Origin of the sequence: Yoonia ponticola, from assembly GCF_014199395.1 — a bacterium.
Taxonomy (GTDB): Bacteria; Pseudomonadota; Alphaproteobacteria; order Rhodobacterales; family Rhodobacteraceae; genus Yoonia; species Yoonia ponticola.
Genome location: NZ_JACIJM010000001.1, coordinates 169,862 through 227,051 on the forward strand (window position 1 = coordinate 169,862; position 57,190 = coordinate 227,051).

General features: G+C 56.0%; 57 protein-coding genes and 1 riboswitch (2 of these 58 cut by a window edge). Of the genes, 38 read left to right on the forward strand and 19 right to left on the reverse strand.

Going from position 1 to position 57,190, the window contains the following annotated elements; all coding sequences use genetic code 11:
- Positions 1–110: the beginning of a putative bifunctional diguanylate cyclase/phosphodiesterase gene (locus FHS72_RS00830; RefSeq protein ID WP_343042618.1), read on the reverse strand. 1,981 nt of this gene lie to the left of the window's left edge; 110 of the gene's 2,091 nt are visible here — the first part of the coding sequence; the start codon lies at positions 108–110; its stop codon lies beyond the left edge, outside the window.
- Between the two features lie 225 nt (positions 111–335).
- Positions 336–549, forward strand: a riboswitch (cobalamin riboswitch).
- An 87-nt stretch (positions 550–636) separates the two neighbouring features.
- Between FHS72_RS00830 and FHS72_RS00835 the strand changes: the two genes are divergently transcribed.
- The 18 genes from FHS72_RS00835 to FHS72_RS00920 all read left to right on the forward strand — a co-directional run bounded on the left by FHS72_RS00835 (position 637) and on the right by FHS72_RS00920 (position 18,916).
- Positions 637–1,356: a (2Fe-2S) ferredoxin domain-containing protein gene (locus tag FHS72_RS00835; RefSeq protein WP_343042619.1), complete on the forward strand. Its 720-nt coding sequence runs from the start codon at positions 637–639 to the stop codon at positions 1,354–1,356.
- Complete coding sequence (locus FHS72_RS00840; protein WP_183524109.1) at positions 1,343–2,284, forward strand: ABC transporter substrate-binding protein; 942 nt, start codon at positions 1,343–1,345, stop codon at positions 2,282–2,284. Before FHS72_RS00835 ends, FHS72_RS00840 begins: the two co-directional genes overlap by 14 nt.
- A 4-nt stretch (positions 2,285–2,288) precedes the next feature.
- Positions 2,289–3,293 (forward strand): FecCD family ABC transporter permease, encoded by a 1,005-nt coding sequence (locus FHS72_RS00845; protein WP_183524112.1) that lies wholly within the window; start codon positions 2,289–2,291, stop codon positions 3,291–3,293.
- Positions 3,283–4,035: an ABC transporter ATP-binding protein gene (locus FHS72_RS00850; RefSeq protein ID WP_183524115.1), complete on the forward strand. Its 753-nt coding sequence runs from the start codon at positions 3,283–3,285 to the stop codon at positions 4,033–4,035. Before FHS72_RS00845 ends, FHS72_RS00850 begins: the two co-directional genes overlap by 11 nt.
- A gap of 69 nt (positions 4,036–4,104) precedes the next feature.
- Positions 4,105–4,539, forward strand: a complete 435-nt coding sequence (locus tag FHS72_RS00855) for a hypothetical protein (protein ID WP_183524118.1) — start codon at positions 4,105–4,107, stop codon at positions 4,537–4,539.
- Between the two features lie 244 nt (positions 4,540–4,783).
- Positions 4,784–5,311, forward strand: a complete 528-nt coding sequence (locus FHS72_RS00860) for a YcnI family copper-binding membrane protein (RefSeq protein WP_183524121.1) — start codon at positions 4,784–4,786, stop codon at positions 5,309–5,311.
- 241 nt (positions 5,312–5,552) lie between these two features.
- Positions 5,553–6,839, forward strand: coding sequence for an ABC transporter substrate-binding protein (locus FHS72_RS00865; protein ID WP_183524123.1), 1,287 nt, complete (start codon positions 5,553–5,555; stop codon positions 6,837–6,839).
- Positions 6,840–6,999: 160 nt separating this feature from the next.
- Positions 7,000–7,938 (forward strand): carbohydrate ABC transporter permease, encoded by a 939-nt coding sequence (locus tag FHS72_RS00870; protein WP_183524126.1) that lies wholly within the window; start codon positions 7,000–7,002, stop codon positions 7,936–7,938.
- 11 nt (positions 7,939–7,949) lie between these two features.
- A complete protein-coding gene (locus FHS72_RS00875; RefSeq protein ID WP_183524129.1) occupies positions 7,950–8,786 on the forward strand; it encodes a carbohydrate ABC transporter permease in 837 nt (278 codons plus the stop codon).
- A 64-nt stretch (positions 8,787–8,850) separates the two neighbouring features.
- A complete protein-coding gene (locus FHS72_RS00880) occupies positions 8,851–9,744 on the forward strand; it encodes a helix-turn-helix domain-containing protein (RefSeq protein ID WP_183524132.1) in 894 nt (297 codons plus the stop codon).
- A complete protein-coding gene (locus FHS72_RS00885) occupies positions 9,741–11,159 on the forward strand; it encodes a mannitol dehydrogenase family protein (RefSeq protein ID WP_183524135.1) in 1,419 nt (472 codons plus the stop codon). The genes FHS72_RS00880 and FHS72_RS00885 overlap by 4 nt, the downstream gene beginning before the upstream one ends.
- Positions 11,147–12,184, forward strand: coding sequence for an ABC transporter ATP-binding protein (locus FHS72_RS00890; RefSeq protein WP_183524138.1), 1,038 nt, complete (start codon positions 11,147–11,149; stop codon positions 12,182–12,184). Before FHS72_RS00885 ends, FHS72_RS00890 begins: the two co-directional genes overlap by 13 nt.
- Positions 12,185–12,330: 146 nt before the next feature.
- The gene (locus FHS72_RS00895; protein ID WP_183524141.1) at positions 12,331–13,665 is read left to right on the forward strand and encodes a M16 family metallopeptidase; all 1,335 of its coding nucleotides are present in this window, start codon (positions 12,331–12,333) and stop codon (positions 13,663–13,665) included.
- Positions 13,665–14,975 carry a M16 family metallopeptidase gene (locus tag FHS72_RS00900; protein WP_183524144.1) on the forward strand — a complete coding sequence of 437 codons (1,311 nt, stop codon included), beginning with the start codon at positions 13,665–13,667 and terminating at the stop codon, positions 14,973–14,975. The genes FHS72_RS00895 and FHS72_RS00900 overlap by 1 nt, the downstream gene beginning before the upstream one ends.
- 98 nt (positions 14,976–15,073) lie before the next feature.
- On the forward strand, positions 15,074–16,918 hold the full coding sequence (mutL, locus tag FHS72_RS00905; RefSeq protein WP_183524147.1) for a DNA mismatch repair endonuclease MutL: 1,845 nt from the start codon (positions 15,074–15,076) through the stop codon (positions 16,916–16,918).
- A complete protein-coding gene (locus FHS72_RS00910) occupies positions 16,915–18,153 on the forward strand; it encodes a DNA recombination protein RmuC (protein ID WP_183524150.1) in 1,239 nt (412 codons plus the stop codon). Before mutL ends, FHS72_RS00910 begins: the two co-directional genes overlap by 4 nt.
- A gap of 39 nt (positions 18,154–18,192) precedes the next feature.
- Complete coding sequence (locus FHS72_RS00915; RefSeq protein WP_183524153.1) at positions 18,193–18,570, forward strand: hypothetical protein; 378 nt, start codon at positions 18,193–18,195, stop codon at positions 18,568–18,570.
- A gap of 73 nt (positions 18,571–18,643) precedes the next feature.
- Positions 18,644–18,916: a hypothetical protein gene (locus FHS72_RS00920; protein WP_183524155.1), complete on the forward strand. Its 273-nt coding sequence runs from the start codon at positions 18,644–18,646 to the stop codon at positions 18,914–18,916.
- A gap of 10 nt (positions 18,917–18,926) precedes the next feature.
- On the opposite strand, the gene FHS72_RS00925 is transcribed toward FHS72_RS00920, so the two are convergent.
- The 4 genes from FHS72_RS00925 to yaaA form a co-directional block, all read right to left on the reverse strand.
- Positions 18,927–19,964 carry a saccharopine dehydrogenase gene (locus FHS72_RS00925; RefSeq protein WP_183524159.1) on the reverse strand — a complete coding sequence of 346 codons (1,038 nt, stop codon included), beginning with the start codon at positions 19,962–19,964 and terminating at the stop codon, positions 18,927–18,929.
- Positions 19,961–20,569 (reverse strand): glutathione S-transferase family protein, encoded by a 609-nt coding sequence (locus tag FHS72_RS00930; protein WP_183524162.1) that lies wholly within the window; start codon positions 20,567–20,569, stop codon positions 19,961–19,963. Before FHS72_RS00930 ends, FHS72_RS00925 begins: the two co-directional genes overlap by 4 nt.
- Positions 20,570–20,580: 11 nt before the next feature.
- Positions 20,581–21,228, reverse strand: coding sequence for a histidine phosphatase family protein (locus FHS72_RS00935; protein ID WP_183524165.1), 648 nt, complete (start codon positions 21,226–21,228; stop codon positions 20,581–20,583).
- Positions 21,229–21,298: 70 nt separating this feature from the next.
- A complete protein-coding gene (yaaA, locus tag FHS72_RS00940; protein WP_183524168.1) occupies positions 21,299–22,078 on the reverse strand; it encodes a peroxide stress protein YaaA in 780 nt (259 codons plus the stop codon).
- 175 nt (positions 22,079–22,253) lie between these two features.
- Here yaaA and FHS72_RS00945 point away from each other — a divergent pair, with 175 nt between their 5' ends.
- Together FHS72_RS00945 and FHS72_RS00950 are read left to right on the forward strand one after the other, a co-directional pair.
- Positions 22,254–22,793 carry a sigma-70 family RNA polymerase sigma factor gene (locus tag FHS72_RS00945; RefSeq protein WP_183524171.1) on the forward strand — a complete coding sequence of 180 codons (540 nt, stop codon included), beginning with the start codon at positions 22,254–22,256 and terminating at the stop codon, positions 22,791–22,793.
- Complete coding sequence (locus FHS72_RS00950) at positions 22,790–23,485, forward strand: anti-sigma factor (protein ID WP_183524174.1); 696 nt, start codon at positions 22,790–22,792, stop codon at positions 23,483–23,485. Before FHS72_RS00945 ends, FHS72_RS00950 begins: the two co-directional genes overlap by 4 nt.
- Before the next feature lie 2 nt (positions 23,486–23,487).
- Here FHS72_RS00950 and recQ read toward each other — a convergent pair whose 3' ends face one another.
- Positions 23,488–25,524 carry a DNA helicase RecQ gene (gene recQ, locus FHS72_RS00955; RefSeq protein WP_183524177.1) on the reverse strand — a complete coding sequence of 679 codons (2,037 nt, stop codon included), beginning with the start codon at positions 25,522–25,524 and terminating at the stop codon, positions 23,488–23,490.
- Between the two features lie 128 nt (positions 25,525–25,652).
- A complete protein-coding gene (bktB, locus tag FHS72_RS00960; protein WP_183524181.1) occupies positions 25,653–26,828 on the reverse strand; it encodes a beta-ketothiolase BktB in 1,176 nt (391 codons plus the stop codon).
- Between the two features lie 144 nt (positions 26,829–26,972).
- Between bktB and FHS72_RS00965 the strand changes: the two genes are divergently transcribed.
- The 5 genes from FHS72_RS00965 to selD are packed head-to-tail and all read left to right on the forward strand — an operon-like array spanning position 26,973 to position 33,765.
- Positions 26,973–27,632, forward strand: a complete 660-nt coding sequence (locus FHS72_RS00965; RefSeq protein WP_183524185.1) for an ABC transporter ATP-binding protein — start codon at positions 26,973–26,975, stop codon at positions 27,630–27,632.
- A 47-nt stretch (positions 27,633–27,679) separates the two neighbouring features.
- Positions 27,680–30,010, forward strand: coding sequence for an ABC transporter permease (locus tag FHS72_RS00970; protein ID WP_221235301.1), 2,331 nt, complete (start codon positions 27,680–27,682; stop codon positions 30,008–30,010).
- Positions 30,000–31,034, forward strand: a complete 1,035-nt coding sequence (locus FHS72_RS00975) for a lipocalin-like domain-containing protein (protein ID WP_183524191.1) — start codon at positions 30,000–30,002, stop codon at positions 31,032–31,034. The genes FHS72_RS00970 and FHS72_RS00975 overlap by 11 nt, the downstream gene beginning before the upstream one ends.
- Complete coding sequence (locus FHS72_RS00980; protein WP_183524194.1) at positions 31,027–31,572, forward strand: pyridoxamine 5'-phosphate oxidase family protein; 546 nt, start codon at positions 31,027–31,029, stop codon at positions 31,570–31,572. Before FHS72_RS00975 ends, FHS72_RS00980 begins: the two co-directional genes overlap by 8 nt.
- Before the next feature lie 24 nt (positions 31,573–31,596).
- Positions 31,597–33,765 carry a selenide, water dikinase SelD gene (gene selD, locus FHS72_RS00985; RefSeq protein WP_183524197.1) on the forward strand — a complete coding sequence of 723 codons (2,169 nt, stop codon included), beginning with the start codon at positions 31,597–31,599 and terminating at the stop codon, positions 33,763–33,765.
- Here selD and mnmH read toward each other — a convergent pair.
- The 5 genes from mnmH to FHS72_RS01010 all read right to left on the reverse strand — a co-directional run bounded on the left by mnmH (position 33,749) and on the right by FHS72_RS01010 (position 39,599).
- Positions 33,749–34,861: a tRNA 2-selenouridine(34) synthase MnmH gene (gene mnmH, locus FHS72_RS00990; protein WP_343042621.1), complete on the reverse strand. Its 1,113-nt coding sequence runs from the start codon at positions 34,859–34,861 to the stop codon at positions 33,749–33,751. The genes selD and mnmH overlap by 17 nt on opposite strands.
- On the reverse strand, positions 34,813–35,598 hold the full coding sequence (locus FHS72_RS00995) for a metallophosphoesterase (RefSeq protein WP_183524203.1): 786 nt from the start codon (positions 35,596–35,598) through the stop codon (positions 34,813–34,815). Before FHS72_RS00995 ends, mnmH begins: the two co-directional genes overlap by 49 nt.
- 107 nt (positions 35,599–35,705) lie before the next feature.
- Positions 35,706–37,301: a phosphoglycerate dehydrogenase gene (serA, locus tag FHS72_RS01000; protein ID WP_183524206.1), complete on the reverse strand. Its 1,596-nt coding sequence runs from the start codon at positions 37,299–37,301 to the stop codon at positions 35,706–35,708.
- Positions 37,302–37,377: 76 nt separating this feature from the next.
- Positions 37,378–38,517: a phosphoserine transaminase gene (locus tag FHS72_RS01005; protein ID WP_183524209.1), complete on the reverse strand. Its 1,140-nt coding sequence runs from the start codon at positions 38,515–38,517 to the stop codon at positions 37,378–37,380.
- Positions 38,518–38,675: 158 nt separating this feature from the next.
- A complete protein-coding gene (locus FHS72_RS01010) occupies positions 38,676–39,599 on the reverse strand; it encodes a DMT family transporter (protein WP_183524212.1) in 924 nt (307 codons plus the stop codon).
- Between the two features lie 263 nt (positions 39,600–39,862).
- Here FHS72_RS01010 and FHS72_RS01015 point away from each other — a divergent pair, with 263 nt between their 5' ends.
- The 4 genes from FHS72_RS01015 to FHS72_RS01030 all read left to right on the forward strand — a co-directional run bounded on the left by FHS72_RS01015 (position 39,863) and on the right by FHS72_RS01030 (position 43,722).
- On the forward strand, positions 39,863–40,807 hold the full coding sequence (locus FHS72_RS01015; protein WP_183524215.1) for a LysR substrate-binding domain-containing protein: 945 nt from the start codon (positions 39,863–39,865) through the stop codon (positions 40,805–40,807).
- A gap of 150 nt (positions 40,808–40,957) precedes the next feature.
- Positions 40,958–41,833 (forward strand): phosphoserine phosphatase SerB, encoded by an 876-nt coding sequence (gene serB, locus FHS72_RS01020; protein WP_183524218.1) that lies wholly within the window; start codon positions 40,958–40,960, stop codon positions 41,831–41,833.
- Entirely contained in the window at positions 41,830–42,966 is a 1,137-nt protein-coding gene (locus tag FHS72_RS01025) for a trans-sulfuration enzyme family protein (RefSeq protein ID WP_183524221.1), read from the forward strand. The genes serB and FHS72_RS01025 overlap by 4 nt, the downstream gene beginning before the upstream one ends.
- Positions 42,967–43,722 (forward strand): TSUP family transporter, encoded by a 756-nt coding sequence (locus FHS72_RS01030; protein WP_183524224.1) that lies wholly within the window; start codon positions 42,967–42,969, stop codon positions 43,720–43,722. It abuts the gene before it with no gap.
- Between the two features lie 78 nt (positions 43,723–43,800).
- On the opposite strand, the gene FHS72_RS01035 is transcribed toward FHS72_RS01030, so the two are convergent.
- A complete protein-coding gene (locus FHS72_RS01035) occupies positions 43,801–44,487 on the reverse strand; it encodes a response regulator transcription factor (RefSeq protein ID WP_183524227.1) in 687 nt (228 codons plus the stop codon).
- 159 nt (positions 44,488–44,646) lie between these two features.
- Here FHS72_RS01035 and ribA point away from each other — a divergent pair, with 159 nt between their 5' ends.
- From ribA to FHS72_RS01055, 4 genes are read left to right on the forward strand one after another with little or no spacing between them, the layout of a single operon-like run.
- Positions 44,647–45,732: a GTP cyclohydrolase II gene (gene ribA / locus FHS72_RS01040; RefSeq protein WP_183524231.1), complete on the forward strand. Its 1,086-nt coding sequence runs from the start codon at positions 44,647–44,649 to the stop codon at positions 45,730–45,732.
- A 55-nt stretch (positions 45,733–45,787) separates the two neighbouring features.
- The gene (locus tag FHS72_RS01045) at positions 45,788–46,282 is read left to right on the forward strand and encodes a L,D-transpeptidase family protein (RefSeq protein WP_183524234.1); all 495 of its coding nucleotides are present in this window, start codon (positions 45,788–45,790) and stop codon (positions 46,280–46,282) included.
- 51 nt (positions 46,283–46,333) lie between these two features.
- Complete coding sequence (locus tag FHS72_RS01050; protein WP_246414414.1) at positions 46,334–46,837, forward strand: RNA pyrophosphohydrolase; 504 nt, start codon at positions 46,334–46,336, stop codon at positions 46,835–46,837.
- 53 nt (positions 46,838–46,890) lie between these two features.
- The gene (locus FHS72_RS01055) at positions 46,891–47,751 is read left to right on the forward strand and encodes a class I SAM-dependent methyltransferase (RefSeq protein WP_183524237.1); all 861 of its coding nucleotides are present in this window, start codon (positions 46,891–46,893) and stop codon (positions 47,749–47,751) included.
- On the opposite strand, the gene FHS72_RS01060 is transcribed toward FHS72_RS01055, so the two are convergent.
- Positions 47,748–48,467, reverse strand: coding sequence for a helix-turn-helix transcriptional regulator (locus FHS72_RS01060; RefSeq protein ID WP_183524239.1), 720 nt, complete (start codon positions 48,465–48,467; stop codon positions 47,748–47,750). The genes FHS72_RS01055 and FHS72_RS01060 overlap by 4 nt on opposite strands.
- A 79-nt stretch (positions 48,468–48,546) precedes the next feature.
- Between FHS72_RS01060 and FHS72_RS01065 the strand changes: the two genes are divergently transcribed.
- Together FHS72_RS01065 and FHS72_RS01070 are read left to right on the forward strand one after the other, a co-directional pair.
- Positions 48,547–49,239 carry a glutathione S-transferase family protein gene (locus FHS72_RS01065; protein ID WP_183524242.1) on the forward strand — a complete coding sequence of 231 codons (693 nt, stop codon included), beginning with the start codon at positions 48,547–48,549 and terminating at the stop codon, positions 49,237–49,239.
- Positions 49,236–49,634 (forward strand): DUF1801 domain-containing protein, encoded by a 399-nt coding sequence (locus tag FHS72_RS01070; RefSeq protein ID WP_183524246.1) that lies wholly within the window; start codon positions 49,236–49,238, stop codon positions 49,632–49,634. The genes FHS72_RS01065 and FHS72_RS01070 overlap by 4 nt, the downstream gene beginning before the upstream one ends.
- Here the strand turns inward: FHS72_RS01070 and rnr are convergent, their stop codons facing one another.
- The 4 genes from rnr to FHS72_RS01090 form a co-directional block, all read right to left on the reverse strand.
- The gene (gene rnr, locus FHS72_RS01075) at positions 49,635–51,881 is read right to left on the reverse strand and encodes a ribonuclease R (RefSeq protein ID WP_183524249.1); all 2,247 of its coding nucleotides are present in this window, start codon (positions 51,879–51,881) and stop codon (positions 49,635–49,637) included.
- Positions 51,882–51,964: 83 nt separating this feature from the next.
- Entirely contained in the window at positions 51,965–52,378 is a 414-nt protein-coding gene (locus FHS72_RS01080) for a GNAT family N-acetyltransferase (protein WP_183524252.1), read from the reverse strand.
- Positions 52,375–53,517, reverse strand: coding sequence for a succinyl-diaminopimelate desuccinylase (gene dapE / locus FHS72_RS01085; protein ID WP_183524255.1), 1,143 nt, complete (start codon positions 53,515–53,517; stop codon positions 52,375–52,377). The genes FHS72_RS01080 and dapE overlap by 4 nt, the downstream gene beginning before the upstream one ends.
- Positions 53,507–53,863 carry a hypothetical protein gene (locus tag FHS72_RS01090; RefSeq protein ID WP_183524258.1) on the reverse strand — a complete coding sequence of 119 codons (357 nt, stop codon included), beginning with the start codon at positions 53,861–53,863 and terminating at the stop codon, positions 53,507–53,509. The genes dapE and FHS72_RS01090 overlap by 11 nt, the downstream gene beginning before the upstream one ends.
- 127 nt (positions 53,864–53,990) lie before the next feature.
- Here FHS72_RS01090 and FHS72_RS01095 point away from each other — a divergent pair, with 127 nt between their 5' ends.
- On the forward strand, positions 53,991–55,067 hold the full coding sequence (locus FHS72_RS01095; RefSeq protein ID WP_183524263.1) for a transporter substrate-binding domain-containing protein: 1,077 nt from the start codon (positions 53,991–53,993) through the stop codon (positions 55,065–55,067).
- Positions 55,068–55,108: 41 nt separating this feature from the next.
- On the opposite strand, the gene dapD is transcribed toward FHS72_RS01095, so the two are convergent.
- Complete coding sequence (gene dapD, locus FHS72_RS01100) at positions 55,109–55,936, reverse strand: 2,3,4,5-tetrahydropyridine-2,6-dicarboxylate N-succinyltransferase (protein WP_183524266.1); 828 nt, start codon at positions 55,934–55,936, stop codon at positions 55,109–55,111.
- Between the two features lie 223 nt (positions 55,937–56,159).
- On the opposite strand from dapD, the gene FHS72_RS01105 reads away from it, so the two are divergent.
- Entirely contained in the window at positions 56,160–57,002 is an 843-nt protein-coding gene (locus FHS72_RS01105) for an LOG family protein (RefSeq protein ID WP_183524269.1), read from the forward strand.
- A gap of 88 nt (positions 57,003–57,090) precedes the next feature.
- Positions 57,091–57,190 carry the 5' end (the start) of a lysozyme family protein gene (locus FHS72_RS01110; RefSeq protein ID WP_183524272.1) on the forward strand. Its footprint extends 623 nt past the window's final position, so 100 of the gene's 723 nt are visible here — the first part of the coding sequence; the start codon lies at positions 57,091–57,093; its stop codon lies off the right edge, out of view.

Here is a 57,190-nt window from a genome sequence, read left to right on the forward strand (position 1 = left end):
GCCTTGAGACGCCGGATGAGGGAAAATCGATCTTGGATTGCCGTATCTAGGCCAGTCGCGGGACCAGCGCATAGCGTTGTTGATGAAGGTTCGATGCGTATGTTTTTCACGGAGAATGTCGCTATCCAGCCAAATGAAATGGTAAAGCATCACTCTGGCCAAGCTCAAGCAGTTGCTTGATCGCAGCATGAAATCGCGCTCGTTCGTTCTTTTTAGTGTCTGCCAGAAGTGTAAATTCAAAAGGTTAAGAAATGGTTATCCGTCACCAGAATAACCGTCACGTTGCGAAATGAAATTTTTTGGCGTTTGATCGCGTTGCCAAACCGACTGCTTTGTGGTTCGGTGTCGGGGATGGTTTCTGGCACCCAAAGCGGTGTCTGGAATGAAAAGGGAATACGGTGAGGAATAGCCAACAGGCGCCAAAACCGTGACTGCCCCCGCAACTGTAAGCGGTTAGCGACGCCTAATATGCCACTGAGACAGCTCTCGGGAAGGTTGGCCAAGCTTTGACCCGCGAGTCAGGAGACCTGCCATCAGATGTAACACATTCGGACGGGGCGTCCGAAGGAGACAGCTGATGATGGATTTGATCCAGACCCACTTCTGTTTGCTCGACCCGCCCCGCGGGAGCATTTGGTGCAAGCAACGCTATATCTGATTTCGCAGTCCTACGTGAGCGGGCGCAATTTGCGTGGCGTCATGGATGGTCTGTGTGCCGCGACCTCTGGTCGTGCCGAAGCTGTGCGTCTGGAACGTGACGGCGAAAACATGTGGCAGGCATTGTCGCGGCTCACGTCCGAGGGTGCGTGCGAGATCACATTGCGGCCCGTTGGTCTTCCGTTTTCGCAAAGCCTGATGAAATGGCTGCCCGGTGCTGTCGGAGAATGGCTCGCGCGGGATGAGAACGCAGGTTGCACGCTGTGGTTGGCCGACGATAGTGCCACGGATACCGACATTTTAACGGCGATTGCGCATGCGCCCGTTTCCCGCACGCAGGTTCAGCCGAAAATCCAAGGCAGTATGGGCAATGGCTGGGATGCGCCGCCTGCACACGCACACCATATCCTTGTTTGTAATGGCCCGCGCTGCCACCTGCGCGACGCGCCTGATTTATTGGGGCTGTTGAAAGCCGAGATCAACCGCTTAAGCATTGGTGACAATTGTCTACTCACATCAACGGGCTGTTTGTTTCCGTGCAACACGGGGCCTGTCGTGGTGGTTTATCCGCGTGGCGATTGGTTCCGACTGCCTGATGCCGCCGCTGTGCGCCGCTTTGCTGATGTGGTGTTGCGCCAGAATAAAGCCCTTCCCGAATTTCAAACTTTCAAGACCGGTGCACCCTATGAGACTGCGTAACTTTATCATGGCCGCCGCGATCTTGCCGATATCCGCCGCACCTGCCGCCGCACAAGAGGCGACAATCCAAAGCTGCGGTCAGAGCTACACTTACGATAAAGCACCTGCGCGTGCCGTGACGCTGAACCAGCAAGCGACCGAAGTCATGCTGGCGCTTGGCCTTCAGGATCGCATGGTTGGAACCGCATATATGGACGACGAAATTCTGCCGCAATGGCGTGATGCTTATCATGAAGTCCCGATCTTGGCCGAGAAATATCCTGCGCGTGAAGTTGTGATTACCAGCGATCCGGATTTTTTGTTTGCGGGATTTGGCTCTGCGTTTTCGGAGGACAATCTGGGTGAACGAGAGAATTGGCACGATCTGGGGATCGGGACATATCTGGTAGATGCGTCCTGTGATTTGGCGCACCCCAAGGATGTGCCTCTGACGACAGCACCGATCGTGACGGACATCCGCACCATTGGCGATATTTTCGGTGTTGAAGACCGTGCTGAGGCGCTGATCACCGAGATCGAAGCGCGGCTTGACGCAGCAATGGTTGAAAACGCGGGACTTGGGCGAAGCGCGTTTATCTTCGATAGCGGCAGTGAAACGCCATATTCCATCGGGTGCTGTGGCGGTCCGGGCCTGTTGGTCGAGACTGTTGGCCTGACGAATATCTCTGACGACGTTGAAGGCCGCTGGGTCTACCTAAGCTGGGAACGTGTTGTGATCAATAACCCCGACTTGATCGTCTTGATCGAAGCAGACTGGTCCACCGCCGCTGAAAAACGCGCCTACATGGAAGCCGATCCGGTGCTGTCGCAACTGGATGCCGTGGTGAATGGTCGCTTTGTGACCCTACCGTTTTCGCAAACGGTTCTGGGGATGCAGTTCGCTGATGGGCTGGACAACCTGACCGCACAACTGGCCGCACTGGAGTGATCTGATGCGCTGCCAGTTCAAATTGACGATATTGGCCGTGATCATATTGATCGTAGCCATGTTGGCTGGCGTGTTTTTCGGCACGGCGGACGTGACGTGGGCGGATCGCTGGGCCGCGTTGACGGGCGCACCCGATGCACCGCGCACGCTGTCGTTGATCCTTTGGCAATGGCGGATGCCGCGCGTTTTGGTCGTGGCCATTGTTGGCGCGAGCCTCGCGCTGGCGGGTGTAATGATGCAAACCGTACTCCACAATCCACTGGCGGACCCGTATTTGATGGGTCTCTCGTCGGGGGCATCGGCGGCTGCAGTGGGTGCGATTTTATGGTTGCCGTCGTGGGTCGCATCGACGTTGGGCGTGCCGTTGATTGCGTTTCTGGGGGCCGTCGGCGCGTTTGTCCTGACGCTGGGTCTGTCATATCGGCGCGGCACGATGATGTCGCCGTTGGTGGTCATTCTAGCGGGCGTTGCGGTGTCGTTGATGTTCCAATCCATGACGGCGTTCTTCTTATATGTCGGCGATCCACATGCAACGCGCACGGCACTTGGCTGGCTTATGGGCACCGCGGCAGGGGCAACGTGGAGCGAGCTTTGGTTGCCGCTGGCCGCGTTATGCGGCGTCACCGTATTTGCATTGTCTCGGGCACAGAACCTCGATGCGTTATTGCTGGGTGATGAGCGGGCAACAGCGCTGGGCGTACCTGTGCGCGGATTGCGCGTCGTCGTGTTCTGCGCTGTGGCGTTGCTGGCTGGGTTGTCGGTCGCGATTGTGGGCATTGTCGGGTTTGTCGGCTTGATTGTGCCGCATATGGCGCGGCTATTGGTCGGCGGCCGGCACCTTGCGTTGATCCCGTTCAGCCTAATTCTGGGTGCGTTGGTCCTTGTCGTGGTTGATTTGATGTGCCGCGTGATGCTCGCACCCGAAGAAATGCCACTGGGCGTGTTGCTCGCGATTTTCGCAGCGCCGCCGTTCATTCTGATTTTAAGACGAGTACGCCATGCGTTCTGATCCGATGATTGAAATCGAAAACCTGAGCATCAAGCTGGGTGGTTTACCCCGTGTCGATGATTTCTCTCTAAGCGTGCCCAAGGGTGCGTTTCACGGGCTGTTGGGACCAAACGGGGCGGGCAAGACGACGGTGCTGCGCGCATTGTATCGGGCGCAGAAACCGGACAACGGTATTGTGCGGATCAACGGCAAGCCGCTATCGACATGGTCGCAGGCGGCATGGATGCGGACGGTTGGCGCGCTTGTGCAAGACGGGGGTAGCCTGCAAGGGCTGACGATCCGCGATGTTGTGGAAATCGGCATGATGAACCTGCCGTTAAGCGCAGGGGAACGGGATGCGCGTATCGCTGAGGCGTTGCAGATCGCCGGACTGGCTGAAATGGCGCAGGCGGAAGCGGCACTAGTGTCTGGCGGCGAGCGGCAAAAGACCCACATCGCGCAAATACTGGCTCGTGCGCCAGAGGTCTATATTCTCGACGAGCCGAGCAACCACCTTGATCTTTGTTACCAAATTCTGCTGCTGGACGAGATCAAACGCCGTGGCAAAACAGTGATCGCGACGTTCCACGACCTGACTCTCGCGGCGCGGTACTGCGACACAATGACCCTGATGCGGGGTGGGCGACACATCGTAACTGGCACGCCTGAAGACGTGCTAACGCAAGATAATATGGCCGAAGTGTTCCGCGTGAAGGGGCAGCTGGAAAACGGCATGATGCGGATTGTCTCTGCCATCACCTAGGCGTTGGATTTACCGTTTGTGCGTTCGGCGGCCCATTGGTAACGATCCTGTGAGGGGATGTCTTACGTGATGCATTGGCTGACAGGTTTACAACGCATTTGGGCGCAGAGACGTGGTGCAACACCGCGACCTGCGGCGCGGATGTCTGTGTTCCTGACGTTGTTGCTCGCGTTGATGGTGTCCGGCACGGTGCCGCAAGGCTTTATGAGGGACAGCCGCGCGGGTGGCATGGCGCTGGTTCTATGTACACCGGAAGGCCCCACCGAAGTCTGGTTAACCGCTGAAGGCGAAATCGAAGACGTCGCCCCGACGGATCATTCCTCAAACGACGCACCAGCTTGTCTGGCCGTTACGCTATCATTGGTTCTGGTGCAGGCTCAGCTTGATACGCTAGGCCGGACGGCAGAGTTCGCGCCTTACCGCACGACATTTATCGACCGTCGCAGCGCACTTGTCACAACGCATACACCGCTGCAGCCGCGCGCCCCGCCTGCAATCACCTAGATTTCGCGGGACGCTTGGGTGTCTCTGGTTGTTGTAAGGCGCGTGTCGCACGCGCTGTCTTGATGACGGACGCTCGCATTTAACGCCATTCGTTTGCAGATTTTCCAGCGCATTTGCGCGGACTGCTTCCGTTTGGCTGTCCTGCCCCAGCTTTTGGTTTTCACCCCAGCCATGTCGGCTGCGGTGTCAGGCCGAGCGGGCATCTCGGTCAATTTCACAACACTTTGCCCATTGGAGACATATTATGAAAACTATCACAACAACACTCGCGGCAGTCGCATTGTCGTCGTCAGCCGCCTTTGGGCATGTCGCATTCGAGACGCCGCAAGCACCACAGGGGTCGACTTACCTTGGTGTACTGGGGATCGGACACGGTTGCGAAGGCGAGCCGACTGTGCGTGTTCGCGTTCAAATTCCTGAAGGCGTGATCGCGGTAAAACCTGTGCCAAAGGCCGGTTGGGACCTTGAGATCATCAGCGGTGAATATGAAAACAGCTATGATTACTACGGCACCGCGCTATCCGAAGGCGTCAAGGAACTGGTCTGGTCAGGGTCGCTGGACGACGCGCATTTCGATCAATTCGCGTTTCGTGGTAAGCTGACGGATAGCTTGGTTGCGGGTGAGACGGTGTATTTTCCCGTCATTCAAGAATGCGACAACGGATCTTATAGCTGGGTGAGCACCGCAGAACACAGTGACAACGACCACGATGGTGCAGACCCTGCGCCCGGTGTCTTGATCATCGAAGCGGACCCGCACGCGCACCACTAAAGCAGCACCCCGACCGGGCATCCGCAAGCCGGTCGGGGACATCGAATGTTGATACAAAACCGCCCCAGTGATTCTGTTTCTGACACTAATTTTGAGCGTATCCCCATCATTTCGCGGAAATTCCGTAAAAATTGTAGATTTAGTATGAGTAAATGCTGGTATTGTATTCGTGGATTCGGCTTTGAGTGTGCCAGAATTTGGTACGAAATTATTCTACATTGAAGTTTCTGGGAGGAACGTAATGAAAAATCTGATGAACACGGCTTTGGGTCTGTCTTTGGTTGCGACGTCTGCTTTGGCTGACGGACACGCAAGTGAATTGACAATTGCGATTGTGAACAACGGTCACATGATCAACATGCAGAAGGTTGCAGAAGCCTACACCGAAGAAACTGGTGTTGCTCTGAACTGGGTATCTTTGGAAGAAGGCGTTCTGCGCGAGCAGGTCACTTCTGACACCGCAACAGGCGGCGGCCAATACGATATTATCAACATCGGTATGCAAGAAGCACCGATCTGGGGCGCTGCTGGTTGGATCGAACCGCTTGAGTTTAGCGACGAATACGACGTTGACGATTTGCTGCCAGCGATGCGCAATGGTCTGTCTGTAGATGGCACATTGTACGCGGCGCCATTCTACGGTGAATCGTCCATGGTGATGTACCGCAAAGATCTAGCCGATGCAGCTGGTGTTACGATTGCGGACAACGACAGCTGGGACAATGTCAAAGCGGCAGCCGCTGCGATGCACGATCCTGACAACGGCGTTTACGGTGCATGTCTGCGCGGCAAACCAGGTTGGGGCGACAACATGGCGTTTGTCACAACCGTTGTGAACTCTTTCGGCGGCGCATGGTTTGATGCGGAATACCACCCAACACTGGATTCCGACGAGTGGAAATCTGCGATTGAATTCTACGTTGATCTGCTGGGCACATACGGCCCTCCAGGTTCCGAAGGGAACTCTTTCAACGAGATCCTCGCGCTTTATAACGAAGGCAAATGCGGCATGTGGATTGACGCCACAATCGCGGCATCTTTCCTGACAGTTGACGGTGTTGAGTACGCACAATCACCAAACGCAGGTAACCCTGTCGGTGCGAACTGGTTGTGGGCGTGGGCAATGGCTGTGCCAACAGGCACAGAAAAGTCCGAAGAAGCACATGCTTTCATCGAATGGGCCACATCCAAAGCGTATATCGAAGCCGTCGGCAACCACGCTGATTTCGGCTGGAGCAAAGTGCCAACAGGTACACGTGCATCCACATACGCGATCCCTGAATTCCAAGAGGCTGCACCTTTCGCAGCAGCGGAAATGGCAGCGATTGAATCTGCGGCACCAGAAGCCACAGACCTCAAGCCATATGTTGGTGTTCAGTTTGCGTCGATCCCTGAGTTCCCAGAAGTGGGCACAGCAGTTGCGCAAGAAATCGCAGCGGCGCTGTCAGGTGCAAAATCTGTAGATGAAGCACTGGAAGCAGCACAATCTGCAGCGGACTCTATCATGTCCGAAGCTGGTTACTACTAAACCCTCCCAAACGAACGATGGTGGGCCCTGCATTGGGCCCATCATCCCCCCGTTAGATTTGATCGTTTCGCTTGACGCAGCCCATCGCTGGCTGTTCGCGAAACGCCCGCCCGATTTCTACGAGATTTACCGAACCCTGCGTTGAAAGGTGACCTGCGCTATGTCGAAACGAACGCTACCACGCATTCTTCAAACTCCGTCTGTTTTGCTGTTGCTGGTGTGGATGTTGGTCCCGCTGAGCATGACGCTTTACTTCTCGTTCATCCGCTATGTGCTGAACAGTTCGATCCGTCCCGAATGGACGACACCAGCGCTGAGCAACTGGCGTGGATTGGGCAATTATAAATATGTGCTTGATGCGAAGGACTTTTGGTTTGCGATCCAGAACTCTGTGCTGATTGTGAGCAGCATTCTAGTGATTACGGTTGTTTTGGGTCTTGGGATCGCGGTTTTAATCAACCGGAACTTCCCCGGACGTGGCATTGTCCGTGTCTTGCTGATCTCGCCGTTCTTTGTGATGCCTGCGGTGAACGCGGTTCTGTGGATCAACATGATTTTGGACCCAGTGTTGGGCCTGCAGGGTCTGGCTGTTGGCGGTATCAATAACATCATCGACGGATTGCGTGATTTCCCTGTGCTGGGCTGGTTCTTTAATCTGTGGCCCGTGCTCGAGCCGATTTCGTTCCGTGCCACACAGACTTCTGCCTATGCGGTCATTATGATGGTGGCTTGGCAGTGGACGCCATTTGCTGTGCTGATCTTTATGACATCACTGCAGTCCGAAGACGAAAGCCAGAAAGAAGCGGCGACGTTGGACGGTGCATCCCCGTGGTCGCAGTTTATCAACCTGACCGTTCCGCACCTGGCCCGCCCGATTGCGATTGTCGTGATGATCCAGTCGATTTTCCATCTGTCACTGTACGCGGAAATCGAGATTGTTAGCCGCGGTAATGGCAACAAAAACCTGCCCTACCTGATTGGTGAGTTCACCAGCAACAACATCGGTGCGGCAAGTGCGACAGGAATCTTCGCGGTCATTCTGGCCAATATTATCGCCATCTTCTTGCTGCGTATGGTCGGCAAGACGTTGATGGACTAGGAGAAAAGACAATGGCAACCGTTTCTCAAACATCCAAATTCAGCAAAATTGCATGGCCCGTTGCGGCATGGGTGGTCGCGCTGATCTTCTTCTTCCCGATTTTCTGGTTGGTCTTCACCAGCTTTAAAACAGACGCTGACGCAGTAAAGCCGGAATTCCTGTTCAAGTTCACGCCGACGTTGGAAAACTATACCAACATGACGCAGAACTATGACTATTGGAAATTCGCGACCAACTCTGTGATCACCTCGACGTTTGCGACGCTGTTCGCGTTGATCGTCGGCGTGCCTGCGGCCTATGCGATGGCATTTGACCCATCGCGGCACACCAAAGACATTCTGATGTGGATGTTGTCCACCAAGATGTTGCCAGCGGCGGCGGTTCTGTATCCGATGACGTTCTTGACTAAAAACATGCTGGGCATCTTCGACACGCACTTCCTTGTGATTTTGGTACTGTGCCTGATCAATTTGCCGATCGTGATCTGGATGCTGTTCACCTACTTCAAGGAAATCCCGAAAGAGATCATTGAAGCAGGCAAAATGGACGGCGTCAGCACGTGGGGCGAGATCAAGGATATTCTGATCCCACTCGCATGGGGCGGCATTGCATCGACTGCGCTGCTGACTTTCATCTTCTGCTGGAACGAAGCCTACTGGACAGTGCGTTTGACCACGATTGATGCGGCGACCTTGTCGAAGCTGATTGAAGGGAACCGTGCGCCGGAAGGTCTGTTCTTTGGACGCCTGTCCGCCGTGTCTACTGCGGCTGTGGCCCCGATCATTATCCTTGGCTGGTTCTGTCAAAAGCAGCTTGTTCAAGGTTTGACGTTTGGTGCGGTAAAGTGATCGTGTTGGCGGTGCCTTTTGCTCGCGCCTTTGGCGCCGCCTCACGCAATTTGCAGGATTAATCATGTCTATTATGATCCCCAAAATCGAGGTCGTTGACCGCACAACCCGTTCGATCCGCTATCTTGAGCATGGCTGGCCGACGGAATTGTGCCGCTGGCACGCGCATGAAGAATACGAGTTGCATCTTGTTGTAGCGACCCGTGGCAAGGCGTTTGTAGGCGATTACATCGGTGATTTTGAAGCGGGCGATCTGTTTCTGACTGGGCCGAACCTGCCGCATAACTGGATCACTGACAAAGTTTGGACCACACCTGTCGCGGTCCGCGATATGCTGGTGCAATTCAGCCATGAGAGCTTTGAAAAGCTGGCCGAAGGGTTCCCTGAATTTGGCGAGGTCCGCAAAATGCTGACTTTGGCACAATCCGGCGTGCAATTCGAAGGGTTCAATCCGACGTTTGCGATGGGTCACATGGAAGCGATCCGCAACAACGAAGGCCCTGAGCGCATTCTCGCGTTTATCCGTTTCCTCGTGCGGCTGAACGAACATGCCGAGAAAAAAGTCCTGTCCGTATCCAAGCTGGTGCAGGTGCAGGGCGGCAGCAAACACGCACGGATCGGGGCGGTAGTGGATCACATCGTGACCAACTTCAAAGAAGACTTTTCCGTCGCGCAAGCCGCAGAGATGGCGGGCATGACCCAAGCCACATTCGCGCGCAATTTTACGGCGGTGACTGGTCATAAATTCGTAGAATTTCTAACCAGTGTACGCATCGGTCAGGCGTGCAGCATGCTGTACGTCTCGGACCAGACCATTTCCGATATCAGCTATGAATCGGGTTTTCGTAATCTGGCGAACTTTAACCGCCACTTTCTTAAAATGAAGAGCATGACGCCTTCCGAGTACCGCGAAACCGCGCGCAAAGATCTCGCAAAACCAATGGAGACTTCACCATGACCAAGGCTGCTTTGCCCCCAATTCTGGCGACGCGCTACGACCGCGCGGCCTGTGCTGTGGGTGTTGTGCATCTGGGATTCGGCGCGTTCCATCGGGCGCACCAAGCTGTCTATCTCGATGATTATATGGACAAAACTGGCGACCTGCGTTGGGGTGTTGCCGCTGTAAACCTGCGCGGGGCAGAGGCGGATGCTTTTGCTGCGGCGGCTGGCGATGTGGCACACCACGATGGGTATTTCCTGAAGTCCTACGCGGCAGATGGCGCCCAAGCGTTACGGCGTGTGCGGTCACATGTGCAGTTTGCGGATTGGAGCGTGGACCGTGCCGCAACAGAGGCGTTGCTGGCGCAAGACAGCGTGCATCTGGTGACGATCACAGTGACCGAAAGCGGGTATTACACCGATCCAAACGGCAATTTGAACCTAGCTGATCCGGTGATCGCATCTGAAATCAAAAGCGGCACCGCGCACAGCGTTTACGGTTATCTGCGGGCAGGTTTGCAAGCGCGGATGGAACAATCCGGTGCGCCGTTGACCATCGCGTGCTGTGACAACATCCGTCAAAACGGCAAGATGTTGCACCGTAATTTGCTGGCTTATCTGTCAGCGTGTAGTGATGCTGATCTGTACGACTGGACAGCTGCGAACGTTGCGTTCCCATGTTCGATGGTGGACCGGATCACGCCGCGCAGCACGCCTGAATTAAGCGCAGAATTGACCGCATTAATAGGCTCGCCTGTCGCGTCACCGATCATGGCCGAAGATTTCATTCAGTGGGTTCTGCAGGACAAAGCCGCCGCCGCCATGCCTGATCTGGCTCAAGCGGGCGTGACCGTTACCGCGGATGTCGACCCGTTTGAGGAAACCAAAATTCGTGTTTTGAACGGCGGCCATACGGCGCTGTGTTATTTCGCAGCCCTAGAAGGTGTCGAAACCTTTGATGCTGCGATGCGGGTGCCGCATTTGTACGAACATTTTCGCGCATTCGAGGCCGAAGTATTGCCCGCGATTACGATAGATTTGCCGTTCTCAAAAACGGATTATCTGGAAAAGATCGACGCCCGTTTCGGTAACCAAGCAATTGGCGACACCGTGGCGCGGATCTGTGCGGACGGCATGGCAAAGTTCCCGATTTTCATCCGCCCGACACTGGAAGGCTGTTTTGCGCAGGGCATCGTGCCTGCATCTGCGATCCGCAGCATTGCCAGTTGGTACGTCTTTGCGCAGCATGTGCAGGCTGGCAAAATCCCGTTTAAATACGTGGAACCCAGCTGGGACGATCTTGCCGCGATGTTGGGCAGTGACACCTTTATCACCTCTCCCCAGCTTTGGGGCGATCTACCTGAAACTTATCCTGAATTTGCCGAGACACTTCGGCTTGATATCTTTGAATTGGAGCAAAAATGGCCGGTTTGACACTGCGCGACGTGCGCAAAAGCTATGGTGCCACGCAAGTTATGCATGGCGTTGATCTGGACATCGAAGACGGCGAATTCGTCGTATTTGTCGGCCCGTCGGGTTGTGGGAAATCCACGCTTTTGCGGATGATCGCAGGGCTAGAGGAAATCACATCCGGTTCGGTTTGCATCGGTGACACCGAAGTGAACCAAGTCGCCGCATCCAAACGCGGCGTGGCGATGGTTTTCCAGACATATGCGCTGTACCCGCACATGACAGTCTATAAAAACATGGCGTTTGGTCTGAAGCAGGCCAAGACGGATCCCGCCGAGATCGACCGCCGCGTGAAAGCCGCTGCCGAAATTCTGCAGATCACTGATTATTTGGATCGCTCGCCACGTAACCTGTCTGGTGGGCAACGTCAGCGTGTGGCGATTGGCCGTGCGATTGTGCGCGATCCGGAAGTGTTCTTGTTTGACGAGCCATTGTCGAACCTTGATGCGGCCCTGCGTGTGCAAACACGTTTGGAAATCGCGCGTCTGCACGAACGCCTTGAGACCACGATGATCTATGTGACGCACGATCAGGTCGAAGCGATGACGCTCGCGGACAAGATTGTCGTGCTGCGCGATGGTCGAATCGAGCAAGTTGGAAGCCCGATCGAACTTTACGAGCGGCCACGAAATGCGTTTGTCGCGCAGTTTATTGGTAGCCCGAAGATGAACTTCTTTGATGCGGATGAACTGACAGCCGAAGCTGCTGGCGTGCTGGGGCGCGTGGCAGATGCCAATGTGCAAATCGGTTTGCGTCCTGAGCATATGATCCCGACAGCCACAGGTGCTGTTGTCGAAGGCAAGCTTGAGCTCGTCGAGAACCTTGGCGAATACGCTTTGGTTCACCTGATTACAGCCAAAGGCACAGAGTTTATCGCGAAAACCGAAAAGCCACCGAGCCAAGCGAAAGGCGAAATGATCGGCTTTACGATCAAGCCGGAACTCGCCCACGCGTTTGATAAAACAACCGGGCTGCGGTTGGTCGAATAATCCACTCCACTCCACTCACTGAAATGAAAAAACGCGCCCGCAATGGCGCGTTTTTTTGTGTTTGACGATCACGTAGACGTCATCTCTATCTTGCATGATCGGCGCGATGGCATACCTTTGATCAAACACAAGAATTAAGGATCACCATGACCCGATTGTTCGCTACTGCCATCGCGCTATTTTTGCCCATGGCCGCGACCGCCGAAGACGCCGTCACCACATTCACGCTAGATAACGGTATGGACGTCGTCGTGATCGAAGATCACCGCGCCCCCGTTGTTACGCAAATGGTTTGGTATAAAACCGGATCGGCGGACGAACCTGTTGGGGCATCTGGGGTCGCGCATTTTCTGGAACACCTGTTGTTCAAGGGCACTGACGTACTGGAGCCGGGCGAATTCTCTGCGACGGTTGCCGACAATGGCGGGTCTGACAACGCGTTCACGAGCTATGACTACACTGCCTATTTCCAACGCATTGCCGCTGATCGGTTAGAGCTGATGATGCAGATGGAAAGCAACCGGATGAACAATCTGCGGATCACTGAAGCCGATATCGAAACAGAGCGACAGGTCATTCTGGAAGAACGCAACCAGCGGACGGAAAACAATGCGGGTGCCTTGGCGCGCGAGCAATTCAACGCCGCCTTGTATCAGAACCACCGTTACGGCGTGCCGATCATCGGTTGGAAGCACGAGATGGAAGACTTGTCGCTGCAAGATGCGCTCGACTTTTATGACCTCTATTATTCGCCGAACAATGCGATCTTGATTGTGGCTGGTGACGTGTATCCCGATGATGTGCGTGCTTTGGCAGAAACGTATTACGGTGTGATCCCCGCAGAGCCGGACTTGCCAGAACGCATTCGCCCAGAAGAGCCACCGCAGCGGGCTGAACGCCGGATCACTTACGTCGATCAACGTGTGTCGCAACCGTATCTCAGCCGCTCTTACCTCGCGCCAGAGCGTGACGCGGGTGCGCAAGAAGAGGCCGCTGCTTTGGTCTATCTGTCTGAATTGCTTGGCGGTTCGCCGTTTACATCCGTGCTAGGCACCGCATTGCAGTTTGACACGCAAATGGCGGTTTATAGTGGCACGGGCTACAGCGGCTCGTCACTGGATGATACGTCGTTTGGCATCTCCGTTGCACCCGCCGATGGGGTCAGCCTGTCAGAGGTCGAGGCCGCGATGGACGACGCAATCGCGGCGTTCCTTGAGGCGCCAATTGACGAGGCACGCATGGACAGCATCCGCACGCAACTGCGCGCATCCGAGATTTACGCGCTGGACGATGTGGCAGGAATTGCACGTCGCTACGGGGCTGCGTTGACCCAAGGCCTGACGATCCAAGACGTGCAAGACTGGCCCGATGTGTTGCAAGCCGTGACCGCCGAAGACGTCAAAGCCGTCGCTGAAAAAGTCCTGAACCGAGATCAGGCCGTAACCGGCTGGGTCGTATCTAGCCAAGAGGAGGCACGCTAATGCGGCACTTTATTCTCACGGCGGTTTTTGCCGTCACCGCCTCTGTCGCGTCTGCTGCTGTGGATATTAAAACAGTCACGTCCGAGGGCGGAATTAACGCTTGGGTCGTCGAAGAACCTTCGATCCCGTTTGTCGCGTTAGAAATCCGCATTCGCGGTGGCGCGTCATTGGACGAAGAGGGCAAACGCGGCGCGGTCAATCTGATGATGGGCCTGCTTGAAGAAGGCTCTGGCGAGATGTCAGCGCAGGAATTCCAAACCAAACGCGAAAGCTTAGCTGCGTCCTTTGGTTACCGCGCATCTGACGATACGATCTCGTTGTCGGCGCAGTTTTTGACTGAAAATCAGGACGAGGCATTAGCGTTGTTCAAGCAATCGCTGATCAATCCGACCTTTGACCAAGACGCGATTGATCGCGTGCGGGCGCAGGTGATTTCAGGGATTAACAGCGACGCGAAAAGCCCGAACAGCATCGCGAGCACTTACTTTAATGCGTCGGCATTCGGCGATCATCCGTATGGCAGCAGCATGGACGGCACCATCGAAAGCGTCTCGGCGCTGACCCAAGGTGACATGTTCGCTGCACACCGCAATGCGCTGACACGCGACCGTTTGTTTGTGTCTGCTGTGGGCGACGTCACGGCGGACGAAATCGGGCCAATTTTGGACGACTTGTTGGGCGACCTGCCTGCTGAAGGGTCAGCGCTGCCTGACGATGTGGACTTTGGCCTGTCGGGTGGCGTGACGGTCATCGACTTTGAAACACCACAGTCGGTAGCATTGTTTGGACATGCCGGGATCGAACGCGATGACGACGATTTCTTTGCGGCTTACATCATGAATCAAATCCTTGGGGCGGGAGGTTTTGAATCGCGTCTGATGAACGAAGTGCGCGAAAAACGTGGCCTGACTTACGGGATCAGCACGTACCTTGTGCCGAAGTTTCACGCCGAAATGGTGCTGGGGCAGGTGGCATCGGCGAATGCCACGATTGCCGAAGCGATTGACGTGACGCGCGCCGAATGGGCGCGGATGGCAGATGAAGGCGTCACAGCAGATGAACTCTCCGCGGCGAAAACTTATTTGACGGGCGAATATCCGCTGCGTTTTGATGGCAACGGCGAGATCGCGGATATCATGGTCGGGATGCAGATGATCGGGCTGCCGCCAGAATATGTGATCAATCGGAACGACTATATCGAGGCCGTGACGTTAGAGGATATTAACCGCGTGGCTGGCGAATTGCTGGACCCAGAGGCGCTGCACTTTGTGGTTGTGGGGCAACCGGAAGGGCTGGTTTCGACCGAATAGTCTATGTCCGATCGCGATTATTTATAGCGGATTTTTTCCGTGGATAACTTGGCGTCTGACCTCGCAGAATCAAAGTGGGCTATGCTACAGCTTGTGGCATGGCCCATGTGACCCCCCAGATAAAGCCGCAGCCTGTGATTAAACAGCTGGACGACGCTGCAATTAACCGTATTGCCGCTGGCGAAGTGCTGGAACGGCCCGCCTCTGCTGTCAAAGAGCTGGCCGAGAACGCAGTTGATGCTGGCGCGACCCGCATCGAAGTCGTGATCGCCGACGGTGGCAAAACCTTGATCCGCGTCACAGACGACGGTTGCGGAATTGCCGCGCATGATTTGCCGCTCGCACTATCACGTCACGCCACATCCAAAATTGACGGGTCGGACCTGCTGAATATCCATTCGTTTGGGTTTCGCGGCGAGGCGCTTCCGTCGCTTGGCGCGGTCGGCCGCTTGACGATTACATCGCGGGTGCCGCCCGAAACGGCCGCCCGTATTGCCGTTGCTGGTGGCGTCACGGACGCGGTTGCCCCCGCGGCCTTGAATAACGGAACCGTCGTGGAATTACGCGACATGTTCTATGCCACGCCTGCCCGTTTGAAATTCCTGCGAACTGATCGCGCCGAAGCGCAAGCGGTGGGTGATGTGATCAAACGGCTTGCGATGGCCGAGCCGTTTATCACCTTTATCTTGCGCGATGCGTCAAATGGGGATCAACGCACGACATTTCGCGCTGACGCCGAAACTGGCGATTTGTTTGATGCGTTGCATGGGCGGTTGCGATCCGTTCTGGGGCGTGAATTTGCCGAAAACGCGATTGCGATTGATGCAGAGCGCGAGGGATTCCATCTGACCGGATATGCCGCGCTGCCGACCTATTCCCGTGGTGCTGCGATTGCGCAATTTCTGTTTGTAAACGGGCGTCCAGTGCGCGACAAAATGCTGCTGGGCGCATTGCGCGCTGCCTATATGGATGTGCTGTCACGTGACCGGCACCCGGTTGCAGCGCTGTTCGTGGATTGCGATCCAAAGTTAGTGGATGTGAACGTGCATCCTGCGAAATCAGAGGTGCGGTTTCGTGATCCGGGGGCTGTACGCGGGCTGATCGTGTCAGGTCTTCGTCATGCGCTTGCAGATGCCGGCCACCGTGCGTCTACGACTGTTGCCGGGGCAACATTAGGCGCCATGCAACCCGAGCAAACGCGACCGTCAGGGCAAATGCAGCCGCGCGTCTACCAAATGGATCGACCGTCGTTCAGTGCGCGATCCATGACGTTCCAAGCGCAAGCTCCGCAAAGCATGACAGGTTTCGCGGAGCCCTCGGCGCGATTTGAGCCGATGCCAGCCGAAGATTCCGTGCCGCAACATCTTCCGTTGGGTGCTGCACGTGCACAGGTGCATGAAAATTATATCATTGCGCAGACCGAAACGGGCATGGTGATCGTGGATCAACATGCGGCGCACGAACGGCTTGTGTACGAAAAACTCAAAGGGCAAATGGCTGCGAATGGTGTCCCTGCACAGGCACTTTTGATCCCTGAAATCGTAGAACTGTCAGACAACGAAGTCGCGACTTTGCTTGGTTTTGCGGACGACTTGCAAAAAATGGGTCTGACGATCGAGGCATTTGGTGGAAACGCGATTGCCGTGCGCGAAACACCTGCGATCTTGGGCGAGATCAACGCGGCCAACATGTTGCGCGATATTCTGGACGAGCTGACCGATCAGGGCGACAGCACACAGCTGAAATCCCGCATTGATGCGATCCTAAGCCGTGTGTCGTGTCATGGATCGATCCGCTCTGGCAGGCGTATGCAAGCCGATGAAATGAATGCACTTTTGCGCGAAATGGAGGCCACCCCGATGTCGGGACAGTGCAACCATGGCAGGCCAACTTATGTGGAGCTAAAACTCAGTGATATCGAACGTCTGTTTGGTCGCACATGATTGAAATCGCTGGCGAAAGTTACGCATTGCACGATCCACGTGTGGTCGCTGCGTTGATTGGTGTGTTGGTCGTCATCGCAGTGCTGTGGTTGCTGATTTCATCCGCTCGCAAAGCCACGCACTCGACGCTTTTGGTGCAGGATGTTGCGGCTCACATGAGCCGTTTGTCCTACGATGTGACTGCGCTGTCGCAGGGGCAACACCAGCTTGCGGGTAATATCCAAACCGTCAGCGACGCGCAGGCCAACGCCCAAGTGCGTGTGATCCAGACGATGGAAACGCGGCTGGCAGAGGTGCAAACGCAGGTTGCAGATCGTCTGGCAGATAATGCCCGAAAATCCGCGATGAGCATGTCCGAGATGCAGGAGCGGATGAAGGAAACGCTGTCTGGTTCGTCCGAGAAAACGACGCAAAGCCTGACGCAATTACAAGAACGGTTGGCGACTATCGACAAGGCCCAGACCAATATCGAAAAACTGTCGGGCGATGTTTTGTCCCTGCAAGATATCCTGTCGAACAAACAACGGCGCGGTATGTTTGGTGAAATCCAGCTGACGGATATTGTGTCAAAAGCGCTACCATCGGATGCTTATGCGCTGCAGGCGACGCTTTCCAACGGCAAACGTGCCGATTGTTTGGTGCACCTGCCGAACCCGCCGGGACCGATTGTCATCGACGCTAAGTTTCCGTTTGAAGCTTATGAGGTCTATGCCGCCGCCGAGACAAAACCGGAGCAGGAGGCCGCATTGCGCGATCTTGGCAACGCGGTGAAGGTCCACATCAAAGCGATTTCTGACAAATACATCATCGAAGGTGAAACCGCTGACGGCGCCATCATGTTCCTGCCTTCCGAAGCTGTCTATGCCGAGCTACACGCGCGATTGCCACATGTCGTACGCGAAGGCTTTAACGCCCGCGTTTGGATTGTGTCGCCGACGACGTGCATGGCGACGTTGAACACGATGCGCGCGATACTGAAGGATGCGCGGATGCGTGAACAGGCGGGTGAAATCCGCAAGGCATTGCGTTTGCTGCATCGTGACGTGGAGATCATCGGCGAAAAGGCCGGTAAGCTTGAGGTCCACTTGCGTCAGGCGGGTGACGACGTCGCTGGCGTGTTGACTGCTGCGACCCGCGCTGGGAAACGTGCGGATCGGTTGGACAATTTCGACTTTGAAGAACTCGCGCCAGATGCGGAACCAAAGGCGGTTCCACTTGCGCCGCCCGAGCCCTAGGGGCATGGTGCACGCAATGCTTTTGAGGGAACGACTGCTATGATCCGTTTGATGTCTGCTGTATTGGCAACCGCCGCACTTGTTGCTTGCACCGAGGGCCAGCCGCTCGCGGGGGGTGCGCCTGCACAGGCCAGTCGTTTTTACGCTGACGTGTTCCAAGATAAACCTTTCGACGAGGCGGCCGTTAAGGTTGTTGTATCGGAAGCTGGTGAGCTGCGGACCTACACGTTGCGCCCTTGTAATAGCGGTGCAGGTGTTTGTGGGGCCACGACTGGCGCCTATCAGGTGACGCCGGATTATTACGTTGTGTCAGGGGCTTATCCTGGCCGGACGTTCTGGTTGTCGCCCGGTGGTGATGGGTACATGTCGCGCGGTGGCGTGAATACCAATCTTGCTTGGAACGAAGCCACCCAATAGACATATTTCTGTCGAATTTACGGTTCATTAACCAATTGTGACGAGGATCGTCGCGGGATTGGGGAGTGATCATATGACACGTTTTGGCAAATTGATCAGTGGATTTGGTGGTGTTGCACTGGTGGCCACGCTGCCGATGCTTCTAGGGGCTGCCGGTCCGACAGACCCGATCCAAGCCACGCATTTTGTTAGCTCTGGTCGTGCCGTAAATACGATTGCAGATATGTCAGCCGCCGATCAATCGCAGGCGCGTGCGCAGATTTGGGCGCTGACAGGACGGACGAATGCGCCGACCTGTTCCGACGACGCATCCTGTTTTGAGTTGGTGCAAACGCAGCTACGTTAATGTGCTGCGCTTAGAGGTGAGCACTAAATTCGGACCGCGCGCGTTCCCACACACCGTCGCCCAAGTTATCTAGCCCCAAAAGATGTGGCAGCAACTGTGCCGCGAAATCTTCGCTGCTTTCACGTGGTAACAATGACGGCAGGTTATCAATCGCCATCACGTCCAGCGGCGGTGCATCGTGGACGCGCAGCACAGGACTGGCCCAAGTCGTCGCACGGTCGTAGACCTTGATCGGGGAGAAATCGCTGTCAGGGTCGCAGGCAATATCGCCGATGACACGCAGTTTACGTGGGTCAGTGACAGTGCTGGCGGGTACAAAAACGGGTGTGCCGTGACGTGCGAGAATGCAGTTCAGGAAAATGTCGTGCTGCAACACTTGGGGGAAGGGGCCACCGCTGGCGGTTTCGGCGATATCCCAACCGGTAACGGATAGCCCAAGCGCCTTGCATAGATCGGCCGCACCGGTACCCACGCGGCCAAGTGCGCCGATGATCAAGGTCGTGGGCTTTTGCCCGTTTAGCGCTGTTGCGATCCGCTCTTGCAGATCAGAGGCATCCGAGACGCCTTGCACATCGGCCAAACCTGTTCCGTTTTGCTGCGCGGCCCATGCCAGTAGCGACATGGCCGATCCTGCATAACCAGCCCAATAGCCGAATGCCGCGACACGACGTCCATCCAGATCAACCAGATATTCGAGATCATACAGAGTGCCGCCGCCTTCTTTGAAACGGTCGAGCAGGATGCGCCCGCTTGGCTGGTCTTTGTATGCATGGCCGAACATGATGTGGCGGTGGATAAGGGGCGTGCCGTCCTCGGGCAGTTCCTTGAGGCCAAAGATAATCGCGTCGAGCGGCGCATCTGGCCAGCTACCGAGTGGCGCGATACCACAACCGACTTCGCTATATTCAGAGGTCGGAATGCAGCGATCTGTGCTGTCTTCCACCGTGACAGTGAACCCTGCGGCGAGCATTTCTGCGGCACCTGCGGGCGTCAGCCCCACGCGGGTTTCGTGGTGGCGGGGTTCTGCGCGTAGCCAAATATGGGTCATAACATGCCTTTTGCGGTGACTGCTTGAACGGAAGGGCGGGCGCGCATCAAGTTTACAAATGCAGCCAGTTTCGGAAATTTTGCGAGGTCCACACCGTCGCCCGGCACCCAGCTAAGGACCACGAACAGGTAAGGGTCGGCGATGCTGATGTCGGTACTGACGAATGGGTCAAGTTCTAGCTTGCTTTCCAGATACGCACAGGACGCGGCCATTGTTTCAGGCACTTTTGCAGTCATATCGTCAAAGCTGGACTGTTGATCCGCCCAGCGATGTCCGCGCATTTTATGGGCATGGTTCACATGCATGGTCGAGGCGAGGTAATACATCACTTCGCGCATTCTAGCTGCGGCCAGCGGTGTGTCGGGCATCAACTGTGCCGACGTGTCCGCGATGAACTCTAGGATCGCGCCCGTCTCGGTTAAGGTGCCTGCACCTGTGATCAACGACGGCACGCGGCCTTTGGGGTTCACGGCCAGATATTCGGGTGATCCCTGCGCACCAGTCGCGAAATCCACAGCAACAGCATCGTAGGCAAGTCCTGCCTCTTCCAGTGCAATCGCCACGGCAATCGAAATTGTCTTGGGGGCGTAATGAAGCGTTAACATCGTGTATCCAATCAGTAGTGGGTACGGGCGGTTAGGCGATCCGCGTGGTCCAGATGCGGTGATCCGTTGAACGCGGACACAAGCGGGCCGTGATCGGTGACATGGATGCGGTGCACGGACGTGTTCAGGATCGGCAAGGCAATCCGCGCCATTTGCGGAATGTCGAGCCCAAGGATGCGCGATACCGATTGCGCGATGATCCCGCCGGACGTGACACACAGAATACGCCGCCCCGGTTGGGCTGCCAAATCCATCATGTCCTGCACGCGGTCTGTGAACGCCTGATAGGTTTCTGTGCCTTTGATGTGGCCGTCTCTCCATGCGCTCAGGGTCGCTGGGAAATGCGTCACAAAATCTTCAGGTGAAGAACGAGCGATTTCGGGGTTATGGGCGGCCATTTCGTCTGTCAGGTCGTAATAAGCGATCTCGTTCAGCCGCTCGTCGACAGTCACGTTGTCAAAGCCCATGTCTGCTGCGGTTTCCTTTTGTCGCCGCAGTGATCCGCTGAACACCTCGTCAAACGGGCCGTCATGTTCGTGAATCCATTCGCCCAACCATTTGGCCTGCTGATGACCCAAATCTGACAATTTATCGTAGTCGATTTCATTCGTCGCAGCAGAGTTTGCCTGCCCGTGCCGCACCAGTGTAATTTCGCCCATAACGTTCCCTTTTTCCTTAGGGTCAGACGTAGGGGCTCAGTGGGCGGATGGCAATGTCAGGATGCTGAGATCATGCCTTGGCGTCAGGATAGGGGCGGACAAAGACCCATTTATCGCCTTCAGACAGGTCCGCATCGTAGGCGTAGCCGCCTGTCGTGAACTCTTTGATTTGTTCAGGCGATGTGGCGCGTTCTTGGGTCAGGAACCGTGCCATCGCTCCGCGTGCGCGCTTTGCAAAGAAGGACACAATGCGGGGTTTGCCGTCTTTGACTTCCATGAACTGCGGCGTGATCACGCGCAATTTCAACGCCTTGCGATCCGCCGCGCCAAAGTATTCCTGAGAGGCGCAGTTGACCAACGTGTCGGTTTCAATCTCTGCGGCTTGGGTGTTCAGCGCTTTGGCAATATCATCGCCCCAGTAGTCATACAGGGACTTGCCACGACGGGTTTTCAAACGACTGCCCATTTCCAAACGGTAAGGCTGGATGGCGTCAAGCGGGCGTAACAAGCCGTAAAGCCCTGACAAAATGCGTAGGTGGCTTTGGGCCCAATCCAAATCCTCGGGCTCTAGCGTTTTGGCCTCTAGGCCCTGATAGGTGTCGCCGTTAAACGCCAATGCGGCGGGCTTTGTCATTTCGGGCGAAGGCTCTGCCTCGAACGCTTGAAATCGGTCGCGGTTCAGGCGGGCCAGATCGTCAGAGATGCTCATTAAGTCGCGCAACCCGCCTAGCGTTAGGTTCTTGGCGGTTTTGGACAGCCGCACCGCGTCGTCTTGAAAGTCGGGCTGCGTCGGTGTGATCGCGACAGGGTCCATGTCCAATGACTTGGCGGGTGAAATGACAGTGATCATCGGGCGGCATCCTTGAAGCGTGCAAATTTGGGCTAGATGTACCATGCGAGAAGCCATTGACCAGTCGTCGCGGACAGATGTTCACAGCGATGTCATTTATTAATGCGCGGCTCTCAGAACTACGTTATCGAGAAACCTGCATTGAACAGCATCAGCGACCAAAGGCCAGCCCCCTATGACGCGACAAGAAATCGAAACCCTGATTGGCAGTGTCGCACTGGGCGACCGTAAGGCATTCAATTCGCTTTATGATGCGACGAGTGCGAAACTTTTGGGCGTCTGCCTGCGTATCTTACGTGATCGGGCTGCAGCAGAGGACGCCATGCAAGATACGTTTATCAAAGTTTGGAAGAACGCTGATCGCTTTGCGGTAAACGGCTATAGTCCGATGACGTGGTTAATTACGATTGCGCGGAATACGTCGATTGACCGCTTGCGTGCGTCCAAGCCGACCGCTGACATTGACGATTACACCGACACCATCGCAGCCAGCGGTCCGACAGCCGAAGGCCGCATTATCGCAACAGGCGAAGCGCGACGCATCACCAATTGCTTCGCTGAATTAGAACCGACACGCAGTGCGGCGATTAAGGCGGCCTATCTTGACGGTCTGCCTTATGCTGAACTTGCACAGAAATTTAACGTCCCACTCAACACGATGCGCACATGGCTGCGACGCGGCCTGATCGCATTAAGAGAGTGTTTGTCCAAATGAGCAATCCATCCGATATGACCCCTGACGACACTGAATTTGCTGGTGAATATGTACTTCGTGTTCTGCCTGAAGACGCGCACCGTGCAGCCGCCGCGCGTGCGGCCTCTGACCCCACTTTTGCGGCAGAGATACGCATCTGGGAGGACAGGCTTGCGTCACTGACCGATGAAATCATGCCGGTAACGCCATCGTCCATCGCGAAAACCGATCTGATGGAACAGCTGTTTGGCGTTGATCCAAGACCTAGCTTTATGGAGCGTGTGAGCTTCTGGAAGGGCCTGACCGTCGCACTTTCTGCGGCTGCGATTGCGTCGACGCTGATTATATTCGGCCCGACGGAACCTGTGCTTAATGGTCCAGTTTACGTGACCGAACTCGCCGATGACACCGACAGCCTGCGTATTTTGGCTGTGTACGATGCGGATACGCAAGGTGTGCAAATCACTCGCACGGCTGGTGCTGCGGTTGATGGGCGCAGTCTGGAATTGTGGTTCATTGGTGAAGGCCAAGAGGCGCAATCTATGGGCATTCTGTCTGAGGACGAGGCGAATGAAACGCTGGCGCTGCCTGCGGTCTGGCTCGACGGTGTCGATAGCTGGAGCCTTGCGATCACGGACGAACCGTTTGGTGGATCACCAACAGGTAAGGCCACTGGTCCGATCCTTGCAGCATCGCAAATGACGCGGCTGTAGCCTCAGGCGCTTTCCAGTACCTCTAAGAATGCATCGCCAAACCGTTCGGCGTATTTCTCGCCAATCAACCGCTCGATTGCGCTGCTATCAGCACCGCGCAATTGGGCGACTTTGGCCAGCATCGACGCGCTGAGGCTCATGGGTTTGTCTGCGCCGTGCGGACCGCGTTGCAGTTCTGATTGTACGGCCAGCAGACGGTCATACACTTCGCCCTCGTTGCGACCAGCCAGCTTGCGGCGTTGCGGGTGAAGTTGTTGTGCTTCGCCAGCAATGACCTCAAGAAATGCATTGCCGTAGCTTTCCAGCTTTTTCGCGCCCACGCCACCAATCCGAGCCATATCGTCGAGCGTCATGGGCCGCTTTTCAGCCATTTCGATCAGGGAGCGATCATTGAAGATAATGTAGGCGGGGGCGTTGGCTTGTTCTGCCAGATAACGGCGTTTCGCCTTGAGCGCAGAGAGCAGCGGCGCGTCTTCTTCGCTGACCATTTGGCGGACTTTGGGCCCAGTGCCTTTGGCCGCGCGAATGGTATCGCGACGCAACTCAATGTTGGCTTCGCCTTTGAGGATCGGGATTGCCCCGTCGGTCATACGCAAGGCACCATGTCGTGCAGGATCAGGCCGCATCAAATCGTGGCCCATCATTTGCCGGAAAATCGCCTGCCATTGGCGGCGGTCATATTCCTTGCCGACGCCGTATGTGGGCAAGCTGTCGTGGCCGCGTTGCCGGATTTTATCGGTATTTGCACCGAGCAGTATGTCGATCAAATGGCCAGATCCAAACCATTCTTCGGTACGCAACGCGGCAGACAGGGCCATCCGCACAGGCGTTGTCGCGTCGAAAATCTCGGCAGGTTTGTCGCACAGATCGCATTTACCACAGGGCTGCGGGTCTTCACCAAAATAGCGTAGCAGGTTCACACGGCGACAGCGCAATGCCTCTGCCAGCCCCAGCAGCGCGTTCAATCGGCCATGATCAGCGGCGCGGCGTTCAGGTGGGGCGATGCCTTCGTCGATTTGCTGGCGGCGGTAGCGGATGTCATCGGGCCCAAATAACGTCAGCGTTTCCGCCGGATCACCGTCGCGACCCGCGCGACCGATTTCCTGATAATAAGCCTCGATCGACTTGGGTAGGTCAGCATGGGCGACCCAGCGGATATCGGGTTTGTCGATCCCCATGCCAAAGGCCACAGTCGCGACGACGATCAAGCCGTCTTCTTGCTGGAACCGACGTTCCACATCGCGGCGCTCTTCGGCGTCCATGCCACCGTGATAATAGCAGGCAGAATGCCCCGCCTCGCGTAGTGCCCCTGCCAGCGTTTCGGTCTTTGCACGGGTACCACAATAGACGATGCCGGATTGACCTTTTCGGGCGGCGGCAAAGTTGAGGATCTGGGCGCGCGGCCCGTCTTTGACTTGGAAGGCGAGGTGGATGTTAGGGCGATCAAAGCCATAGAGAAACGTCGCCGGGGTTTCGCCGTCGAACAGCTTGCGAATGATTTCTTCTTGGGTTTCGGCATCGGCCGTCGCGGTAAAGGCGGCAAGCGGCACATCCAACGCGGCCCGCAGATCACCGATCCGCAGATAATCAGGGCGGAAATCGTGCCCCCATTGGCTGACACAATGGGCCTCGTCCACCGCGATCATGCTGACACCCGCACGGCGCAGCATAGCCATGGTCCCGCTCGATGAAAGACGTTCGGGCGCCATGTAGAGCAGTTTCAGCGTGCCAGCCTCTAAACCGCGCCACACCGCATCGGTTTCTTCGTCGGTGTTGCCAGAGGTCAGCGCACCGGCCTCAACACCTGCTTCGCGCAAGCCACGGACTTGGTCGCGCATCAGCGCAATCAGCGGAGAAATGACGACCGTGACACCGTCGCGAACTAGCGCAGGCAATTGAAAACAAAGAGATTTGCCGCCGCCCGTGGGCATAATGGCAAGGGTATTGCGCCCTTCGACGACCGCTTCGACGATCTCTTGTTGTCCCGGACGGAAGGCATCGAAGCCAAACACATCACGAAGTAGCGTGGCAGCGCCCATCGGGGAAATCCTGTTGGTTTTTATTGTATGCTCGTTTGCGTGACAATCTCATATGAACGCACGACGGACAAGAGGGAAGGGTGGGGGCCAGCCCCCACACCCCCGGAGTTGTTAGGGCAAAATGAAGGTCAAAGACGTTCAATCGCCAGTGCGATGCCTTGTCCGCCGCCGATGCACATTGTAATCAGGGCGCGTTTGCCGCCTATGCGTTCGAGTTCGTACATGGCTTTGACGGTGATAATCGCGCCAGTGGCCCCAACGGGATGGCCAAGCGCAATTGCGCCGCCGTTCGGGTTTACCTTGGCAGGGTCAAGATCAAGTGCGCGGTTCACAGCGATGGCTTGAGCGGCGAAGGCCTCATTAGATTCGATGACGTCGAAATCGTAGGCTTTCAACCCGGTTTTTGCGAGTAGTTTTTCGACGGCAGGTACGGGGCCGATGCCCATGACCTCTGGTCGCACACCTGCGTGGGCGTAGCCTACGACGCGCAATGATGGGGTGAGACCTGCTGATGCTGCCGCATCCGCGGTTGCCATGACAATTGCCGCTGCACCGTCATTCAGGCCAGATGCGTTGCCTGCTGTGACGGTTCCGTCTTTTTGGAACGCGGAGCGCAGGCCTGCGAGTGCGTCAAGCGTGGTGGCTTTTGGGTGCTCGTCGGTCGCGAAATCAACCGTATCGCGCCGCACACGCACCGGAACGGGGACGATCTGATCAGTGAAATAGCCTGCCGCAATAGCCGCTGCCGCGCGCGTTTGACTTTCGAGCGCAAAGGCGTCTTGATCGGCGCGGCTGATGCCGTGTTCATCTGCGACGTTTTCTGCCGTGATGCCCATGTGACCCGTCCCGAACGGGCAGTTCAGAGCGCCGAGCATCATGTCCCGCGTTGTGATATCGCCCATCTTCGCGCCCCATCGCTGGTCAGAGATGATATAGGGCGAACGGGACATGTTTTCGGCCCCGCCAGCTACGGCAAAGTCGGCATCGCCCATGGTAAGGGATTGGAACATCGACACAATCGCTTGCGCCCCTGATCCGCAAAGGCGGTTCACGTTCATCGCAGGCACTGTGTCGGGGATGCCCGCATTGATGGCTGCGACGCGGCTGACGTACATGTCCTTAGGTTCGGTGTTGATCACGTGCCCAAAGGCCACTTGACCGATTTGATCCGCAGCAATGCCGGACCGCGCGATCGCTGCCTGCGTCACGATAGTGCCAAGCTCGATTGGCGACGTTCCCGCCAATGCCCCGCCAAAGCCACCAATGGCAGTGCGTGCGCCGCCCAGAATAACGATGTTTGTCATGTTTTTCCCTTCGATTTGGGGTAGCTTACCGCAATCCAATCGGGAGGCGAGGCGGAACGTTGGGTCATAAATCCACTGCAATCGCGCAAGCGGCGCTGTTCTCTGGTGGCTCGCGTGCTAAGTCTGTTTCAAAGGACTAATCGTATGTTGTTGACCGCCACAGATATCCACAAAACCTTTCATACCGCAGACGGTCCCTTCACCGTACTACGCGGCGTCGATCTGGCGCTAGAAGCGGGCGAAAGTCTCGCGCTGACGGGCGAAAGCGGAAGCGGGAAGAGCACGCTTTTGCATCTGATTGGTGGGCTTGATACGCCAGATCAGGGGCAGATTATGATTAATTCTGCAGATATTGCTGCTATGGATGATAACGGGCGTGCGGCGTTGCGGCGCGGGACCGTGGGCGTTGTGTTTCAGCAGTTTAACTTGATCCCCAGTTTGCGTGTCGCCGACAATATAGCGTTTCAATCTAGGCTTGCTGGTCGAGATGATCCGAAGTGGAACGCGGATTTGGCGGATCGCATGGGATTAACCGCGCATTTGCGGAAATATCCCGAGCAGTTGTCAGGTGGCCAGCAGCAGCGCGTTGCGATTGCACGGACATTGGCACCGAGGCCAAAGCTGGTTTTGGCGGATGAGCCGACTGGTAATTTGGACGAAGCCACGGCTGATGATGTGATGTCGTTGATGTTAGATCTGGTGGCTGACGCAGGCGCGGGCCTGTTGATGGTTACGCATTCGATAGCTTTGGCAGAACGCTTGTCGCGGCGGGTACACTTGCGAGCAGGGCAGGTTGCGGCGTGACACGAGCAGCCCTTTCCGCACTCTTGTCGCATTGGTGGCGTAACCCTATGCAATTGTTCACGCTGCTGGCAGGGCTTGCTCTGGCAACCGCGCTTTGGTCGGGGGTGCAGGCGGTCAATACCGAGGCCCGTGCAAGTTACGATAGTGCCGCTGCGACCTTGGGTGAGGCGGGGTATGACCAGCTTGTCAGTGGTGATGACCAGCCGATCTCGCTAGAGACTTATGTAGCGCTACGCCGTGCTGGCTGGCTTGTCAGTCCGGTAATTGAAGGGCAGATCAACGGCGTGCGCTTGATCGGGATCGAACCATTGACCGCGCCGAGCAGTCTTGGGCCAGTTAATCTGGCCGACGGTGCTGATATTGGGGCGTTTCTGTCTGGGCGGGGCCAAGTTTATGGTACGGTAGAGACGCTTGCTGCGCTCGATGTCACGGGGTCTGTCGCACCGGACCTTGCGCCGAACGTAGCCTATACCGACATTGGCGTGGCGCAACGGATGTTAGACCGTGCAGGTGAAGTCGATTTATTAATTGTCGCGCCGGATCAGCCGCTGAGGCAGCTTGCTCTACGTGAAGTCGCCCCGAACCTTATCCGCCGCGCCGCTGCCGCTGGTTCGGATGTGGGCAAGCTGACCGACAGCTTTCACCTGAACCTGACCGCCTTTGGGCTGTTGTCGTTTGCTGTTGGAATTTTCATTGTGAACGGCGCGATTGGGCTGGCGTTCGAGCAGCGCCGCCCTGTTGTGCGGACCTTGCGTGCGCTTGGCGTGCCGCTTGGGGCGTTGATTGGGTTGATTGCAGTGGAGTTGATGCTGATGGCCTTACTAGCAGGCATTATCGGCGTCGCCTTGGGCTATGTGATCGCCGGAATGCTGTTGCCAGGAGTGGCCGCGACGTTGAACGGCCTCTATGGCGCGTCGGTTGCTGGCACGTTGCAATTGCGCCCAAGCTGGTGGATTTCGGGCCTCGCGATTGCGCTGGGCGGAACCGCATTGGCCGCGACTGGCGCCTTGTGGCAATTGAGCCGGATGCCGTTGCTTGCCGCCGCCCAACCGCGTGCGATGGCGATGGCGGCGGGCAGACGCGCAAAGGTGCAGGGCGGGTTGGCAGCGATCTTGATCATTGCAACGCTGATTTTAGCCGCGACGGCGCAGGGTCTTATCGCCGGATTTGCGATGTTGGCAGCGCTGCTCATCGGCGCGGCGCTTGGCTTGCCTATCATCCTCAGTGCGGTTCTGGCGTTTTGCGCCAACCGCGCACGTGGCGTCGTGGGGCAATGGTTCTGGGCCGATACGCGCCAGCAATTACCGGGCTTGTCGCTCGCGTTGATGGCGTTGCTACTGGCGATGGCCGCGAATGTTGGTGTGTCCACGATGGTCAGCAGTTTCCGGCTGACCTTTGTTGGGTTCCTCGATCAACGTCTGTCATCGGAGCTATATGTCACGGCTGCAGACGCCAATCAGGCCGCGCAGATCACGGAACGTATCGCATCTGAAGTCGACGTGATCCTACCGATCCAGTCGGTGACGATGCCTATCGCAAGCATCCCGACTGAGGTTTTTGGAACCCGCATCCATGACACTTATCGCGACACTTGGGTGCTGTTGGATAGCCTTGATCTGCCTTGGGATCAGGTTGCATCGGGCGAGGCGATTTTGATTAACGAACAGTTATTCAGGCGGGCGGGATTGAACGTTGGGGATCAGGTCATGCTGGACGCTGTGCCGCTGACCATTGTCGGTGTCTACGGTGATTATGGCAATCCGATTGGACAGGCGGTGATTGGTGAAGACCTGTTTGTAAAGCTGTATCCTGACGTCGGACCGTTGCGGTTTGGGGTACGGGTTCCTGAAGCTGACGTGAACCGTGTGCGCTCGATTTTACGTGACGACGTGGGGATTCCCGACGCGCAGATGATTAACCAAGCGGGAATCAAGGCGTTCTCGCTAGACGTCTTTGACCGGACATTTGTTGTGACCACGGCGTTGAATGTGCTGACCTTGGCGGTTGCCGCCTTTGCTATATTGATGAGCCTGCTGACCCTCGCGACGATGCGCGTCCCGCAATTGTCCCCTGCTTGGGCGGTTGGAATGACGCGTGCAGAACTCGGGCGGCTCGAAGTCATTCGGGCCGTTTTGCTCGCGCTTTTGACGGCGGTGATTGCACTACCGCTTGGTCTCGCGCTGGCGTGGGCATTGCTGGCGGTTGTGAATGTCGCGGCGTTTGGCTGGCAGTTGCCGATGTACCTATTCCCGTGGGATTATGTGCGTCTGTTTGGTTTTGCGGTTCTCGCGGCGGCGATTGCGTCGCTATGGCCCGCGATCAGACTTGCGCGAACGCCGCCTGCTGGTTTGCTCAAGGTATTTTCCAATGAACGCTAAGATCATCGTCCTCGCACTGACGCCATTCGCGGCAAACGCCCAAGGTTTTGCAGGGCTTGGTGGTGCTGCGGATGGGTTTGGGTTGCCGACGCCCGCGCCCACATTCGATTTCCCAACGGATCACGGCCCGCACGATAATTACCGCATTGAGTGGTGGTATCTGACCGCAAATTTACAGGCGGATGACGGCACCGATTACGGTTTGCAGTGGACGTTGTTTCGCTCTGCGCTTGCACCTGAAACGGGCTCTGGTTGGACCGCACCGCAACTGTGGATGGGCCACGCTGCTGTGACGACGTCGACGGATCACTACGTGAGTGAACGCATCGGACGCGGCGGCATTGGCCAAGCAGGCGTGACCGCCGCGCCGTTCAGCGCGTGGATTGACGATTGGCAGTTCAGTGGTGATTGGCAAACGATGGCGATGACCGCGAGCGGCACGGATTTTGCCTATGACATGGACCTGAACGCACAAGGGCCACTGATTTTTCATGGTGATGACGGCTATTCGGTGAAGTCGGCTGGCGGACAGGCATCGTATTATTATTCGCAACCGTATTTCGATATTGCGGGCACTTTGACGCTGCCTGACGGCGATGTTGCCGTGACGGGCAGTGCCTGGCTTGATCGCGAATGGTCGTCTCAGCCATTGGCGGCGGACCAGACGGGTTGGGATTGGTTTTCACTGTCGTTTGATGACGGGGCCAAGATGATGGGATTTCTGCTGCGGCAATCTGATGGGACGGCGTATTCGTCGGCCACGTGGATCGCGGCAGATGGTACGACGACAGCTTACCCTGATGGTGCATTTCGGGCAGAGGCTCTTGAAACATCAGCAACATCTGGGGCCACGGTCCCGACGACTTGGCGTGTTCAATTGCCGGATCGTGGTGTCGACGCGACGGTGACGGCAGTAAATAGCGATGCGTGGATGCAGACTTCGGTTCCGTATTGGGAGGGTCCAGTTCGGATTGAAGGCAGCCACACGGGGCGCGGATATTTGGAGATGACAGGCTATGAATAACTGGTTCGAGACACTGAACGGCACCCAAGATATGGTCTGGGATCGTCTTTGCACGAGCGCGGATAACAATGCCTTGGTGGCGCTGGGTACGATCAGTGTCGATGGACTGCCCGAGGTGCGCACTGTCGTGCTGCGCCATGCCGACCGGGCGACGCGGACCTTGGAAATTTACACAGACCTTCAGTCGGATAAAATAACCAGCCTACGGGCGCATCCTAACGCCAGTATCCTGCTATGGGATGATGCCACATCTCTGCAAATCAGGGTGCAAGCCAAGGTTGCGATCCTCAGTGGTCCGCAAGTTCTGGATCGGTGGGCCGCAGTTCCCGATCACTCAAAAATCAGCTACGGTATAACGCCCGCCCCTGGCCAGATTATCCCCGACAGCACAGCTTACACCAAGACCCCGAATGCTGACGTTTTTGCGGTTCTGTCCTGTGAGGCAACGCATATTGACGCGGTCTATTTGGGCGATATTCATCGCCGCGCTGCGTTCTCACAGGTTGGTGACTGGGCGGGAAACTGGTTGGCTCCTTAACATGGCGAGGGTTATCAAACTGTTATGAAAAATCAGTTTCCCCAGACACGTGATCTTGTCCTTGTTGGCGGTGGCCATACCCATGCACTTGTGCTGCGATCTTGGGCGATGAAGCCGCTACCCGGTGTGCGTCTGACGGTGATTAATCCGGGGCCGACTGCGCCTTATTCTGGGATGCTACCGGGGTTCGTGGCGGGTCATTATACACGCGCAGAGTTGGATATCGACCTCGTGCAGTTGGCGCGATTTGCGGGTGCGCGAGTGATATTGGGCGCGGTTAACCATATCGATGTGGCGAGCAAGTTGATCCGCGTGCCGGAGCGCGCGCCGATTGCATATGACGTCACCGCGATTGACGTAGGTATCACATCAACGATGCCGCAATTGCAGGGTTTCACCGATCACGCCATTCCGGCCAAACCGTTGGGTCATTTTGCGACGAAATGGGATGCGTTTCGCGCGGACACCAAAGACCCACATATTGCGATTATCGGCGGTGGCGTTGCGGGTGCCGAACTGGCGATGGCGATGTCACATGCATTGCGCCGCGATGGATCTGCCAATGCCGTCGTGCAGTTGGTGGACCGGGGTAAGGTCTTGAAAGACCTACGTGATGTCGCGAAGCAAAAGATGCTCGTAGCGCTGGCAGACCAAGGCGTGACATTAATTGAAGACGCCGATGTGACCGAAATCACTGCCGATGGTATCTTGTTATCGGACGGTGAAACTATCAAATCGGACTTCACCACGGGCGCTGCTGGGGCGAAACCGCATGACTGGGTGGCTGGTCTGAATTTGGACATCCACGAAGGTTTTATCAGCGTGAATAGTGCCCTGCAGTCAAGCAACGAAGACGTGTTTGCTGTTGGCGATTGCGCACATCTTAGCTTTGATCCGCGCCCAAAGGCGGGCGTCTATGCCGTGCGCGAGGCACCTGTGCTGTTCGACAATCTACGGGCGCGATTATCTGGCGGCGAATTGCGGGCATACAAGCCACAAAATGACTACCTCAAGCTGATCTCACTCGGTGATAAATCCGCGCTGGCCGAGAGATTTGGGACGGCACTCCAGGGGCCGCTTTTGTGGAAGCTCAAGAACCATATCGACCGCAAATTCATGAACCAATTTGTGGGGCTGACGCCGATGGCGCAACCGGAGGTGCCTTTGACGGTCGCTGATGGCCTGCGCGATGTGCTGGGCGACCGCCCGATGTGTGGCGGTTGCGGTGCTAAGGTTGGGCGCGGTACGCTGCGTCATGCTCTTGCTAAACTGCCTGATGACAAACGTGCTGATGTACTCTCAGCGCTCGGTGACGATGCCGCGATTTTGACTACGGGTAATACGACCCAAGTCATGACGACGGACCATCTACGCGCCATGGTGGACGATCCGGTCGTGATGACACGCATCGCCGCCATTCATGCGCTGGGCGACGTTTGGGCAATGGCGGCCAAGCCACAGGCGGCGACGGTGACGATCATCTTGCCGCGCATGTCGGCGGCGTTGCAAGAACGCACTCTGGCGGAAATCATGGTCACGGCGCATGATGTGATGACCGACGCGGGGGCCGCGATTGTGGGTGGGCATACGTCGCAGGGGGACGAGTTGACCATCGGTTTCACAGTCACAGGATTGGTCGAAAAGCGTGCGATCACGCTTGCTGGTGCAAAGTCCGGTGACGCATTGATCCTGACGAAACCTATCGGATCGGGTGTCATCATGGCAGCGGAGATGCAATGCAAAGCGGCGGGCGCGGATGTGGCGGCGGCGCTTGCGCATATGACCGAAGGCCAAACCGCAGCGTCCGGTATTTTGGCCGACGCACACGCTATGACCGACGTGACCGGTTTCGGGCTGGCGGGGCATTTGGCTGGGATATGCGAAGCGTCTGGCGTTGGTGCTATGGTCGATCTCGCAGCGGTTCCGGTGATGGATGGCGCATTGGACTTGGTTAAATCGGGTGTACAATCATCTCTTTTCGCGACGAACCGCGCTGATGTTGCGGGTGTTAAGGCGACCAATTGTGCGTTGTCGGAGCTTATGTTTGATCCCCAGACAGCTGGTGGCTTGTTGGCCGCGGTTGATGCGGCATTGGCGCAAAAGCTAGTGGATCGGCTGCAAAACGAAGGCTACCCAGCTGCAATTATTGGGACCATCACTGATCAGGTCGGACGGATCATCCTGCAGGATTAATCAGCGCTGCAATTTGATTTGTGACCTTTGCGAGCCCTGCATCATCCAAGGTTTCCGCATGGATATGCCCTACTAGATCAAATACGTGCCCATCGCGCGCTTTGTCATATGCGCTATCGTAATGCGTCTGCATCAAGGATGCTGCCAGTGCTTTGAGATTATTGGCGTCGAGCAAATCTTCCCACGCGTTCACCGTCGCGTGGCTTTTGATATAGCGCATCGGCTGTAAACGCTGCCGCAGGTCGTCCAAATCGGCGGTGACGTCCGCGTAGGCATTTGCCAAGAACGCGGCCCGCGCATCAAGGCTGGCAGAGATCATCACGCGCGGCGCCGCGCACATTACGGACCATAGCGATGGAGGCAGATTGATCCGGCCGATCTTGCTGCTTTCGGCTTCGATGATCACTGGCTGATCTGGATCGCAACGTACCAAGGCACAAGCCAGCGCTGTTTCAAACGCCTTTTGTGAGGGTTGTGGCGTGGGCATTTGACCCAACATTGATCCGCGATGATGGGCCAGTCCTTCGAGGTCGATCACTTGCACACCTTGCAATCTGAGCCGCGCAAGGAGTGCGGTTTTGCCTGTTCCGGTGTTCCCATCGAGCAGAATGATCCGATGCGGCAGTGGCGTCTCGTAAAGATACTGATGCACCAAGCGGCGAAATGTTTGATAGCCGCCCGCGATGGTTTCAGCCCGCCAGCCGATCTGCTGCAAAATCGACGCAAACGACCCTGACCGCTGCCCGCCACGCCAGCAATACACCAGCGGTTGCCAGCCGCCGTCTTTGTCCCGCAATGGCCCATCGAGATGATCTGCAACATTCCGTGCGACCATCGCAGCGCCGCGTTTGCGGGCCTTGAACGGGCTGTCTTGCACATACATCGTGCCGATTTCAGCCCTTTGGTCGTTTGACAACGCGGGTAGATTGATCGCGCCGGGAATGTGGTCCCCGGCAAATTCGGCAGGCGTGCGGACGTCGATAATCGTGTCCGCAGCGTTCGCCAATATGTCGTTTAATGTGGTAAATGTCAGGGGCATGGCGCGAGTTATGCCGGTGTCAGTGGCACCCTGCCGTTGTCGGTCAAGATGTGACACTCGCGTCCATCAAATACTGCAGGGATCAACGCGCCGCCGCGACCTGCACCAGCGTCCAGATCAATGCGGTTGCCAAAATGGGTTGGCGCATCAAGGGCAGTGTGGCCGTGGACAATGAGCTTGCCGTGATCGGTGGTGTCTTCGAGAAAACCTTCACGAATCCAAAGCAGATCTTCGGGGTCTTGATCAGCCATAGCAACGCCCGGTCTGATGCCCGCATGGACGAAAATCAGGTCGTCGGTTTCGATCCACAACGGCAGGTTATTCACGAAATCGACATGAGCCGCAGGTACGGCTTTCGCTGTTTCCTGCTGTAACTGGTCTGGCGTCAATGCACCCTGGTCTGTTTGAAAATGCAGGAGAATTTCCAATTCGCCACGGGTGTGCGCCGCGAAGATCGGTTCGCCTGTCACACCATAAGACGCGATTGCATTTGTGCCGCCGATACGTGGGTTCAGGTAATTCAGGCCGGGTGCGATAAGCGGGTCGTGCTGTTTGCCCATCGTCACGAAATTGGTGAACATCCGGTCGTGGTTGCCTTTGATGAAACGCCAGTTTTTGCCGGATGCTTTGCCGTCGATCAGGCGGTCGATCACAGCGCAACTGTTCAGGCCACGGTCGGTGTAATCACCCAGAAATACGATATCCGCGTCTGGCCCGCCGTCCTGCGTGATAAGGTCCAAAGCATGATCGAGCATTTCAATTTGGCCGTGAATGTCGCCGATCGCATAGATCATCTGGTCGTGTCCTCGTTGCCGGTGCGCCTGTCGCACGCTGCTAAGGCTGGGATATACAAAAACAGATCAAGGCGAAAGGGCCGCCCCGTGAAGAGCGGCCCTTTGATTTAGACTTCGAATTTGAGCGTCTTGATCTTTTGGAACAGGCCCGTGTCGGCCAGCGCTTTCAAAGCGGGTGCAGTGACTTCTTCGTCGACGTACAATAGCGCGATAGCTTGGTCGCGCGCGGCAGAGCGGCCCAAGGTAAAGTTCGCGATGTTAACGTTGTGTTCACCCAGCGTTTGACCCAATGAGCCGATGATGCCCGGTACGTCTTTGTTGGTTGTGTAAAGCATGTGTTCACCGATCTCGGCGTCAAGGTTGATGCCTTTGATCTGGATAAAGCGAGGCTTGCCGTCGCTGAACACAGTCCCTGCGATAGAGCGTTCCATTTTCTCAGTCACAACAGTTACTTTAACGTAGCCGTCATAAGAGCCAGATTGGTCTTGTTTTGTTGTGGATACCTGAATGCCGCGCTCTTTGGCGATGACGGGGGCAGAGACCATGTTTGTATCTGGATTCGCCTTTTTCATGATGCCTGCGATGACAGCAGCGGTCAGTGCTTTGAGGTTCATGTCGGATGCTTCGCCATCGAACAAGATGTTGATCGCTGTGATCGGCTCTTCGTTAACTTGACCCGCAAAGTTACCAAGGTGGCCGGATAGTTTGATCCACGGGCCCATGATCTTGGCTTCTTCGGCAGTCACGGACGGCATGTTCAGCGCGTTGGAAACAGCACCCGTCAACAGGTAGTCGGACATTTGCTCGGCAACCTGGAGGGCGACGTTTTCTTGCGCTTCGGTTGTGGCAGCACCCAAGTGCGGTGTGCAGACAACGTTTGGCAGGTTGAACAACGGGCTGTTAGTTGCAGGCTCGACAGCGAACACGTCGAACGCAGCGCCAGCCACGTGGCCGGATTTCAACGCTTCAGCGAGAGCTTCTTCATCGACCAGACCACCGCGGGCACAGTTGATGATCCGCACACCTTTTTTGGTCTTCGCGATGTTCTCGGCGGACAAGATGTTGGCCGTCTGATCCGTGAACGGGACGTGCAATGTGATAAAATCAGCATTGGCGAGCAATTCGTCCAATTCGACCTTTTTCACGCCCATTTCAGCGGCTTTTTCTTCGCCAAGGAACGGGTCGTAGGCCATGACTTTCATGTGCAGACCTCTGGCGCGGTCGCAAACGATCCCGCCGATGTTACCCGCACCAATCACGCCCAGCGTTTTGCCTGTCAGCTCAACACCCATGAATTTGGACTTTTCCCATTTGCCAGCGTGTGTGGACGCGGATGCTTCTGGGATTTGACGCGCAACAGCGAACATCATCGCAATAGCGTGCTCGGCGGTTGTGATCATGTTGCCGAATGGCGTGTTCATGACGATGATACCGGCTTTAGACGCGGCTTCTTTGTCGATGTTATCGGTGCCGATACCTGCGCGGCCGATGACCTTCAGGTTTGTGGCGGCTTCGATGATCTTTTGGGTCGCTTTGGTCGCAGAGCGGATCGCAAGACCGTCGTAATGCGGGATCGCGGCCAGCAGCAGGTCTTTGTCTTTGCCAAGGTCTGGCTGGAAATCAACGTCGATGCCACGGTCTTTGAAAATCTGAACAGCAGCGGCAGAGAGTTTGTCGGAAATCAGTACTTTAGGAGCGGCCATTGGTATGGTCCTTCAACATAAGGGGAATGTGCCACCCCATCAGCGGGGTGGCGAATTTTCTAGAAAATTCGTGGCGTTACGCTGCGATTTCAGCTTCGAACGCCCATTTCAGCCATGGCAACATGGCGTCGATGTCGGATGTTTCCACCGTCGCACCACACCAGATCCGCAGGCCGGCAGGGGCGTCGCGGTAGGCGCCGATATCAAGCGCGACATCTTCGTCGGCGAGACGTTTTGCAACGGCTTTGGCGAAGGCCGCACCGTCGGTAATCCGGTCGTCTGTGAACTTGAGGCAAACAGATGTGTTCGAGCGTGTCGCCTCGTCTTCAGCCAAGTTCGCGATCCAGTCGTTTGCATCGCAGAAGTTAAAGATCGCTTGCGCGTTGGCGTTGGCACGACCTTGCAGGGCTTTCAGGCCACCGATGTCTTGCGCCCATTTCAGCGCGACAAGGTAATCCTCAACAGCCAGCATCGACGGCGTGTTGATGGTTTCGCCCTTAAAGATGCCTTCAATCAATTTGCCGCCTTTGGTCATGCGGAAAATCTTTGGCAACGGCCATGCAGGTGTGTAGTTTTCCAGACGCTCAACAGCGCGTGGCGACAGGATCAGCATGCCGTGTGCGGCTTCTCCGCCCATGACTTTCTGCCAAGAGAAAGTCGTCACATCCAGTTTGTCCCAAGGCAGGTCTTGGGCGAATGCCGCAGACGTCGCGTCGCACAATGTCAGGCCAGCGCGGTCCGCAGGGATCGCATCGCCGTTTGGCATCCGCACGCCGGATGTTGTGCCGTTCCACGTAAAGCAAACGTCATTGTCATAGTTCAGCGCGGACATATCAACGATGTGACCGTAATCAGCTGTGTGTGTCTTTGCTTCGATTTTCAGTTGCTTGACCACGTCAGTGACCCAACCTGCGCCAAACGATTCCCATGCGACCATTTCGGCAGGGCGTTCGCCCAGCATGGACCACATGGCCATTTCAAACGCGCCAGTGTCCGACGCAGGGACGATGCCGATGCGGTAATCCGCAGGCACGCCAAGGATCTCGCGGGTGAGGTCAATCGCCTCAGCCAGTTTGGACTTGCCAACAGCGGCACGATGCGAGCGGCCCAAAGGCGCGTCAGCAAGCTTGTCCAAAGAAAATACGGGGGGCTTGGCACATGGGCCAGAAGAAAAACGTGCGTTAGCCGGGCGCACTGCCGGTGGTGTCGTAACCATTGCTGGTATCCTCACAGATAAATGCCCTTCGTTGGGGAAGGGTGTCCCACTTGGCGGGATACGCAGAAGTTGAGAGAACAGCAATAGGCAAAGTTGGAACGTTCGTGGGGCAGTGCAGTGAAACTCTGCAGTATCCGGGGCGTTGTTTCCGATTGTATTCACTTGGTATCGGCCGCTGGTTTCGGGGCTGCACCAAAGCGTGGTTTCAGCGGCAAGTTTTGGTTAACTGCAAAACTACCAAACATAATCAAGCCAATCCCCGCTAGCTGACTACCGCTGAGCGATTGATCGTAAAAAATGTAATCAACGCCAATCGCGACAACGGGATAGACGAATGACATCACAGCAATGACCGCTGTCGGTAGTTTTTGGAACGCTGAATACAGCAAGATATACATCAAGCAGGTATGGACCCCGCCAAGAATAACCAGGTAGCCCCACTGGACGCCTTCAATTGCGCCAAGCGCGCCAAAGTTTGCGAAAGGTAGCAGTAACACAGCACCAAGACTGACTTGGATTAACGCGATCACATGCGGACGGATACCTTTCAGTTGCTTCGTGATCATCGTGGCAATTGCGTAAAGAACCGCAGCAGACAAAGCTAATCCCAGACCAGCAACATAATCAGAAGAGAACGACAGCGACGATAGGTCGATATTCACAACCATCATCACGCCCACAAAGGCCACAACGATCCATGTGATTTTGTTGCGGGGAATGGCTTCGCGTAGAATGACTGCGCCGATCAGCAACAAGAAAAACGGCTGCGTATGATACACGGCAGTCGAAGCCGATATGGACGCCATCGCATAAGAACTGAATAACAAAACCCAGTTGGCAACGATGGCGATGCCCCCCGCCAAGGTCATCAGTAAAGTCATGCGGGTCAGGCCAGTGTTCCTCAGAAACCCGCGTGCCAGGCAGAAGGCGAACAGGAACCCTGCGCCAAAGAGGCAGCGAAAGAAGACGACGTTGTAAGCACCCTGACCGGATTCAACGACGAAAAACCCTAATGTGCCGGACAAAAACATGGCAGCAGCCATCTCTAGCGTCCCTCGGGTGCGTTCAGTCATGGTCGCCATTTTGAAATTCCTTAAGCGTTCGGTTTTCACGAGTTGTTTGTAATTGGACAGTCCTACTGTGCTTGATTGATACCTTCAGTCGGGCTGACGACGTGAATTAGAAATCCTAAGTGAGGCTAAGGTTATGCTGCGACAGTGCGAAGTGAACCGATGTGTCGTTTGCTTTGAAACGGCTGATCGACTAGGTTTTTCGAACGCTATTTATATTTAATCAAGGCCTCGTGCTTGCCAGATAGGCGTGCGAGGTCGTTTAGGGGCTAAATATGAAAAAACTGCCGCCCCTGAATGCGCTTCGTAGTTTTTGTGCTGTGGGGCAATATCAGTCGATTGCCCGGGCCGCCGCCGAACTCGGCGTTTCCGCATCAGCTGTTAGTCAACAAATTAAGGCACTGGAAAGCTGGATGGGCATTCAGCTGTTCATACGCGGCAAATCGAGCGTTGAACTCACCGCGAAGGGGGCAACCTACTATGCCCAAGTCTGGCAATCACTTTCGATGATTGAAGAGGCGACAAGTGAATTGCGTGGGGACGATTCCGTAACGAATCTGACGATATCGGTGCTGCCGTCCTTTGCGTCGCTCTGGCTCGTTCCCAGATTGATCGGGTTCAAGACGCTATACCCCGACGTTGATGTCTCGATCCTGACGACAAACGATCTGGTCGATTTCAGCGCGGGCGAGGTGGATATCGCGGTGCGCTATGGCCAAGGTGATTATCCGAACCTGACGAGCCGCAAGTTGATGTCAGAGGCGATAAACGTCGTCTGCACGCCAAAAGCGCGCGACGCCTACATCCAGAAATACGGCGGCGTCGAGAACCTTGAGGGACTGGCTGAAGTCCACTTCATCGATGATGTTGGACCAAATGTAGGTTTTAAATCGAATGTCAGCGACTGGCTGCATCAGAACGGGCTGAGCCGGAATGCCTTAAATTACGCGTATCGTTTCACGGATAGTCATATCGCGATCGAGAACATGATCTCTCAAAATCTGTTCATGCTGGCGCGATTGTCGTTGGTTGAGAACCGCTTGGATGCTGGCACTGTCGTTGCGCCCTTTGGGCCGTGGAGCACCGAAAGCGCGGCATATTACGTCGTTCATCCTGACCACATGACGTTAAGGCCGGTCGCCAAGTTGTTTGTGAAATGGCTGTCCAAGGAATGTGCGCAGTGGGACGCAAGCCGTGTTTTGAAAACGCCGGCGCTGTAAAAGGCCCCAGCATACTGGAAGGAAATCCCGACAGTTAGGAATGCAGATCGGAAACTTTGCGCATGTCGTTGCTGGCGGCGCTATTTGAGTTTATTTGGCGAAATGAAGCAGGGCGGTGGTTCTGTAATAATACGACCTGAGGATTTTGAGATGTTTGTAGCGACCTTTCTATGCGATCCGGCAAACCCGTCTTTGGATGGCGCATTGGTGGAAAGCCTGCGCAATGCTTGGGGCGGCGGCGATGTTGTTTGGTTGTCGGTGGATGAGGCGGCTGAGTTCGTGATGCAGGCGGTGCCTGCGAATATAGCTGAGGTCTGGCAGGTGTGCCAAGAGCAGGGCGTTGATTTGATTGTGCAACCAGTCGCGGGGCGACGCAAAAAGATGCTAATCGCCGATATGGACAGCACGATGATTCAGCAGGAATGCATTGACGAATTGGCTGCTGAGGCGGGCGTTGGTGCGCGTGTGGCTGACATCACCGCGCGTGCGATGAATGGTGAGTTGGATTTTGAAGCGGCGATCGACGAGCGCGTCGGTCTGCTTGCTGATTTGCCTGAAACGATTATCGATCACGTGCTCAACACGCGGATTACCTACATGCCGGGCGGTGCTGCGCTGCTGAATACGATGCGTGGGCAGGGCGCTTATGCGGCACTTGTGTCCGGTGGTTTTACGGCTTTTACCGCGCGTGTCGCTGATGAGTTGGGGTTTCATGAAAACCGTGCGAATACGCTTGAGATTGCGGATGGTAAGCTAACTGGGAAAGTCGTGCGCCCGATCCTTGGTCAAGATGCGAAGCTTGAGGCACTGAACGGGATAACTGAAACAATGGGGATCACGCCTGTGGATGCGATTGCTGTTGGTGACGGGATGAACGACCTGCTGATGCTCGCCAACGCTGGGACTGGCGTGGCGCTGCACGGCAAACCTGCACTGCAAGAAAAGGTGTCAGTGCGTGTGAACCATGGCGATCTGACTGCGCTGCTTTATATCCAAGGTTATGCGAAGTCAGAGTTCGTGACATGACCCGCGACCTGAACCCCGCAACTATTGCGGCCCATGCTGCAGGTGCTGTTGATCCGCAAAGCGCTGGGGTTGTGCCGTCGATCCAGCCTGCCACGACATTTATGCGCGACGAAAGTTACGCACTGATCCGCCCCGACAATGTGTATTCGCGCGACCATAGCGATACGGTGCGCATGGCTGAAACGGTGTTGCGCGAACTAGAACAAGCGCAGGATACGCTGTTGTTTCCGGCGGGCATGGCCGCGATCGCGGCTGTGTTTCGCACGTTACGGGCTGGCGATGTGGCGGTTATCCAATCGGGTATTTATTGGGGTACAACGAAGTGGGTGCGTGATTTCTGCGCGCGTCGAGATGTGACGCTGCATGAAGTAGACGCGAGCGACTTGACTGCCTTGCAAACGAAATGTGCAGAACAGAAGCCGGCGTTGGTGTTTATTGAAACACCGTCGAACCCGTGGCTCAAGATCGTGGACATCGAGGCCGCCGCGCAAGCGACGCATGACGCGGGTGGTATCCTTGTTGTGGACGCCACGGCCGCCACGCCGATACTGATGAAGCCGCTGGCGCTGGGCGCTGATATCGTGATGCATTCCGCGACAAAGGCGATCAACGGGCATTCTGATGTTCTGGCTGGCGTCCTTTCCACCAATACACCTGACGCGAAAATTTGGGACATCATCAAAGCGGACCGCCATGATGCGGGCGCGGTTCTGGGGCCGTTTGAGGCTTGGTTGCTAATCCGTGGTATGCGCACGCTGCCTTTGCGGGTAGAGCGGATGACTCAGAACGCAGAGACGCTTGCTGCGTTTTTGCATGGCCACCCGATGATCGATGACGTGTTGTATCCGGGGTTACCGCATCACACTGGCCATGACACTGCGTCTCAGCAGATGACGGGTTTCGGCAGCCTGATGTCGGTACTGGTCAAAGGCGATGCGTCGGATGCTTTGCGCATCGTGGGCAAGTTAAAACTGTTCCTGCGGGCCACATCACTTGGCGGCGTCGAAAGCCTCGTTGAGCACCGTCATACAATTGAACCGCACACGGGTATTCCCGAAAATCTGATCCGCGTGTCTGTTGGGATCGAAGATATCGACGATTTGATCGCCGACTGGACCGAGGCGCTCGGGTAAATGGAAATTGCATTTGATCTCGTATTGCTGCTAATGGCAGCGGCTTTTGTCGCGGGCATCGTGGACGCAATCGCTGGCGGTGGTGGATTGATCACGCTGCCTGCTTTGGTTCTTGCGGGCGCGCCGCCCGTCACGGCGATTGCGACCAACAAGGTGCAAGGCGTTTTCGGCGCTGGCATGGCCGCGTGGACTTACGGGCGGGCGGGGCATGTTGATCTGCGCGCGCAACTCTGGCCAGCGGCACTGGCATTTTGCGCCGCGGTGGTTGGCGCATTTTTGACGGCGCAATTGCCGACGGACGTGATCAAGTTCGGTCTGCCAATCCTACTCATCGCGATTGCGTTGTTCTTTGCATTCAAACCCGGTTTGGACGACCTCGACCGCACCCGTAAAATCAGCGCGGGCGTTTTTGTTGTAACGATTGTCCCATTGGTCGCGTTTTACGACGGATTGATCGGGCCGGGCGCAGGCGCGTTCTACATGATCGGTTTTGTGGCGCTCGCGGGATTTGGGGTGCTCAAGGCGACGGCACACACCAAATTGCTGAACTTTGCGTCAAACCTCGGCGGGATCGTGGCCTACGCGCTGGTGGCAGAGCCATGGTGGATCGTCGGGCTCATGATGGGCGCGGCACAGATCGCGGGAGCCGCAGTTGGTGCGCGGTTGGCAATGCGCGTTGGTGCAAAGCTTATCAAGCCCGTGGTGGTCACGGCAGCGACAGCATTGGCGCTACGGCTTTTGTGGGACATGATCTAAAAAATGCCCGGACGATACGTCCGGGCAAGTCCAACAGGGAGGTGGTGATATGTCCCGATCACCGGCGGTATTTGGGTGTTAAGCGACTAAGCGGTAGCCACCTGATTCAGTCACCAGCAAACGGGCATTCGACGGATCAGGTTCGATTTTTTGACGCAAACGGTAGATGTGCGTCTCAAGCGTGTGAGTCGTGACGCCTGCATTGTAACCCCAAACTTCGTGCAGCAGCACATCGCGGGCGACAACACCTTCAGTCGCGCGGTAGAGAAACTTGAGAATGTTGGTTTCTTTCTCAGTCAGGCGCACCTTTTTGTCGTCTTCAGTCACCAACAGCTTTTGCGCAGGTTGGAACGTATATGGCCCGAGCTGGAAAACGGCGTCTTCGGATTGTTCATGTGTGCGTAGCTGTGACCGGATGCGGGCGAGCAAAACAGGAAATTTGAACGGCTTGGACACATAATCGTTCGCGCCAGCGTCCAGACCGTAAATCGTGTCTGCATCGCTGTCTTGTGCGGTTAACATCACGATAGGGCATTTCACGCCTTGTTTGCGCATCAAGCGGCATAATTCGCGCCCATCAGTGTCAGGCAGACCGACATCTAAGATGACGAGATCGTAAATGCTTTCCTTGGCTTTCACCATTGCGCTCGCGCCGTCGTCGGCTTCGAACACGTCGAAATCTTCAGTCATAATCAACTGCTCACCCAGCGCTTCGCGCAGGTCGTCGTCGTCATCGACGAGCAGGATTTTTTTTAGTTGTGGCATCGGGGGTATCCTTCGTTGTTACCCTAAAAGGTATCGCAAAATGACTGTGTGACAAGAACGAGCACGTGCGCCTCACAGGCTCGTGTGGTTTGATAAGGCGAATGTTTCACTTTTGCCGCCAAACAGGTATCTGCTGAAACAATTGATAGAGGAAACGCCGTGAGTTTTGCACCAGATATTACAGAACGGTTGGCACGTGCGCGGGCTGATCTGCGGATGGGGGTCCCTGTTGTGGTGACAACCAAAGGCGAATCCGGCTCGTTATTGGTCATGGCAGCCGAGACATTGGACAATCGGCGACTAGCGGATTTGCGGCTTTTGGGCGGTACTCCGGTGATTGCGGTGACAGGACGACGCGCAGAGACGCTCAAGGCGCGGGCCTATGACGCTGACATCGCGCGGGTTGTGTTGCCAGTTGATGCGGGGCTGGCGTGGGTGCAAGCCATCGCTGATCCGGCAGATGATCTGATTGCTCCTATGAAGGGACCGCTGTCCACGCTGCGAGACGGGCCCGCCGACGCGCACCGCGCCGCGATCACATTGACCAAAGCGGCGCGACTGTTACCAGCGGCAGTATGTCTAGATGTCGCCGCAGGTTTCGCGGGCGATCACGATCTGACAGCGGTGCCCGCCCACGCGATCATGGACACGAGCCTATCGCCGCTCGCCCCACTGATCGCTGCACGCCTGCCGATGGAAGCATCAGAGGCGGGGCGCCTGCACATTTTCCGGCCTGAAGACGGGGCAGAGGAACATTACGCAATCGAAGTTGGCAAACCGGATCGGTCGTTACCAGTTCTCGCCAGACTACATTCTGCTTGTTTCACGGGCGACGTGCTGGGGTCACTGAAATGCGACTGCGGGCCACAATTACGCGGGGCGCTGGCCGCGATGGGCACTGAAGGGCAGGGTGTGTTACTATACCTTAACCAAGAAGGACGCGGCATCGGGCTTGCTAACAAAATGCGGGCCTATTCGTTACAGGATCAAGGCTTTGATACTGTAGAGGCGAACCATCGGCTAGGTTTCGAAGATGACGAACGTGATTTTCGGATCGGTGCTGAGATTCTCAAACGCATGGGGTTCAGTGCCGTGAGGTTGCTGACAAACAATCCGGCCAAGATTGCCAAGATGGAAGATGCAGGTGTCAAAGTCACCGAACGCGTGCCGCTGAAGGTCGGTGAAAATAGTCATAATGTGGCTTACCTCGCGACGAAGGCCGCGAAGTCCGGACATTTGTTGTGAGGACAGGAGCCTCCGGCGGGAGTTGTTTTGGCGAAATGAAGATGGGGCCTCTCGCATGACGTCGACTGATCTTATTGTAATGCCGAGCGGTGTGCGTTTCATGGGGCGGCGGTTTGCTTGCACGATTGGGCGCGGTGGGCTGACGGATCATAAGGTTGAAGGCGACATGGCGACGCCGCGCGGCGTGCATCGGGTTGTGGGAATGCTGTATCGTCCCGACCGGATGGCAAAGCCCGCGGATTGGGCACGTGCAATTAGGCCCGGTGATCTGTGGTCAGATGATGTGGCTGACGATGAATACAACCATTTGGTGCGGGTGCCACATGGATATAGCCACGAAAATTTGCGCCGCGCCGACCTGATGTATGATTTGATTGTTATCACGGATTGGAACTGGCCCGATGCGGCCAAGGGACGTGGGTCTGCGATATTTATTCACCAATGGCGGGGACCAGGGCGTCCAACCGCAGGCTGTGTTGCGTTTCGACGTGACCATTTAAAATGGATTGCTGCCCGAATTCGGCCAAAAACACGGCTTGTTATCGCATAACCGCTGGACCTTGCCCCATATTCCGGTCCAAACGGACAAGGAATTTAAGATATGAAACACCAAGGCCTCTTTATGACCCCCGACCAAATTGCCCAGCTCCCTTATCGTCCTTGCGTTGGCATTATGCTTGCCAATCCGCGTGGACATATCTTTGTAGGGCAACGGCTGGATCGGGATCAGGACGCTTGGCAGATGCCACAAGGTGGCGTTGATAAAGGCGAAACCACGCGCGATGCTGCGATCCGTGAACTGTGGGAAGAAACCGGTGTCACAGACAAGCTGATCACGATTGAAGCGGAAAGCGCAGGCCTGATACCCTATGATCTGCCGCACGCCATTGTTCCCAATATCTGGAAGGGCAAATATCGCGGTCAAGAGCAGAAATGGTTCTTGCTGCGTTATCACGGCACCGATGCTGACATTAATATCGCGACCGAGCACCCAGAGTTTTCCGAATGGAAATGGATGCACAAAGACGAGCTTGTCGATAATATCGTACCGTTCAAGCGTGAGGTTTATGAAAAAGTGCTCGCAGAATTTTCATCTAAACTGTGACGGCGCGTTAAAAAAACTATTCCCCTATAGCCGGAATGATTTAGGATTCGGCCATGGATAGTAAAAAGTTTGATAGCCGCTCTGTAGGTTTAGATATCGGCCTGTCGTTTTCACGGTGGCTTACGGGTCGCGAGAACCTTCACTACGGGATTTGGGATGGGCTTGATATTTGCGCGGGCAATGTTGGCGCCGCGCAAGAAGCCTATACTGCAAAGCTGTTTGATCTGCTGCCAGAGGGTCCGTTACGTATTCTTGATATCGGTGGCGGTGCGGGCGAAACGGGTAAAAAGCTGATCGCACTTGGTCATAGCGTCGAAATCGTTGTGCCAAGCGCATATCTGGCTGAACGCTGCCGTGTGAACGCGCCAGAAGCCATTGTGCATGAAGCCATGTTTGAAGACGCGCATCTGACAGGCCTGTTTGATCTGTGTCTCTTTTCAGAAAGCTATCAGTACATCCCGCTGGATCAGGGGATACCCAAATGTCTTGGGTTGCTGAAACCGGATGGTCACATTCTGATCGCGGATTGCTTTCGCAGCGAAAGCTTTGCGCCTGATAAAGTGCAAGCGACTGTCGGCGGTGGTCATCCAATTGCGAAATTCCACGCATTTCTGGAAAGCCAACCGCTGGATCTGATCTCGTCCGAAGATATTACCACCAGCGTCGCACCGTCGATTGATGTGGAACAGGGGCTGTTCAATGTGGTCGGCTATGGAATGGGCCGTGTTGACGCGCAACTGGCGGTGCAACGCCCGAAGACACGATCGCTGGTCCATTGGGTGATCCGCCGCGTGTTGTCGCCGCGTAAGCGGGCGCGGCTGGATCAGCGACTGAACCAGCAGACCCGCACCGCTGCCCATTTTACGGCGAATAACATCTACCTGTTGCTGAAGCTGCAAAAGCGGGCGTCTTAGGCTAGGGTTGTGCCGCTGCTCTTTTTCTCCGCCACGTCAGCTTTGATTTTGGCAAGTGCTGCTTGCAACATCGGCACGCGTCGGGGTCGAAAGCTGTGTTCGGTCACAACGAGATCACACATCCGATCCAGTCTGAACACACGGCTATCGCTGCGCAGATGACACCAGCCCAGCACGCAATGTTTGTCCTGTAAAAACACAATGCCAAGCGGATCAATTGTGCGGCTCGTTTGCGCCCCCTTCCCATCGACATATCCGAACGAAACTGACCGTTCGTCCCATGTTGCACGTCGCAGTACAGCCACATCGATCCCCGGTTTTGGGGGCGGGAAAATACGGTTCACAGCGAGGACGGCATGTTTCAAACGGTGCGCTTGGGCGCTGGGCAATCGCGCGTGCAACTTGGTTAAAGCAGTTGCAGCAGCTGTGGCCAGAGCCGGATCAGCGATGGCTTGGACATCGCGCAGGCCCAGAACCAACGCTTCGATTTCTTCGTCGTTAAACATCATCGGCGGTAGGGCGGGGTCTTCGGTCAAGGCGTACCCGTAGCCCGCTGTCCCGTCGATCACAGCACCAAGGCCGCGTAACGCATCAATATCGCGGTAAAGCGTGCGTTCGGACACGCCGGTCTCGGCCGCCAAGAGCGCTGCGGTGACGGGCGGATGATGGTTGCGCAACGCTTGCATCAATTGAAAAAGACGATTTGTGCGGGTCATGCCCCTTCATATCACACATCCTGACAAAAATTGACAGGAGAGCGTCGTAGACATGGTTCAACGCAATAGGAGCCATCACATGTACGACATCATCACCTTCAAAGCCGGATTCGGCAACGTCAGCTATAGCCCGTTCTGTGTCAAATCCATCTGGATGCTGAACCATGCTGGTGCCGCTTGGCAGCGCACCGACACGCCCGATCCACGCAAATACGAACATAGCAAACTGCCAGTGCTGCGGGTCGGGGATCGCTTGATCTCTGACAGTGACAGCATCCGGCTTTTCCTTGAACAACAGGGAGCAGATTTTTGGGGCGATACCAGTCCACGTGATCAAGCGATGGGGCGAGCGTTGATCCGCATGGTCGAAGATCACATGTATTTTCACGTCGTCATGGACCGTTGGTTCGATGATCGTGTCTGGCCGATTGTCAGGGATGCCTATTTCACCGACATGCCCAAGATCATTCGCGGGGTGGTCACAAACGGCATTCGCAAGGCATTGCGCAAAGGGCTGCATGCGCAAGGGCTTCTGCGGCTAACGACGGACCAACGGCTTGTGCGACTTGATCAAGATCTCGCCACCATTCGAACGCTGTTAGCGCAGCACACCTTCATATTAGGCGACAAGCCGACTTTGCCGGACTTCTCGGTGGCGTCGATCCTGTCAAACTTCGTCGCCACACCAGTCGAGACGGCATCGTCCTTGCGTGTGTCAGGCGATCCGGTTTTGATGGGCTACATCACCCGCATGAAGGAGATGTTCGATTGACCCCATTCCAAGATGACGCTGTCCGCGCAGCCTTTGATGCGATCCCAGAGCCGGACCGTGCAGGTCTGTTGCAACTGCGTGAATTGATCCTCAGAATCGGGGCGGACCTACCCGAAGTACCCAGCGTGACCGAAGGGTTGCGTTGGGGACAGCCCGCCTATCTGACGCCAGCGCGGGTTGGGTCCACGATCCGGCTAGGTGTGCCAAAGAATGGTGGTTTTGCGATCTATGCAAGCTGCCAATCGACGATCATCAGCGACTTTGCCGACGCCTATCCGGGCTGGGACATCATTGAAGGAAACCGTGCGGTTGTCTTCAGTGATATCACCCAAATTGACCCTGTGCGACACGGGGCATTGATCCGTTCCGCGCTGACATATCATCTGCAAAAGTAATTACTTACGGGTGCGTTTGACCTTACGGCTGACCTTTGCGGCCTTCTTTTTCGCAGACCCAGCACGACGCCGTACAGGTGCACCACGACGGCCACGACTAGACCCGCGCGGCAAGGCTTTACCGTCAATTTCAAGCAGTTCAACGATCAGGCCACCAGTGACGGGCAAGGCTTCGGCCAAGGTCACTTTCACCCGCTGGCCCAGCGCAATCACAAGGCCGCTGTCCGATCCCATCAGGGTTTGACTATCGGCGTCGTATTGGAAGAATTCGTTGCCTAGGCTGCGCATCGGCACCATGCCATCGGCACCCGTCTCGTCCAGTTTCACAAACACGCCAAACTTTGCGATGCCACTGATCCGGCCTGACATTTCAGCGCCAACACGTTCCGACAAAAACGCGGCAAGATAGCGGTCAGTCGTGTCCCGTTCCGCAACCATCGACCGTCGCTCGGTGTCGGAAATCGCCTTGGCTGTTTCATCCAAACGCGCGACGTCATCAGGGGATAAACCATCATCACCCCAGCCATGCGACGACACCAAAGCGCGGTGAACGATCAAATCAGCATAACGCCGAATAGGCGAGGTGAAATGGGCATAGGCCTTGAGCGCGAGGCCAAAGTGGCCGAAATTCTCAGCGTTATAATAGGCTTGGGTCATCGACCGTAGCGTCGCGATATTCACCAATTCAGCATCATCAGTGCCGCGGGCTTGATCCAGCAGACGGTTCAAATGCGCGGTCTGCAACACTTGCCCTTTGGCCAATGTCAAACCAGAGGCATGAACAACCTCGCGTAGGGCGTCCAGTTTCGCTTGGGTCGGTTCTTCGTGAACGCGGAATAGTTGCGGCGATTTCTTTGCGATCAGTGTCTCGGCGGCGGCGACATTGGCCAGCACCATGAATTCTTCGATCAACTTGTGTGCATCAAGGCGATCCTTGAAGTTCACCGAAGTCACCTTGCCCTCGTCGTTCAGCTCGATCCGGCGTTCTGGCAGGTCTAGTTCTAACGGCTGACGACACGCGCGGGCACGCAATAGCGCGGCATAAGCACCATAAAGCGGCTTCAGAACATCATCCAAAAGCGGCGCGGTCTTGGCGTTTGGATTGCCGTCAATTGCGTCTTGGACTTCTTCGTAATGAAGCGACGCGGCAGAGCGCATCAAGGCACGGTGGAACGTGTGTCCGGTCTTGTTGCCTTCGGCATCAATCGTCATTGCCACAGCGAGACAGGCACGATCAACTCCTTCATGCAGCGAACAGAGATCACCGGACAAAACGTCGGGTAACATCGGCACAACACGGTCGGGGAAATAGGTAGAGTTGCCACGCTTGCGGGCCTCGCGGTCCAATTCAGACCCCGGCGTCACGTAATAAGCGACATCAGCAATCGCGACCCAGATCGTAAAGGTGCCGTTCGCGTGGGCCTCGACATAACAGGCATCATCGTGGTCACGCGCATCGGACGGGTCAATCGTCACAAGCGGCAGATTACGTAGATCCGTGCGTTTGGCTAAGGGCGCACCCGTCTTAGCGTCCGCTTCGGCGATCACGGCGTCAGGGAAATGATCGGGGATGTCGTGTTGTTGGATTGCAATCAGCGATACGGCACGTGGGGCTGTTGGATCGCCAAGACGCGCAATGACGCGGGCCTTAGGCAGACCCATCCGGCCTTTTGGTCCGGTTTGTTCGGCCTCGATCAATTCCCCGTCTTTAGCGTCATGCGTCAAACCGGCGGGAATGATCCATTCCTTGGTCGAGCCCTTATCAACGGGCAGCAAGCGACCGCCTTCGGCCCCTTTGCGAAAGATGCCCAACAGGCGCAGCGGGTTTTCACCGATCTGGCGAATAATGCGAGCGGTGTGGGTGTAATCTTCGCCCGCGACTTCGGTCAATCGGCCCAAAAACCGCTGACCCGCAGCTAAGGCAGGGTCAGTGCCGCGTAATGTCATCAACAGACGCGGCACATCGCCGTCGCCAGTCCATTCCAGCGGTTTCGCGTAGAGATCACCATCGGCGTCGGCACCTGTGACCTCACAAACAGTCACGGGCGGCAACACATTCGCGTCGCGATAGGAACTGCGCCGCTTGGACAGTTTCCCTTCTGCTTCGAGCTCCTTGAGCACGCGTTTCAGATCAATCCGAGCGGCGCCTTTGATGCCAAACGCTTTGGCAATGTCGCGCTTGGCGGCTTTTGTGGGGTGATCGGAAATCCACGTCAGGATTTCGGCTTTTGAAGGAATGCTGTTCATGGGGATGCCTTATCACGCAAGGCTGCACGGGGGCCAGCCCCCGCACCCCCGGAGTTGTTTGGGCAGAATGAAGCTTAAAGTCTCTAGAGGTCACGGATCATGTCTTGGTGTGGAATGCCTGCGTCGTCGTAAAACGGGCCGTAGCCTTTGAAGCCTAGCTTTTCGTAGAATCCAATGGCGTGGTCTTGTGAGCCAAGCTTGGCGCGGGTCACGTTCGGCAGCGTGCGCAGGTGGTCCATTGCGGCCTCGACGATTCGTGCTCCAAGTCCGGTGCCGCGATGATCAGAAAGCACGCAAATACGGCCGATTTTGCCGATGTCGTCTTGGATGAGCAGGCGGGCCGTTCCGGCGGGTTTGCCGTCAACCATTGCCAGCATATGGATCGCGCTTGCGTCCAAATCGTCCATTTCTTCGGCCTCAGAGATGCCTTGTTCTTCGATGAACACGGCACGGCGCAGGGCGACGCATGGCGCGTAGTCTTCCACAACAGTGATCATGCAAAATAATCCTTGAGAATGCGGCTGTAGATCGCCTTGAGCGTAATGATCTCAGAGACCAGAACCCGCTCGTCGACTTGGTGCATTGTTTTACCCGCGAGACCGAATTCGACAACGGGGCAGTGGTTTTTCACAAAGCGCGCGTCGGATGTGCCGCCCGATGTGGAAAGTTCAGGATCACGGCCTGTTTCGGCTTTGACCGCTGCCCCGATGAGGTCAGAAAGCGGGCCGGGCGGTGTGATAAAGCTTTCGCCGGAAATCTTGACCTTCATGTTGATGTCGAGGTCGAATTGTGCGGCGACTTTGTTCGCCTCGGATTCGATCCATGCTGTCAAATCCGCGCCTGTGTGGCTGTCGTTAAAGCGGATATTCACTGTTGCGGTGCATTGGGCGGGGATTACGTTGGTCGCGCCGTTTCCGGTGTCGATCGTCACGACTGCCAGTGAAGAGGGATCAAAATGATCAGTGCCTTGGTCCAATTCATGCGACGCGAGCACATCCATTAAGCGGGACATGGCGTGAACCGGGTTTTTGGCGCGGTGCGGGTAGGCCGAATGGCCCTGCACACCTGTTACCGTAAACCACACCGTCATGGACCCGCGACGACCGATTTTCATCGCGTCGCCAATCGCGTCTGGGCAGGTGGGTTCGCCTACTAAACACACGGACATCGCTTCGTTATTGGCGTCCATCCAGTCGAGCAATGCGACGGTGCCGTCTTGGGCTACGTCTTCTTCGTCGCCGGTTATCGCCAGCACGACGGCACCGTCAGGTGGTGTGTCGCGCACAAAATCCACGGCGGCAGCGGCAAAGGCTGCAACGCCGGATTTCATGTCCGTCGCACCGCGGCCATACAGATAGCCGTCTTTGATTTCAGCACCAAACGGATCGACGGTCCAGTCGTCTGGATTGCCCAGGGGCACGACATCGGTGTGACCGTTAAAGCCGAATGTGCGATTTGCACCTTGCCGTCCCCAGCGGGCGTAGAGATTACAAATGCTGCCGCGATCCACGCGGGTGCAGTCAAATCCGCCCTCAGTCAGTAGCGATTCCAATAGTACAAGCGCGCCGCCTTCTGCGGGCGTGATCGAATTGCACCGCACTAAATCCGCAGTCAGCGCGACGGGATCAATCGTCATCTTTTTCGTCCCCTTCAAAGAACGGTGTCATCTGCGCGATGATCACCGAATTCTCATCGAGTGCGCGTTTCATCAAGCCGCGTTCTTCGTCGTTGATGTCGTGACCTTCGGCCAAACGTTCTTCGAGCGTGCCGTATCCCGACACATCGAGAGGGGCCAGATCGGCTTGTTTCAGAATCGCGACAGTTTCGCGCACGGCTTCTGCTTCGTCGACACCAGAGGCGTAACACATCAGCGCGCCGCCTGTGGCGCCTTCGGGCAATCCGTCGTCCGTATTGCGGCCGACTTCGACCAAAAGGGTGTAGACCTGCTGTCTGGACGGTTTTTTGACTTTGTGTTGGGTCATGAACGTGGCCTTTAGGCAATGTTTTGCTGTTACTGACGTTTCAAACTCTGACCCGAAGGGCAAGAGCCTTGTCATCCCCCAATCATTGGCGCAGGGGACGACACAGAGACTAGGGGACTTCTACACTATGCGTTTTTTAATGATCATCATCGGGATATATGTATCCCTTTGGACAACTGTGGCAACGGCACAGACGCCGGATGTGTCATTGACGATTGGGACGGTCACAAGAGAACCGTTTTCATTTGAAACACCCGAAGGGCACAGCGGCTTTAGCATCGACTTGCTGAACGCAGCAGTCGAGACCATCGGCATGTCCGTTAGTTATCAAAGCTTTGATAGCTTTGCAGAAATGTTGACTGCAGTAGAAACTGGCATGGTTGACGCGGCGATCTCGAATATCTCGATCACGGCCGAGCGCGAACGCCTGATGGACTTTACTCAACCGATCTTTGACGGCGGTGTGCAGGTCATGTTGCGATCCGATGCGAGTGCAAGCAGTAGCATCTTTTCAGTGATTTTGACGCGCGATATCGGGTTGCTGGTCCTGAGCGCTGTGCTGCTTTTACTGGCGGGCGGCATGTTAATGTACCTGTTCGAGCGTAAGCATCAGCCCTATTTTGATCACAACCCAAAGGACGCGGTGTTTCCTGCGTTCTGGTGGGCGCTTAACCTCGTCGTAAACGGCGGTTTTGAAGAGCGTGTGCCGCAGTCCAAACCGGGGCGTGCGTTTGGTGTGCTCCTTGTGATCGGTAGCTTGTTCATCGTGTCGATCTTTGTGGCCCAGATCACGGCGGCACTGACGGTCAACGCGATCCAAGACAACGTGGACAGCTTGTCGGACCTTGACGGGCGGTCAGTTGGTACGATCCAGATGTCGACAACGTCAGCGTTTCTTGATGATCGCGGCATCGCTCATTTTGAATTCGCCGGATTGGAAGAACTATTTGTGGCCTTCGAGACCAAACAGATCGAAGCGGTCGTCTTTGATGGTCCAATCCTCGCGCATTACGTGGACAATACCGGCCTCGGGAAATCCCGTCTGCTGGAACGTATTTACCGTCCTGAAAAATATGGAATGGTGTTCACCGAAGGCAGTCTTTACCGCGAGCCTGTCGATCAGGCGTTCTTGCGTTTGCGTGAAGATGGCACCTACCAAGACCTGATCACAAAATGGTTCGGTCCAGCCTACTCGATCCGTTAGTGAGGTCAGAGGGCGGGAATCCCGCCCTCGACCATGATCATTTAGTCACGCAACAATTCGTTGATGCCTGTTTTTGACCGTGTCTTTTCGTCAACGCGCTTCACGATCACCGCACAGTACAAGTTGATGCCGTTCTTTGATGGCATCGTGCCTGCGACGACAACGGAATATGGTGGCACTTCGCCGTATGACACTTCGCCAGTTTCGCGGTCTACGATCTTGGTGGATTGGCCGATAAAGACGCCCATGCCCAAAACAGACCCCTCGCGGATGATGCAACCTTCAACGACTTCAGAGCGCGCGCCGATAAAGCAGTTGTCTTCGATGATCGTCGGGCCAGCTTGCATTGGCTCTAACACGCCGCCAATGCCAACGCCGCCGGACAGGTGCACGTTTTTACCGATCTGAGCGCAAGACCCAACTGTGGCCCAACCATCAACCATCGTGCCTTCGTCGACGTATGCGCCAAGGTTCACAAACGACGGCATCAACACAACGCCGGGGGCGATATAGGCCGAGCGACGCACGATAGAGCCGGGAACCGCGCGGAAACCTGCGTCATTCCATTGGTTTTCACCCCAGCCTGCGAACTTTGACGGAACCTTGTCCCACCATGTTGTATCGCCATTACCGCCGTTGATGGCTTCCATGTCGTTCAAACGGAAGGACAAAAGCACCGCTTTTTTCGCCCATTGGTTCACAAACCAACTGCCGTCTTCCTGCTTTTCAGCAACGCGCAGCTTGCCGCTATCCAGTGCGTTCATCGTATCTTCGATAGCGTCGCGTGTTTCACCTTTGGTGGCCGTGGTGATCATGTCACGGGCCTCCCAAGCGGCTTCGATGGCGGTCTCAAGGGCAGCATTCGACATGAGGCAGGGTCCTTTGGTCTGGAAAATGTTCATCGCGGCTATAATCGGACAGGGCTACGGGCGCAATCTATGCCGCATACACCAAATTCCCCGAATACGCACACGTCCTTTTGGTGAATTGCTTGAAGCAGAAAGTCACTAATCCCAGAAACAAGGCGTAGAGCGATTGCATCCGTCGGCGCTTCCAGCAAGTCTATCGCAAACAAAAAGAAAGAGGCGACCGATGGATCACCGTAAACATAATCTGCGCGACAGCCACGAAGACCGCGAAGCGGTATCGCACACGCCGGTCACACCGCAAACGCAGGCGCCGTCCTACAAGTTGGCATTCGCAGATGTCGACTTTTTGTGCCGCGAAGATTTACGGCCTGTGCGCTTGCAGCTCGAATTGCTCAAGCCTGAACTGTTGATGAACGAAGCGGGGATCGAATCCACCATCGTTCTTTTCGGCGGGGCCCGTATTCCAGAGCCTGCGAAAAAGGACACGGCGCGGACAAAAACATTGGCAGACCTGTCAAAATATTACGACGAGGCGCGTAAATTTTCGGAACTTATGACGACGAAATCCATGGCCACAGGCGGCCAACGCGGCGTGATCGCAACAGGCGGCGGGCCAGGCGTGATGGAAGCAGGAAACCGAGGCGCACAAGATGCCGGCGGCAAATCTATCGGGTTGAATATCGTGCTGCCGTTTGAGCAAGCACCGAACGAATATGTGACGCCGGAATTATGCTTTAATTTCCACTACTTCGCGATTCGCAAGATGCACTTCCTGATGCGTGCCGAAGCAATCACCGTCTTTCCAGGTGGCTTTGGGACGCTTGATGAAATGTTTGAGGCCTTAACCCTGATTCAGACAGGCCGTATGGCGCGGGTGCCGTTCCTGCTGTTCGGGAAAGCCTTCTGGGAAGGTATTATCAACTGGGATGTTCTGGCCGACGCCGGCACAATTTCGGCGGATGACCTTAAGTTATTCCGCTTTGTTGAAACCGCAGAAGAGGCGATGGAAGCGTTGGAAAACTGGGAAGGCAAAGGCGAGAAGCGCGGTAAAATCCCCGGTCGCTGAGCCTCGCGAGTGATTTTTTGAAGAACTGAAACGAATTTTCAATACTTAACGTGCACAACGGACCTCATGTATTTGGGGTTTGTTTTGTATGATTTTTGAACGTTGCGTTGTAACGATATTTTTGTTGGCTTTGATGGCCGTGGGTGCGCGCGCGCAAGTCTCGCCATTGATCGGTGGGGCGGATCGCA

Coding starts and splice junctions, on each gene's coding strand:
- FHS72_RS00855 (WP_183524118.1), top strand. CDS start 4,105: ATGCATTGGCTGACAGGTTTACAACGCATTTGGGCGCAGAGACGTGGT.
- FHS72_RS01025 (WP_183524221.1), top strand. CDS start 41,830: ATGACCCGCGACCTGAACCCCGCAACTATTGCGGCCCATGCTGCAGGT.
- FHS72_RS01050 (WP_246414414.1), top strand. CDS start 46,334: ATGAAACACCAAGGCCTCTTTATGACCCCCGACCAAATTGCCCAGCTC.
- selD (WP_183524197.1), top strand. CDS start 31,597: ATGAAAAATCAGTTTCCCCAGACACGTGATCTTGTCCTTGTTGGCGGT.
- mutL (WP_183524147.1), top strand. CDS start 15,074: ATGGCCCATGTGACCCCCCAGATAAAGCCGCAGCCTGTGATTAAACAG.
- FHS72_RS01015 (WP_183524215.1), top strand. CDS start 39,863: ATGAAAAAACTGCCGCCCCTGAATGCGCTTCGTAGTTTTTGTGCTGTG.
- FHS72_RS01060 (WP_183524239.1), bottom strand. CDS start 48,467: ATGACCCGCACAAATCGTCTTTTTCAATTGATGCAAGCGTTGCGCAAC.
- serA (WP_183524206.1), bottom strand. CDS start 37,301: ATGGCCGCTCCTAAAGTACTGATTTCCGACAAACTCTCTGCCGCTGCT.
- FHS72_RS00910 (WP_183524150.1), top strand. CDS start 16,915: ATGATTGAAATCGCTGGCGAAAGTTACGCATTGCACGATCCACGTGTG.
- FHS72_RS00945 (WP_183524171.1), top strand. CDS start 22,254: ATGACGCGACAAGAAATCGAAACCCTGATTGGCAGTGTCGCACTGGGC.
- FHS72_RS00850 (WP_183524115.1), top strand. CDS start 3,283: ATGCGTTCTGATCCGATGATTGAAATCGAAAACCTGAGCATCAAGCTG.
- FHS72_RS00930 (WP_183524162.1), bottom strand. CDS start 20,569: ATGTTAACGCTTCATTACGCCCCCAAGACAATTTCGATTGCCGTGGCG.
- FHS72_RS00975 (WP_183524191.1), top strand. CDS start 30,000: ATGAACGCTAAGATCATCGTCCTCGCACTGACGCCATTCGCGGCAAAC.
- dapD (WP_183524266.1), bottom strand. CDS start 55,936: ATGTCGAATGCTGCCCTTGAGACCGCCATCGAAGCCGCTTGGGAGGCC.
- FHS72_RS01010 (WP_183524212.1), bottom strand. CDS start 39,599: ATGGCGACCATGACTGAACGCACCCGAGGGACGCTAGAGATGGCTGCT.
- FHS72_RS00995 (WP_183524203.1), bottom strand. CDS start 35,598: ATGATCTATGCGATCGGCGACATTCACGGCCAAATTGAAATGCTCGAT.
- FHS72_RS00860 (WP_183524121.1), top strand. CDS start 4,784: ATGAAAACTATCACAACAACACTCGCGGCAGTCGCATTGTCGTCGTCA.
- FHS72_RS00865 (WP_183524123.1), top strand. CDS start 5,553: ATGAAAAATCTGATGAACACGGCTTTGGGTCTGTCTTTGGTTGCGACG.
- FHS72_RS00900 (WP_183524144.1), top strand. CDS start 13,665: ATGCGGCACTTTATTCTCACGGCGGTTTTTGCCGTCACCGCCTCTGTC.
- FHS72_RS01055 (WP_183524237.1), top strand. CDS start 46,891: ATGGATAGTAAAAAGTTTGATAGCCGCTCTGTAGGTTTAGATATCGGC.
- FHS72_RS00880 (WP_183524132.1), top strand. CDS start 8,851: ATGTCTATTATGATCCCCAAAATCGAGGTCGTTGACCGCACAACCCGT.
- FHS72_RS00885 (WP_183524135.1), top strand. CDS start 9,741: ATGACCAAGGCTGCTTTGCCCCCAATTCTGGCGACGCGCTACGACCGC.
- FHS72_RS01005 (WP_183524209.1), bottom strand. CDS start 38,517: ATGGTTACGACACCACCGGCAGTGCGCCCGGCTAACGCACGTTTTTCT.
- FHS72_RS00875 (WP_183524129.1), top strand. CDS start 7,950: ATGGCAACCGTTTCTCAAACATCCAAATTCAGCAAAATTGCATGGCCC.
- FHS72_RS00890 (WP_183524138.1), top strand. CDS start 11,147: ATGGCCGGTTTGACACTGCGCGACGTGCGCAAAAGCTATGGTGCCACG.
- FHS72_RS01105 (WP_183524269.1), top strand. CDS start 56,160: ATGGATCACCGTAAACATAATCTGCGCGACAGCCACGAAGACCGCGAA.
- rnr (WP_183524249.1), bottom strand. CDS start 51,881: ATGAACAGCATTCCTTCAAAAGCCGAAATCCTGACGTGGATTTCCGAT.
- FHS72_RS00840 (WP_183524109.1), top strand. CDS start 1,343: ATGAGACTGCGTAACTTTATCATGGCCGCCGCGATCTTGCCGATATCC.
- FHS72_RS01080 (WP_183524252.1), bottom strand. CDS start 52,378: ATGATCACTGTTGTGGAAGACTACGCGCCATGCGTCGCCCTGCGCCGT.
- FHS72_RS01045 (WP_183524234.1), top strand. CDS start 45,788: ATGACGTCGACTGATCTTATTGTAATGCCGAGCGGTGTGCGTTTCATG.
- FHS72_RS01035 (WP_183524227.1), bottom strand. CDS start 44,487: ATGCCACAACTAAAAAAAATCCTGCTCGTCGATGACGACGACGACCTG.
- FHS72_RS00920 (WP_183524155.1), top strand. CDS start 18,644: ATGACACGTTTTGGCAAATTGATCAGTGGATTTGGTGGTGTTGCACTG.
- FHS72_RS00925 (WP_183524159.1), bottom strand. CDS start 19,964: ATGACCCATATTTGGCTACGCGCAGAACCCCGCCACCACGAAACCCGC.
- FHS72_RS01065 (WP_183524242.1), top strand. CDS start 48,547: ATGTACGACATCATCACCTTCAAAGCCGGATTCGGCAACGTCAGCTAT.
- FHS72_RS00935 (WP_183524165.1), bottom strand. CDS start 21,228: ATGGGCGAAATTACACTGGTGCGGCACGGGCAGGCAAACTCTGCTGCG.
- yaaA (WP_183524168.1), bottom strand. CDS start 22,078: ATGATCACTGTCATTTCACCCGCCAAGTCATTGGACATGGACCCTGTC.
- FHS72_RS01095 (WP_183524263.1), top strand. CDS start 53,991: ATGCGTTTTTTAATGATCATCATCGGGATATATGTATCCCTTTGGACA.
- FHS72_RS00980 (WP_183524194.1), top strand. CDS start 31,027: ATGAATAACTGGTTCGAGACACTGAACGGCACCCAAGATATGGTCTGG.
- FHS72_RS01090 (WP_183524258.1), bottom strand. CDS start 53,863: ATGACCCAACACAAAGTCAAAAAACCGTCCAGACAGCAGGTCTACACC.
- FHS72_RS00965 (WP_183524185.1), top strand. CDS start 26,973: ATGTTGTTGACCGCCACAGATATCCACAAAACCTTTCATACCGCAGAC.
- FHS72_RS00970 (WP_221235301.1), top strand. CDS start 27,680: ATGCAATTGTTCACGCTGCTGGCAGGGCTTGCTCTGGCAACCGCGCTT.
- FHS72_RS01030 (WP_183524224.1), top strand. CDS start 42,967: ATGGAAATTGCATTTGATCTCGTATTGCTGCTAATGGCAGCGGCTTTT.
- FHS72_RS00915 (WP_183524153.1), top strand. CDS start 18,193: ATGATCCGTTTGATGTCTGCTGTATTGGCAACCGCCGCACTTGTTGCT.
- recQ (WP_183524177.1), bottom strand. CDS start 25,524: ATGGGCGCTGCCACGCTACTTCGTGATGTGTTTGGCTTCGATGCCTTC.
- FHS72_RS00950 (WP_183524174.1), top strand. CDS start 22,790: ATGAGCAATCCATCCGATATGACCCCTGACGACACTGAATTTGCTGGT.
- FHS72_RS00870 (WP_183524126.1), top strand. CDS start 7,000: ATGTCGAAACGAACGCTACCACGCATTCTTCAAACTCCGTCTGTTTTG.
- dapE (WP_183524255.1), bottom strand. CDS start 53,517: ATGACGATTGATCCCGTCGCGCTGACTGCGGATTTAGTGCGGTGCAAT.
- bktB (WP_183524181.1), bottom strand. CDS start 26,828: ATGACAAACATCGTTATTCTGGGCGGCGCACGCACTGCCATTGGTGGC.
- FHS72_RS00895 (WP_183524141.1), top strand. CDS start 12,331: ATGACCCGATTGTTCGCTACTGCCATCGCGCTATTTTTGCCCATGGCC.
- FHS72_RS00845 (WP_183524112.1), top strand. CDS start 2,289: ATGCGCTGCCAGTTCAAATTGACGATATTGGCCGTGATCATATTGATC.
- serB (WP_183524218.1), top strand. CDS start 40,958: ATGTTTGTAGCGACCTTTCTATGCGATCCGGCAAACCCGTCTTTGGAT.